Consider the following 54,165-nt stretch of genomic DNA (forward strand, 5'->3'; position numbering starts at 1 on the left):
ACCAGCCCGACTGATCCAGGACAGCCGGTTAAGGTCCAATTGCAATACGCCCCCGGTTCATTGGTTCCAGCGATCTCGATCCGCGCCAGTTGCGGCAATCGCGACATCGATCAGCAAGTCATGCAGGGCTTTGCTGACTACCGCTTTCCCGGCGATCCGATCATGCCGCCAGGGCAAAAGACCTATGAGGCAATCGCCGTGGTCAGAACCGACGGGATGAGCGAAAGGGAGCGAATCAGACAGGCCTACAAAAAGGATTGAGCATAGGGCGCAGTGGTTGTCGAAACAGGACTTCGCAGCCACTCCAGGGATTACCGCAAAATCACCTCCGATTCAGAGCCCGACACAACACCTGTGGGAGCGGGCTTGCTCGCGAAGGCGCCAGCCCGATCACCCCATCAATCATCCAATTACCCGCCATCGCATCAGCAAATCCTTTACTTCTAAACAGTAAAAAATAAAGCTGTTTAAACGAAGCCTCCAGTAACCACCCAAACCCTGCAAAGCCTTGCGCCGTTGCCTGCGACTAAGCCAGAATCCGCCGGCTTGTGCGTCTAGAGCGCGGGTTCTATCGTCTGTCGGTCACTGAAAAACAGTGATCGGATCGGGTTTGGTAGCCCGCCATAACTAGTCGCATCGTGCACCGTTCGCAGACCTCGTCAGGTCTCTGCTCAATGGTGGCCATGCGCAGGACACCTTCGGGTGTGCCGGGTCCTAGTTACCGGTCTACCAACCCGCGTGTGGCCGCCACCCTTCGTTTGGTAGCGAAGGAAAAGGCTTCAGTTCATCAACTAGGAGCTTCACCATGACCAAAACAACAACCAATCCCCCCGAAACCGACCCGACATCTCCCTACGAATCCCTCGATTCGAAAAAACTCCACGGCGCCGCTGAACGCGCCCTCGACCACTACCTCACCCCGGCCGCGCAAATCATGGCCAGCACCCGCCAGCCCGAACCCATGTACCTCGCCAACCCGAAGTACGAGACCGGATCCCTGCTCGCCAACGCCAGCGAAACCCTGGGCTCGGCCAGTGAAATGCTCAACAACTTCGCCGCCACGCTCGACACCTCCCACCGCAAAACCGCGCTGGGCATCGCACAAATAGTGATGCTCGGCGAAATCGCCGTAAACCGGGCGCTGTATAACGTTGAAATAGCCAACTGACCCTCCCGTGCGGCGAGGCGAATCCCTCGTCGCACGATGCTGGCGGAGCCGCGCTGGCACAGGGCCACGGCTTGCACCTGCCAGCCTCGACTGTCACCCTTCGGCCCGTTCTCAAGGATCAGAACGGCCGCTACTCTGAAGCGTCATGCGACTCGCAAAAAACGTTATCAAACGCCTTCTTCACTTGCTCCAACAATCCCTGATCGGCGTCTCGGGGTTTGCCATGGGAGCCGACAACATTGAATCCTCCTCGTTTGAAGAGCAATGCCAGTTCGGTCTCCAGAGGCGCGATGATGTCGCGCTTCAAACGATGCTCATCAAGTTCATTTTGCTCCGGAAAGATCGGCCCGAAAGCGACGAGTTCGAATTGGCATTCAAGTGGATTCCATCCGAGCTTTCTTACTTGTCGCAAGAGCATGTTGGCGGTTGCACTTGGTCGAACATCGAGGTGTTGTCCCAGGCGGGAAAAAGGCGAGGCGGCATACTTTGAGGAGCTATCGCCGGTGCGCCCGACATACACCGCCCTGTCTGTGCCGGATTCAAGGAGCCAGGCATAAAGCCAAAAGCCGCGCTCCAGAATGCTGCCATCAAACGATACTCTATGAACTTTCATTCCTGCCCTTTCAGTCAGTATTGACATTGAAGGCTGCGCCGGCCAACAACTCGCCGTTCACCATCACCTTGACCCCGTGCCGCCCGGCATGGTGCTTACGCGTCGTAAAATCCTTGATCACCTGCCGCCGCTGCACCACTTCCTCGGCAACCCCCGCCAACACCACCGTCTTCAACTTGAACACCTTCGCTGACAGCCCGCCATTCGCCTTCACATAGTCAATCGCATAATCAATCACCAACCGCTGCTCATGCGCCACCGTCGACTTCAGCGTAAACGACAACGTCATCGTCTCTCCTAGCCGCACATCCGCCGGCTCAACCCGCACATCGAGTAACTCGACCTCAGGCTTCGCCCCGGCACCAATCACCGTCAGCGCGCGCAAATCGCCCTGTTTGATCAAGCTGCGCAACGCGTGTTTGGCAATCCAGGCCGTGTGTCTGTTTTCCAGTGACCAGCCTTCAATCACATCCAGCACCCACTCCGGATGCTCTTTGGTCACATCGTTCAGATGATTCGCCACGGACTTGCGCACGTACAAACTCTCGTCAGCCTTCAACCGATCGAGGATTCCGGCAGCCAATCGCGGATCAGCCTGTACCGCTTCCAGGCGAAACGACCATGGCAGGCGAGGGCGGCTGCCTTCGCTGGCGAGACGGCGGACGTGGTGGTTTTCGTCCCGGGTCCAGTCGTGCATCAGCTCCAGCGAACGCTCCAGGTCACTGCGCAAAAAGTGGCGAATGGCGAATTCGGAGGAGCCGAAAGTGGTGAAGTATTTCAAGGCATCCATCGACACATCAAACGCATGCCCGCCGTAGCTCGCAACGAAATGTGGCAGGCACATGCTGACGAAACCGCTGTTCAGCCGTGGCGCAAGTTCGCGAAGGACATCGAGGGAATCCTCGTAATCCAGCGGCAACACGGCATGCAGGCTTTCGCTGACGCGGGCCATGCGCTGCATCACTGACAACTCGGCCAGGCCTTGATTGGCATGCTTGAGAAACGCCTGGGTCTTGAACGCCGGGTACACGGCGCTCATTTCTGTGGCGATGTGTTGCAGGCGCTCGGCGTTGAAGATTTCCTTTAGCGCCGGGGCGGCGGTTTCGTGGGTGCTCATGGTCAGGTCATCGGTGTGTTGACGAACGCTTCAAGCGCTTCGGCGTAGGCGGTGTAGCGGGCGATGTTTGGGTAGCGCGCAACGTCGATCTGGTCGGGGGCAACGAGTTCGGTGAAGCTCCAGGCAACGGCAAGGCTGATGCCGGCCTGGGTGAGAGTGCCGTCGGTGGGCAGCCCGCTTTTTTCCAGTTCAGCTTCGAGGGCGGTGAAGGCGGCGGCGAGTTGGCCTTCGACGCGTTCGACCCACGGTTGGTATTGGATGTCGGTCGGGCGCAGGTTGCGTTCGTAATAGAGTTGCACGGCTTTTTCGCAGGCGGCGAGGCTGAGGCCGATCAGGCGCAACGCGTAGGCGCGTTGTTTTAGATCGGTTGGCAGCAGGCTTTTACCGGAACTGGCTTCGAGGTAGTCGAGGATGAGGGTGGAATCCATCAGGACCACACCGTCGTCGAGAATCAGCGTCGGTGCCTTGACCACCGGGTTGACCTGCTGAAATTGCTCGAAGTGGCGAAACACCGAGAGCGACTCGTGTTCGAGGTCGATCTTCAGGGCTTTGGCGGAGATCGCCACGCGGCGCACGTAGGGTGAGTCGAGCATTCCGATCAGTTTCATGGGCGGTTCCTTGGCGTGCCTGATAGCTGGATGCCGAATGTAGCGGGAATAGCCCAGGGCTGCCTACAGGAAAGCCATTCGGTCGCTTGTCGTTGCTGTCTGTAACAACCGTGAAACACTCGAAAATAAAGGCCTGCACGGGCCTTGTCAGTTGTTTTGGCGGATCTATATTCAAAGTGCCAGCACCGTCCAGGGATGGAAAAGTTAAGCGAGCTTCAGGTCCTCTGATTCATTACTCGTTTGTATTACTCCTTTGCAGTCCATGACCCCGTGATCGTTGAGGCGCCGTCGCGCGCAAACAATGAAAACGCGCACGTCGGTCACATAAAAAGGGCAGAGGAGCATCTCATGAGTACTTTCCAGCGATTGGCAATTTGCGCGTTGTGTGTCGGTGTGGTGGCTTGCAGTAGCCGTCCGGAGCGCGGGGCCGTGGTGCAGCAATGGTCGGCGAATACCGAACAATTGAATTTCAAACCGATATTTCCGCCGCGCGGCAATTTTGAAGTGGGCGATCTTTATGTGGTGCGAGCGGCGAAAGCCGGGGCCAAGATGAAAACCGTCGACTACTACATGAGTTCGGTCTGGTTTGACCGGATGAGGCTGGATGATGAATTGGCAAAAGCTGCGCCGCACATCACGATGCAAAAGACTCCGGAGGATAAGTCTGGCCTGGTCGCGACAACGAGTGTCCCGGATCTTTTTGTGCCAAATACTTCAACGAAAATGAACGCATTGGTGGCGTTTCCCGGGTTCAGCTTTGCGTCACTGGCGGAAAGTGATCTTGGGCTCGGCGTGAGCAACAGTGCAATCGGTGCGTTTTTTGGTGGCGCACGCAAGTCGGCGTATTCGGTGGCCTACTCGGTGCCGGTGGCGGAAACCTATGGGGTGCTTTATGGCGATGCGCATCTTGCCGCGGACACTTATCTGAAAGCCTATACCGAGGCTAAACGCGACAAGTTGAAGGATGCCGTGGTCTCGTTGAAAAACGATGCGAAGGCCGTTGAGAAGGACGGCACCACGTCGGTGCTGGTACTGGTTACTCAGGTCTATCTGGCGCGTTCGCTGGATGTCGTGATTTCTTCAACAGACAGTAACGGTGCGCAATTGGCAGCGGTAACACGAGCGCTGACGGATCTGGATGAGCGCAAGACCGCCATTGAAAATCAGCTCAAGGCATTAAAACCAGCACCCAAGGCCGTTGCTGCGGCGGACGGCAAAGTTGCCGATGGCAAGGCCGCCGATGCTGCCCAGCCCGCCGTACCGGTCGCCAATCAGGCGTTGATCAAACAGAAGGAAACGGAGCTGGCGCAGGTCAACGCCGATATCCGCAAGCGTGTGGAGGCGGTGACGCCGGCCATGCCTGGGGTGACGGGTTCGGTCGTCAAGTCCACGGCAACGGGGCTGACGTTGCGGCAGGTCTTCGACACTCCGGTTGCGATTGGGTACTCGGGGATCAACATTGATATCGATACGCTCATAAAAGAGCGCAAGGTCGAAGAAGCGAAAGACATCGATACCTACCCGTTGAAACAGATGATGAAGGTCGAGATGAATTAAGCGAAGCGAAAGCACAACGCCGACCTGCCCGGGCAGGGCGGCGTTGTCTTCAGTCGTCGAACCCGGCTTGCTCATGGATCTCATCAACGTTCAGGCCCAAGCGATACGCCACCGCTACAAACAACGCCTGACACAAACACAAGGTCGCACTCAGCGAACGAAACGCCAGCGCACTCCCTTCATTCACCAGCAACAGACTGTTGGCTTTTTTAGCCAGGGGCGAGAGGTGGCTGTCGGTGAGGATCAGGGTGTTGGCCTGTTGCTGGCGGGCGTAGCGCAGGCAGTGTTGGGTTTCCCTGGCGTAGGGGGTAAAGCTGATGGCGATCACCAGATCATTCGCGCGCACGCTGCGCATTTGCTCGCGATAACTGCCGCCGAGCCCGGACACCAGGTGGATGCGTTTTTGCGTGTGTTGCAAGTTGTAAACGAGGTAGTCAGCGACGGCGAAGGAGCGGCGTACACCGACCACATAGATGGTATCGGCGTTGACGATCAGATCGACGGCTTTTTCGAAGGCTGTGTCATCGAGTTCGTGGCCCAGACGTTCGATGCCGCAGCGGGTGGCGTCAATGCATTCGCGGGCGAGGTCGCCGTCGCTGGCTTGCTGCGACGGGTTGGCGATCATGCTGCGGATGCGTTGCTGGTAGTTCTGCACCGGTGAGGCTTTGTGGGTGTAGGCGGTGCGGAACAGCGCCTGCATCTCGCTAAAGCCGCTGAATCCGAAACGTTGGGAGAAGCGGACGATGGCGGACGGGTGGACTTCGCACTCACGGGCAATGTCGCTGATGCGGTCGACCATGATCCGGTCGCTCTGCTGGCTCATGTAGCTGGCGATACGCTTGAGCTGGCGCGGCAGGGTTTCGTACTGGTCGGTGATCATTTGCAGCAGGCGTTCAGCGTTGATCGGGGGGCTGGCGAGAAGGGGCTCGCTGGAGGCCGGCTGATCGGTGCGGGACATGGGAAATCCTTCTGACCTGTTCTTCTATGGGGAGGGCAGCGCGCCCGTAGGCGGGCGCGATGCGAAGTCTACAGGGTAGTTCTGAATAAAAGCTCTAGCCTGCCGATAGCCTAGGGTAGGAAGTGATCGATAGCCGTTTGTCTTCTATATACAGCCGCTCGACTGAATTTCTTGCTATAAACGCACTCCGATGACCGCTGTGGTGCCTGTGTCAGAGTACTTTCCGGGCTTTGTCGGACAAATTCCCGGTATTTACAGTTGCTGAGGCCTCAATCGGGCCTTAGACTGCCGCCCCTTCGTAAATTGAGTGCCGGGTGGCGTTTGCAATAAACGATGCCTTTTCGACGACCGGACACGGTTTGCCGAAACGCTCCCTAATTCGCCTTAATGCACGTTTTTTTATAGAGATATCAATGACAAAGGACAAGTTGCTGGCCATGCCGGCAGATGACTACATGAATGCAGAGCAACACGCTTTCTTCACTGAGCTGTTGCAGAACATGAAAGTCGAAACCCACGAGCGCATTGAGCAAAACCGTATCGCCATCGAAAGCCTGGACACCCCGGCCGATCCGGCGGACGCGGCTTCGGTTGAAGAAGAGCGCACCTGGCTGGTGAACGCGATTGATCGCGACCAGCGCATGCTGCCGCAACTGGAACAAGCCCTTGAGCGCATCAAGGAAGACAGCTTTGGCTGGTGCGACGACAGCGGCGAGGCCATTGGCCTGAAACGCCTGCTGATCAGCCCGACCACCAAATACTGCATCGAAGCTCAAGAACGCCACGAGCAGATCGACAAGCACCAGCGTCAGGCCTGATTTTTCCGGCGCTGTGATCGCGGGCAAGTCCGCCCCGCAGGGTTCATCAACGAACCTGTGGGAGCCGGGCTTGCCCGCGAAGCTTTTTATCGTCCGCAATATTTCCGGTTGTTTCCATTGACCTGCCGCAGACCCCACGACTAACGGACCATGGATAATGGCGTTGTAGTGGCGTTTAATGCAGCAACAATAATGAGAACAAGCGTGGGGTGTTGAAATGACGAGAGATGGATCTCTGGTTGGGGCTTTGCCTGCACCAGTGCTGTTGCCGAAAAACCGCTGGATCGCGCCAACCCTGCAAAGTATCGCCCTGATGCTGTTGCTCGCTGGCATGACGTTGGGCGAAGCGTCGCTGTACGTTGGCATGCCGCTGGCTGTGCTGATTGTCTGGCTGCCGCGCCTGCGCTCCCGTGCAACCCCCGATACCACGCCTGCCGACACTGGCAGCGCGATTTCCGAACTGACCCGCGATCTTTCCTACACCACCAGCCACAATGCCTTGTCGGCGGCCGGGGTGGCGTTTTCTGTCAGGGAACTGGCCGGCAAACTCGAATCGCAACTCGATGCCGCCGCGCGGATCGTCAGCAATGCCGAAGTGATGATCGCCACCGAGCATGCCACCTCTCAGCTCAGCCGCGCCGCATTGACGGCCGCCAGCGAAGCTCACCACAGCAGCGCGGCGGGGCGCAGCGAACTGGTCGACTCGATTGCGCGTATGCATCAACTCAGTCAGCGCGCCAATGCCAGCCGCGAACTGATCGAAGCCTTGAGCCTGCGCAGCGATGACATTCAGCGCGTGACGCTGGTGATCCAGTCCATCGCCAGCCAGACCAATCTGCTGGCATTGAACGCGGCGATTGAAGCCGCGCGGGCCGGCGAGCACGGTCGCGGATTTGCAGTGGTGGCGGATGAGGTGCGCGGTCTCGCGGCGCGCACCGCTTCGGCGACCGGCGAAGTGGGTGAGATGGTTGCCGATATTCAGCAACGCACCGCACAGGTGGTGGAGCAGATTCGTGAGCTGTCGAGCGATTTGCAAACCGGCGTTGAGCAGGTCGAGCACACCGGCCAGCATCTGGAGAACATTGCGCGTCTGGCTGCCGGGGTGGAAGGACAGGTGGGCGAAATTGCCCAAGGCGCCGAAACCAATCGCGAGCAACTCGACAGCCTGTTCAAGGCCATCGAACAGATGCGCAGCGATCTGGCCATCAGCGACCAACAGACTCGCCTGCTCGCCGAAGCCGCCGTGCAAATGGAAGGGCAGGCGGAAACCATCAGCGAGCGCCTGGCCGAGGTAGGGCTGGATGACTATCACCAACGCATCTACGACCTGGCGCGCGAAGGTGCGAGCCAGATTGCAGCGCGGTTCGAGGCGGATGTCGAGCAGGGTCGCATCAGTCTCGAGGATCTGTTTGATCGCCACTATCAGCCCATCGCCAATACCCAGCCGGCCAAGTACCAGACACGTTTTGACCGCTACACCGATCAGGTGCTGCCGGCCATTCAGGAGCCGCTGTTGCCGCGTCATGAAGGTCTGGTATTCGCGATTGCCTGCACGCAGCAGGGCTATGTGCCGACGCACAACCAGGCGTTCAGCCAGCCATTGACCGGCGATGTCCAGGTCGATTCGGTCAACAACCGGACCAAGCGCAAATTTGCCGACCGCACCGGTATTCGCTGCGGCAGTCATCAGCAACCGGTGCTTTTGCAGACCTATACCCGCGACACCGGTGAATTGATGCACGATCTGTCGGTGCCGATCATGATCAAGGGGCGGCATTGGGGTGGGTTGCGTCTGGGCTACAAGCCGCAGGAACCGCGCTGAGGGATTATTACCGTCAGTGCAATGAATCTGTGCACGGCGGTTGCTGTTTCCTCTCGAGAGAAACCATTAATCTGCCTACTTAGTTAGGTGGCTAATGATTTCGGGAGGTCGACATGCAATGCAGAGTTGATGTCGCAGTGATGATCGGCAGCGGCGTACCTGCCGGGTTGCGTGCCATGGGGCGCAGCGTGTGCTGGGTGGTGCTGCTCAATGGCGAGCGCCGCGGCACTGCGTTTGCCAGTCGCGACGAGGCTGAAGAGTGCAGGGCTGCATGGCTCGAACAATTGCAAAACGAGCCGGGTGACAGCCTGCACTGATCAGGTTCATTTGCCGCGATGCAGCCGCACATTCAGTTCATCGACCATGACGGCTTCCTCGCCGTCGGCGCGTAGCCACTCTTTCAGCAACTGCGCCTGTTGGGGCGTCCAGAAGTCGGCATCAATCAGTTTGGTATTGGCATCCAGCGGGTGCGCCTCGATGAAGTCGTCGATGGCGCCGCCCTCGGAAGGCAGCCCCAACTGATCGAACAGGGTTTTCAGGTCATACGCAGGCAGTTCCATCGTGTGCTCCTTGGTCATGCGCCAGGCTGGCGCGGTCGATCACTCTCTTTATCTGAGGCAGGCATTGCCCAAGAGTTCGATCTTCGATTCCAGTGAGCGGGCGAGGGCGCAGGCTTCGTTATGATCCCCGCGGAAACCTCTGACAAGCCCGGTCGATTTTTCTTTGATATGAAAGAAGGCGTTGCCGGCAAGAACCACTTGAAAGCGCGCAGGATGACCGTTTGAGACGGCCATCGGCAGGTCATTAGCGCACGGCATCTGCAGAAGGAGTGGAGACTTGATTGGGGCGTCAGTGGGCAAGGCGAGGTGAGTCAAAGTGCACATATGAAGTCCTTTTCATCAGTCGGCCAATATTTACCGGCCATTTCGGGTAGTCGGAATGAGCATCGCTGCTCTAGAATCGCCAGTACCTGTTGACGACAGGGCTTATCTAAAGCAATTTTCTGCGAGCGATATGTCGGAAAAGTGCTTTTTTTCGTGAGAATTTTCCCTAAAGTTCGTAGTCAGCTTTCCAGGGGCGCCGGTAAGGAATTTTCCTTCGTGATTTGGCGACATCAGCGCAGGTCACGCGAGTGACTTTCCAGTAGTCTTGCGAACCTCGTGACCGGATCAGCACCCAGCTCATTCCGGACTTTTATGTAAGTCATTTGGCAGCACCGTCGGCCTGGCCGTTATTTTTTGCCGTGCGCGTTTTCCGTGTGCGGTTTTTCAAATGTGGGGATGTTTCTTTGGCAGTCAGTAACCTCGATATGCATGCTTTGTTCGTGCTCGGTGATTTGCGTGCAAAGCTGGTCAAGCAGTTCCAATCGCGTTTTGTGTACATCACCGAGCAAAACGCCGAAGGCATTTACGTTGCCGAGATTGATACCGAAAGTGCATTGGTGGTCGATGACAAACCGGGGCTCAAGCTCAAGGTGGGTGATCATTTCAGTGCGTCGGTCCTGCCCAGCCGTGAAGGCGGCAAGATGGACATCCGTTTTCGCGAAATCAAACTGACGGTGTATGGCATTGGTGACTACGCCTTTGTCTCGACGGCAGAGGGCGAGGCGATTCTGTTCAAGGAAGGCCATAGCGTGGTGACGGTATTCGCCGCTCACCAACAATTGCAGGAAGGCCTGACCAAAACCCTGAAAGCCGTCACCGCCAAAGCCGCCAAGTGGCGCAAAGGTGAGTTGGTGACCTTCAAGGCCAGCGAGTGAGCCGCGCCGACTTCCACTCGCAAAACCTCGACAGCGCCCGTGCAGAAGCCCGACGTTTGTTCGCCGCGAAGGTCGAGATGCAGGGCGCGTGGTTAGGTTGGGTGGCGTCGCAAATCTACGCACTGCGTCCGGCTGCCTATGCCAGCATGGTCAGACGCGAGCTGCAAAGCTTGCAGGAAAATTCTGAATCGTAACCTCGTCAGGGCCATGCCCCTGAAAAAGCAGGAACCTCGGCTACAGTCAGTTGACTGAGTATTCTGAGGCTTGCGGTCTTCTGTCAGGCCACCCTGCCATTGCTGTGAACAACGCGAGGTGCGATGCATGAACGGATTTCGACGGTTAATGGCCGCGTCGCTGGCTACATTGGGTTTGCTGACGTCCGCACCCGCGGTGATGGCGGCGCAGACTCCGATCCATTTCGCCGACCTGAACTGGGAAAGCGGCAGCCTGATCACCGATGTCCTGCGGATCATCGTCGAGAAGGGCTACGGCCTGCCGACTGACACCCTGCCGGGCACCACCATCACGCTGGAAACTGCGCTGGCCAACAATGACATTCAGGTCATTGGCGAAGAGTGGGCCGGGCGCAGTCCGGTGTGGGTCAAGGCTGAGGCGCAGGGCAAGGTCGTCAGCCTCGGTGACACGGTCAAGGGCGCCACCGAGGGCTGGTGGGTGCCGGAATACGTGATCAAGGGCGATCCGGCCAAGGGCATCAAGCCGCTTGCACCGGATCTGCGTAGCGTCAGCGACCTGAAAAAGTACAAGGATGTGTTCAAGGACCCGGAAAACCCGAGCAAGGGGCGTTTCCTCAACAGCCCGATTGGCTGGACCTCTGAAGTGGTGAACAAACAGAAACTCACGGCTTACGGATTGCAGGATGACTTCACCAATTTCCGCAGCGGCTCCGGTGCGGCGCTGGATGCGGAGATCAGTTCGTCGATTCGTCGGGGCAAGCCGGTGCTGTTTTATTACTGGTCACCGACGCCATTGCTCGGCAAATTCAAACTGGTTCAGCTGGAAGAGCCGCCGTTCGATGCCGAGGCATGGAAGACCCTGACCGATGCCGATAACCCCAATCCAAAACCGACCCGCTCCCTGGCTTCGAAGCTGTCGATTGGCGTGTCCACGCCGTTTCAGAAGCAGTATCCCGAGATTGCGGCGTTCTTCAGCAAAGTCGACTTTCCAATCGAGCCGCTGAACAAAGCACTTGCGCAGATGAGCGAGACGCACACTCCGCCACGGGAAGCTGCAGCGGCCTTCATGAAAGCGCATCCGGACGTGTGGCAGGCGTGGTTGCCGAAGGAAGTGGCGGACAAGGTTTCGGCTGATCTGAAATAGGGGTTGAGGTGACTGGCCTTTTCGCGAGCAAGCCCGCTCCCACACTGGATTTGTGCCGTTCACAAAACCTGTGTGGGAGCGGGCTTGCTCGCGAAGCTTTTAGAATCTCGTCTGCACCGCCAACTCAAAAGTGCGCGGCGTTCCCAGGTAATACGCCGGCGACACATGGGCAAACTCGGCATACACCTCGTTGGTCAGGTTGCGTAACCGCCCGGTGACGGTGGTGTGGGCGTCAACCTTGTAGCTGAGAAAGCTGCCGAACAGCGTGTACGACGGCACGGTCATGGTGTTGGCCGTGTCGGCATACACTGATGCCACATACCGTGCGTCGACCCCACCTTTCCATTGCGGCGAAAAATCGTAGGTCAGCCACAGATTGCCGACCCGATCCGGCACATTGGTCGGCGTATTGCCTTTGCGCGACACCACCGCACCCGCCGCGTTTTTCTCGGTGAAGTCGTCGTACTGCGCATCGACCCAGGCGAAGTTGCCCTCGGCCAATAGCTGGTCGGTGATCTGCAGCGAGCTGGCAACCTCGATGCCTTTCGACGTCTGCTGACCGACCGGAATGCTGCTGGTCGGGTCCAGTGGGTCAGTCACGGCGAAGTCCTTGCGCTCGATGGTGTAGGCCGCCACCGTCGCCGAGCCTCGCCCGTTCAGGTAGTCAAACTTGCTGCCAATCTCCCATTGTTTGCCCGTCGAGACGTCGAAGTCCTGCGTGCCGTTCGGTTGCTCGGCGGCGGTGCTGTACTGCGTGTAGACATTGGCGGAGGGAATGAATTGCCAGGTCAGGCCGATGCGTCCGGTGACCGGCTCCCAACTGCGTTTGAGGTGCTTGGGGTTGGTCGCGGTGACGGTGCGGTGGTTGGTCACGACGAGGTCGATGTCGTCGTAACGCACGCCGGTGAGCAGCGATAACGTGTCGGTGAGTGCCAGACGGTTTTCCGCGAACAGCGCCTTGGTGGTGACCTCGTTGGTTTTGTCGCTGATCAGCTTAGGGTGGGTGCCGGGAATGTCATAGAAATGCCCGGGTCGGTAGTTATTCGGGTTTACCGTGCTCGCGCCTTTGACGTTGAGCGGGGAGTTGGTGGTCTGGTTGACCTTGTACTCGAAACCGCCCGACCAAGTGGTGTCGAGGCCAAAAAGCGTGTTGTCGTGACGCAGCTCGAACTGGTTGCCGTTCTGCTCGCCCTGATGTCGGACCTGGTACGCGGTGGAGCGGTTTACCGCACTGTTGTCGACGTTGTACTGATAGGTTTCGAGGTTGCGATAGTCGCGCTGGCTGTCGAGGTGATACAGCGTGTTGCGCAGGGTGGTGCTGTCGTTGATCTGGTAGTCGATGATCGAGCGCACCCAGAGCGTCCGCTGTTCGTAGCGACCGTCCTCGACGTTGTAGTTGTTGAAGCGGTTGTGTTTGTCGATTTTCAACTCGCCGGCTTTCGGGTTGAGCACTGGCGTGCCCCAGTAGGGACTGTTTTCGTGTTCGTCCTGATATTCCACGGCGAGGGTGTGCGACAGGTCGGGTGTGAGGTCGCTGAGCACTGAAAGCGCCACGCTCCAGGCATCGCGTTCCTGGCGGTCGATGTAGCCGTTGCTGGTGTTGTGGCTGACGTCGAGGCGCGCGTAGTGCTGCACATCGGCGCTTGGATCAGTCAGCGCGTGGTTGAGGCCGAAGGCGGTTGCGGTCGTGTCGTAGGTGCCATAGCTGACTCGGCCTTCAACGGCTTTTTCATCGCGGCTGGCCAGTTTGGTGACGTAGTTGAGCGAACCGCCTACCGAGCCTGCACCATTGATCAGCGACGATGGGCCGCCGACCAGTTCGACCCGATCATAGATCCATGCGTCTACCGGGCGTGCGAGGCCACCGGAGACGTTGATGCCGTTGAACATCTGAGTGATCTGGCTGCTGGTGAAACCGCGATAGGAGACGAAGCCGCCGAAGCCCGGTGGCGCGCTGGCGTTGACTCCGGGCAAGGTGTTGGCGGCGTCCTGGAAGTTTTGCGCGCCATGGCGTTCGATGTCATTGCGATTGGCGATGGCCACCGAGGCCGGGGTGTCGCGCACGCTCAAACCGAGGCGCGAAGCCATGCCGCTGGATTGGTCCAGGCTCAGACCAGGCTCGGCGCCGGTTTCGCCATCAATCGTGATCGGCGCCAGATCCACGGTGGACTGCGCCCAGGCGTTAATGGACAGGCAGCCACACAGGCTCGCCAGCAAAGTAAGTTGTTTCATCATTGAATCCTGAATGCTTGTCTAGGCGTCAGCGCACAAGCGCACGCCACGCGTTGGCGCAGTGGGCTGACAAATCAATAGGGCAAGAACACTCAGGCGAGCGGCGGAGCGCGAGGATTGGCCGAAGGCCAGGTGAAGCGGGCAGGGAGGTCGGCGCTGACGATGGGCGCCTGCGGCGGACTGTGTTGTTCCGGCAGGATCGCCAGGGTCAGACTGGAGTTGAATGCCGGCCCCATGCCGCCACCGACGGAGCACAGTGGGCAGCCGAATGCCTTGGACAGCGTCGGCAGTTGTTCTTCCGTGGGGTTGGAGGCAAGCGGCGCCTGGGTGGCCGGGTCGACGGTACAGAACTGGCCGCCGATACCGTTGAGCTGCATGCCGACCATTTGTCCGTGACCGATGCTGCACGCGAACACGTTGAACAGGACGCAGCAATAGAGCATCCAGGCCAGTAGTGAGCGATCGGAGCGGGAGAATTTCATGGGGCGGCACTTTACCGTACCGCTGATCGGTCGTGCACTTCAAAAAATGCCGACTAGGATGATCTGTTCAAATCCCTTTCAAGGATTTCAACCATGACCTTTGTGTTGGCTCAATGGCTGGTGACGGTATTTGCGTTGATCAGCCTGATGCATGTGTATTGGGCGCTCGGTGGACAGTGGGCGGCGGCAGCAGTGGTGCCGCAGGTGCCGGTGCGCGGTTTTGTCGCAACGGTGCAACCGGCGTTCAAGCCGTCGGGATGGCTGACGTTGATTGTGGCTGGCGCGCTGTTGGCGATTGCGGCGTTGGTGTGCATGCGGGTTGGCTGGGGGATGCCGGCGGTGACGCACAAGGCGTTGCAATGGGTGATCAGCGCGATTGCATTGTTGATGTTCGCCCGGGCGATTGGTGATTCGAATCTGGTCGGGTTTTTCAAGGAAGTGAAGGATTCGCGGTTTGCCCGGCTGGATACGTGGGTGTATTCGCCGTTGTGTGCGCTGTTGGGCGCGGGGTTGTTGGCGGTGGCGTGGGTTTGAGGTTTCAGGTTCAGAGGCCATCTTGAGGTCGCTTTCGCGAGCGGCCCGCTCCCCCAGTTGCAATACGTTCTCTTGTGGGAGAGAGCCTGCTCGCGAAAGGGCCAGTCCAGCCACCGACAACTCTGGACTAACCACCGCTTTCGGTGCGACGGCTGCTGACCTCGGCCGGCACATCATCTCCGGCCATGCGTTTGCGGAACAGCGCCGCTCGCGCCAGCAGCAATGTGGTCACTGGCACCGTGATCGCCAGCAGAATGGGGATCAGCCAGGCATGCAGTACGGGCGCCGATTTCAATGCCGAGAAGCAAATGATCGACGCGAGCGCCACACACCACGCGCCCAGCGTTGAAGCCAGGGCCGGTGGGTGCATGCGCTGGAAAAAATCCTGCATCCGCAACAACCCGATGGCACCGATCAGCGCAAACACGCCGCTGAGCAGCAGCAGGATCGCCACCGGAATCTCGACCCACAAAGACAATTCGGCATTCATTCGATCACCTCGCCACGCAGCAGGAATTTCGCCAGGGCAAACGAGCCGACAAAGCCGAACAGTGCGATCAGCAGCGCCGCTTCGAAGTAGGTATCACTGGAATAACGGATGCCCAGGGTCAGCATCATCAGCATGGCGACGATGTACAGATAATCCAGCGCCAGTACCCGATCCTGCGCCGATGGACCCCGGAACAGGCGTACCAGCGTCAGCACCATCGCCAACGAGAACAGGAACAGCGTCAGCAGGATTGCGTTCGACAGTAACGGGCTCATTCGAAAATCTCCATCAGCGGCCGCTCGTAGGTGGACTTGAAGTGCTCGATGAACTGCGCTTCGTCATCCAGATGCCAGACGTGCAGCAGCAGGACGCTGCGGTCCAGCGCCAGTTCCGACCACACCGTGCCGGGCACCACCGTGCAGATCATGGCCAGTGTCGCCAGACCGTGTGCGTCGCGCAGTTCCAGTGGCACTTTGACGAAGCGCGACTGCAACGGGCGGCGACGGGTGTTGAGGACGCCCCACGCCACCACCAGATTGGACACCACCACGTCTCGCCCAACGAGCAGGAGCAAGCGCAGGATCGTCCCCGGTCGGCGAATGCGAGCGCGTTTTGGCCGCAATTTACGCATCATCAACGGTGCAGCAAAACCCAATGCAGCGCCGAGCAGCAGGTTGCCCGGGCTGAGCGACAGGTTCAGCGCGAGCCACAATGCCCACAGCGCCAGCGACAGCCAGGGTGCAGGAAACATGCGATTCATGGCTGCACCTCCAGCATCGCGGCTTTGGCTTCCGGGCTCGGCACCGCGCGGGTGCCGATCACCGCCGTCACGTACTGCTGCGGGTTTTTCAGCGCGTCAGCCGTGGCCTGGGTGTAGCGCAGCAGCGGTTCCGCCTTGAAGGTCAGGGCGATGCTCAGCCCCAGCAGCAGGAAGATCGGTACGCACTCAAGTTTGCGCAGCAACGGCGACGGGCGTTCCTCCGGCGTCCAGAAACGCTGAATGCCGAGACGCGAGAACGTCATCAGCGCCGCCAGCCCGGACAGGATCAGCAGCGCCAGCAGCGCCCACGCAGCATTCGAAATCGGCGCGCTGGTGCCCAGGCCCATCGGGTTGAGCAAGGCGCCGATCAGATTGAGCTTGCCGATAAACCCCGACAGCGGTGGCATGCCGATGATCAGCAGCGCGCAGGCGATGAAGCTCAGGCCGAGAAACGCCATCGTCCACGGGATCACCTGACCGACCACGGCTTTCTGTTCGTCGTCGAGGTTGATGCCTTTGGGCGGTTGCAGGGATTCCTGCGGGCGCGGCAGCATTTCGCTTTCGTCTTCCAGCGGGATTTCGTTGGCCGAGCGCGAACGTTCGATCAACTCCGCCAGCAGGAACAGCGCGCTCAGCGCCAGGGTCGAGCTGACCACGTAGAACAGCGCGGCGCCGATCAGGTTGGGCTGGGCGAAACCGATGGCCGACAACAGGATGCCGGCTGACACCAGAATGCTCAGGCTGGCCATGCGCTCCAGCCGTTGCGCCGCAATGATTGCCAGCGCTGCGCAGGCGATAGTCGCCATGCCGCCGTAGATCAGCCAGTCACCACCGAAGAAGGCCGAAGCTCCTGCTTGCCCGGAGAACCACAAGGTCCATAGGCGCAGCAGGGTATAGACGCCGACCTTGGTCATGATCGCAAACATCGCTGCGACCGGCGCGCTGGCCGAAGAGTAGGCCGGCACCAGCCAGAAGTTCAGCGGCCACATACCGGCCTTGGCGAGGAATGCGACGGCGAGAATCCCTGCACCGGCATGGAGCAAGCCCCGGTCGGCTTCCGGCACCAGCGGAATCTTCAGTGCGAGATCGGCCATGTTCAGCGTACCGGTGACGCCATAGATCAGCGCCGCGCCGATCAAGAACAGCGATGAGGCGAGGAGGTTGATCGAGATGTAATGCAACCCCGACGACACCCGTGCCCGTCCGGAACCGTGCAGCAACAAGCCGTATGACGCGGCCAGCAACACTTCAAAGAACACGAACAGGTTGAACAGGTCCGCCGTCAGGAACGCCCCGTACAGGCCCATCAACTGAATCTGGAACAAGGCGTGGAAGCTCGACCCCGCACCGTCCCAACGGGCCATCGCAAAGAGCAGGGCGCTGACGCCGATGATACCGGTCAGCACCAGCATCAATGCCGACAGGCGATCGACCACCAGCACGATGCCGAACGGCGCCTGCCAGTTGCCCGGCAGGTAGACGCCAATGGAACCGGGGATACCTGTGGTTTGCGTCCATTGCAGCAGCATGACCGAAATGAACAGGCCGAGGAGGCTGGAGAACAGGTTGATCTTTGCCTTCAGCGGCCGGTGCCGCTCGCCGAGCATCAGCATGATGGCGGCGGTCAGCAGCGGCAGCAGAATCGGTGCGGCGATCAGGTGAGTCATTGCCATCATTCCTTGGGCTCCCGGCCGTCGACGTGGTCGGTGCCGGTCAGCCCGCGCGAGGCGAGCAGGACGACAAGGAACAACGCCGTCATGGCGAAGCTGATGACGATGGCGGTGAGGACCAAGGCCTGTGGCAACGGATCGGTGTAGTGCAGCAAATCCTGGGTGACGCCGTCCTTGATCACCGGCTCCTTGCCGATGAACAGGCTGCCCATGCTGAAGATGAACAGGTTCACGCCATAGGACAGCAGGCACAGGCCCATGACCACCTGGAACGTCCGTGGCCGCAGGATCAACCAGACCCCGGACGCGGCGAGGGCGCCGATGGCGATTGCGATGACTTCTTCCATCAGACGGCTCCTTTGCTGGCGACGGACTTGGGCAGCGATGCGGTCTTGTGACCCCGCACCGATTGGTGGGCGAGGGCGGTGAGGATCAGCAGGGTCGATCCGACCACCACACCGTAAACACCAATGTCGAAGAACAGGGCGCTGGCGATATGGATGTCACCCAGCACCGGCAGGGTAAAGTGCCAGGTGTGCGTGGTCAGGAACGGATAGCCGACCAGCATCGCGCCGAGCCCGGTAGCGGTGGCGAACAGCAGACCGGTGCCCATCCAGCGCAAGGGGCGCAGGCTCATCTGCGCTTCGACCCACTGCGTGCCGGCGACCATGTATTGCAGAATGAACGCCACCGACATCACCAGACCGGCGACAAAACCGCCGCCGGGCTGGTTGTGACCGCGCATGAACAGGTAAAACGACACCACCAGCGCAATCGGCAGCAGCAGGCGCACCAGCACCGCCGGCACCATCATGAAACCGAGCGCGGTGTCGCTGGCCGAGCGCGGGTTGACCAGATCGGTGACCACGTCCGGTGCGAGCAGGCGTTGCTGGGCCGGCAGTTGCAGGCTTTCTTTCGGCGGGCGGAAGCGGCGCAGCAGGGCGAACACGGTCAGCGCCACCGCGACCAGCACGGTGATTTCGCCGAGGGTGTCAAAGCCACGGAAGTCCACCAGCATGACGTTGACCACGTTGCTGCCACCGCCCTCGGGCAGGGCGCGGCTGAGGTAAAACGAGGAAATGTCATTCGGCGTCTGCCGCGTCAGCATCGCGTAGGACAGCAATGCCATACCGCCACCGACGGCAATCGACAGAAGCAGGTCGCGCAGACGGCGAATCCGCGCCTTGCGCAGGCTGCTCGGCAGTGGCGAAACTTCTTCGATGCGTCGTGGCAGCCAGCGCAAGCCAAGCAGGATCAACACCGTGGTCACCACTTCGACCGCCAGTTGCGTCAGGGCCAGATCCGGTGCCGAAAACCAGACGAAGGTCACGCAGGTCATCAACCCGCAGACGCTGACCATGGTCAGGGCCGCGAGCCGGTGATACTTCGCCTGCCATGCCGCGCCGAGGGCGCAGGCAATCGCCAAAAGCCACAGGGTCACGAAAACGATGGAACCGGGAATCTTCGGCCGGTCGCCCCAGCTCAGATGGCTGTGCAGCATCGGGATCAGGCCGGCGAGCACCGCCGCCAACACCATCAGGAACAATTGCATTTGCAGGCGCTTGGTGCCGAGGCGGCGTTCCAGGCGGCGGGCCATGCGCATCACCACCACAAGGCTGCGCTCGAACAGGCGCTTGCCGTTGAAGCGGCCCACCAGTGGCGGGTATTTGAAACGCCCGCGCTTGAGCTGATTGCGCAGCAGCAGATAAACGACGATACCGCCGGACATGGCGATCAGGCTCATGATCATCGGTGCGTTCAGGCCGTGCCAGATCGCCAGGCTGTATTCCGGCAGGGTGCCGCCCACCACCGGCAGTGCGGCCGCCGCGAGCAACGGGCCAACCACTTGTGCCGGGAAGATGCCGACGACGAGGCAGGCGAACACCAGCAGTTCAACCGGGGCGCGCATCCAGCGCGGCGGTTCGTGCGGGGTATGCGGCAGGTCTGTTGCCGGAGGGCCGAAGAACACATCAACGGTGAAACGCAGGGAGTAGGCGACGCTGAGCGTACCGGCGATGGTCGCGACAATCGGCAGCGCGGCTTCGACCCAGGCGGTAGCGTTGATGAACACGGTTTCGGCGAAAAACATTTCTTTCGACAGGAAGCCGTTCAGCAGCGGCACCCCGGCCATCGATGCGCTGGCAACCATCGCCAGTGTCGCGGTGAACGGAATCAGCTTGATCAGGCCACTGAGCTTGCGGATGTCGCGGGTGCCGCTTTCGTGGTCGATGATGCCGGCGGCCATGAACAGCGATGCTTTGAACGTCGCGTGGTTAAGGATGTGAAACACCGCGGCGACTGCAGCCAGAGGACTGTTGAGGCCCAGCAGCAGGGTGATCAACCCCAGGTGGCTGATCGTCGAGTACGCGAGCAGTCCTTTCAGATCGTTCTGGAACATCGCGCAATACGCACCGAGCAGCAGCGTACACGCACCGGCACCGCTGACGATGTAGAACCATTCTTCGCTGCCGGACAGCGACGGCCACAGGCGCGCGAGGAGGAATACCCCGGCCTTGACCATGGTTGCCGAGTGCAGGTATGCGGAGACCGGTGTCGGCGCCGCCATTGCGTGGGGCAGCCAGAAGTGGAAGGGAAACTGCGCACTTTTGCTGAGTGCGCCGATGAGAATCAGCGGAAGGAGAACGGGGTAAAGGGCATGTGCGCGAATCAGATCGCCGGCGGCCAGGACCTTGTCGAGGTCATAGCTGCCGACGACATGGCCGAGAATCATGACCCCCGCCAGCAGGCATAGTCCGCCGGCCCCCGTCACCATGAGCGCCATGTAGGCGCCACGACGGGCGTCGGCACGGTGGTGCCAGTAACCAATGAGCAGGAACGAGAAGAGACTGGTCAGCTCCCAGAAAAACACCATCTGGATCAGGTTGCCGGAGATCACCAAACCGAGCATCGCGCCCATGAACGCGAGGAAAAACGCGAAGAAGCGTGGCACCGGGTCATCCGGCGACATGTAATAACGGGCATATAAAGAGACGAGGGTGCCGATGCCCAGAACCAGCATCGAGAACAGCCAGGCGAAGCCGTCCATGCGCAGGATGAAGTTCAGGCCGAGGCTGGGCAGCCACATGAATTCTTCGCGGATCACGCCGCCGTGGGCGATTTGCGGGTACAGCATCGCAACCTGGACCGTACCGATCAGGGCGACCAGGCCTGCCAACAGGGATTCGGCATTACGCGCATTGTGTGGCAGCACCGCTGCCAGACAGCTGCCAATGAATGGCAGAAGCAGTAGAACTATCAGGGACATAGGCTTCTAATCTGCGGAAGTTTGTGAAGCATCATACGTGCCAGTTCCTCGATCACCAAACGCCAGGATGTCTCAGAATCCTACAAAGTAGTCTGAAGGATTGTGTTTAGCCTTGTTTCAGAAGGAGTGAGGGTGTTGGTGATGACTCCTTCGCGCGCCAGCCCGCTGCCACGATGGTTCGGTGTACCCGACAACAGGTGGGAGAGGGCTGGCACGCGAAGCATGGGGCAGACGCTGGTGATGTTGTGGTTTAACCCTGCGTTTCCTGCTCCAGCTCAGCGTCGGCTTCTGCCACCTTACCCTTGGTTTTCAACTCACTGACAATCACCGCCGCGACAATCAACCCTGCGCCTGCCAGCGCAATCGCCGGCAACCGCTCGCCGGCAATCCGCCCGACGATCCCGGCCCACACCGGCTCACCGGCGTAGATCAGTGTGGCCCGGGTCGGCGAAACACTCTTCTGCGCCCAGTTCATCGCCACTTGAATCGCCGCACTCGCCGCGCCCAGCCCCAGCGCCGTCACCAGTAGCGTCCAGGAAAAATCCGGAAGCATTTCTCCGGTCGGCACCACCAGCAGGAACGACAGCACCGATGTCATGGCCAGTTGCACGACCGTCACTCGACGCACATCAACCTGGCCGGCATAGGTGCTGATCAAAATGATTTCGGCGGCAATGGCGATGGCGCTGATCAGCGTCGCGATCTCGCCGGGACTGAAATTCAGCGCCGCCCCGGAAGGCCCCGACAACAACATCAATCCGGTGAACGCCAACATGATGCCGATACTCGGCATCAGCCCCGGACGTCGCCCAAGCACCAGCCATTGCAGCAAAGGTACAAACGGTACATAGAGCGCGGTAATGAAGGCCGATTGACTGCTTGGAATAGTTTGCAGGCCGACTGTCTGCAAGCCGTAACCGAGCATGATCGCCACCCCGATGAAGCTACCGGCCTTGAGTTCGAACAGGGTCAGTTCGCGCAGATGGCGCCACGAGCACAACGCAACGATGCACGCCGCCGCGGCAAACCGCAGGCCGACGAAAAACATCGGGCCGCTGACGGTCATCGCGTGTTGCACCAGCAGGAAGGTGCCGCCCCAGATCATGGTGATCAATACCAGCACGCACTCGGCTTTGCTGAAACGGGAGACGCGGAGAGGCGTGGGGGAGTTGTTCAGCGACGTCATGACCTTGCGCACTATAAAAAAGAGGACGCACAATGCGTCCAACGTTGCGCAGTATACTGCCCAACCTCATCGAGTGAGCAATATAGTGCACAAAGATTCCAGCCAACGGGCGTCCGTCCTGCAACACGTCAGCCAGAATGTTCGACGTTTGCGTCATGCCTGCGACATGAGCCAGACCGCCCTCGCGGAAAAGTCCGGCGTCAGCCGGCGCATGCTGGTGGCCATCGAGGCGGGCGAGAAGAACGTCAGCCTGACCACTCTGGATCGCGTGGCCGAAGCGCTGGATGTGGCCTTCAGTGATTTGATCCAGGCGCCGGATGCCCGTGATCCCAGCCGTATCAACGAAGTGGCTTGGGCGGGAACGATTCCTGGCAGCAAAGCCGTATTGCTGTCGAAGGCCACCGCAACCCGCGAGGTGGAACAATGGGAATGGTGCCTGCAACCGGGCGAGGTCTATCCCTCGCAAGCGGACGCCGAGGGCTGGAGCGAGCAGATTTTTGTCTTTGAGGGTTGCCTGACGCTGATGCTTGGCGATCAGCCGCAGCGCATCGGCACCGGGGAGTTTTTCATGTTTGCCAGTGATCAGCCGCATTCCTATCGCAACGATGGCGATGTTGCCGCGCGGTTCGTGCGTAATGTGGTGATTTGAATGATGCGCACGGCAGATATTCTGATTATTGGCGGCGGCCTCAGCGGGACGATGCTCGCGCTGCAACTGTTGCGTCATCCCGGTCAGCGAAAAATCCTCATCATCGAGCCGCGCCCTGAGTTGGGCCGTGGCGAGGCCTACAGTGCGGTGGAGTTGGGCCATACGCTCAACGGCAATGCCGCGCGGATGAGCGTTGATCCGGATAATCCTGGTGATTTGACGCAATGGCTGACCGAGCATATTGCCGCCGGCGGCTGGCCGGAATCGGCCGAGCAGGATGTTCCCGTCAGTGAGTTGTTCCCGCCGCGAGGGCTGTTCGGCACGTATGTGCAGCAGCGGCTGGCCGAAGCGCGGAGCATTGGCGCGCAACACGGTTCAAGCGTTGAACATGTGGTTGCCGAGGTCGTCGATTTGCAGGTTGATGGCGACGGTGCGTCGCTCACGTTGAACGACGGCCAACGGTTGCGCGGTGCTCGCGCGGTGCTCGCCACCGGAATGTTCCCTGCCGCGCGAACCCCGCAGAAATCCTCCAGCGGCCTCAACGCCGCCGCGCTCGATCCTTGGGATGTCGCGGCCATGCGTCGACTCGATCCGCAGTCGACGGTGCTGATCATCGGTTCCGGGCTGACCATGGTAGATGCCGTGGTGTCGCTGGAGCAGGCGGGGCATCGCGGGCCCATCGAGGTGTTTTCACGGCACGGTCTGCTGCCCCACGTGCGCCGGCAGCCGCCGGCCTGGGCGGATTTCCTCGGTGAGGATCAGCGTATCCGCACGCCGCGACAGTTGCTGCACGAGTTACGTCGACAATGCCGCGACGCCATCGCACAGGGCATCGACTGGCAGGCGCCGCTGGACACTGTTCGCGTGCATATCGCGCGCTTATGGAGCCAGGCGACTGACGTGCAGCGTCGACAATTCGTCCGGCATGTGCGGCCTTGGTGGGAGAGCCACCACCACCGTTCGCCCCCGTTGAGTGCAGCGTTGGTCGAGCGCCTGCATAAAGAAGGACGGTTGCGTATTCAGGCCGCCTCGTTCAAAGGCCTTGAACCGGCTGCCGAGGGGAGCGTAGGGATTCGCATCCGTCATCGGGGTGAGATGGCAAGCTGCGTGGTTCACGGTGCGGCGTTGATCAATTCCAGCGGCATTGAATATGACTGGCGGCGGGTGGCGCGTCCGTTGCCGCAGCAATTGCTGGCGCGTGGCTTGATCAAACCGGGGCCTTTGGCGTTGGGGATTGCAGCGGCGGTGGATGGCGCCGTGCTGGATGCGCAGGGGTGTGCGGCCGAGCGCTTGTTCGTTATGGGGCCGCCATTGCGCGGGATGTGGTGGGAGAGTACGGCGGTGACGGATGTGGCGTTGCAGGCGAAGGCGTTGGCGTTACGGCTCTTGGACTGAGGTTGTTTGCCCTGACTTTTTCGCGAGCAAGCCCGCGCCCACATTCTGAAATGCAGTCCAGGTGTGGGAGCGGGCTTGTTTGCGAAGAGGCCATCTGATTCAACATCGCTGTTGACCGGCAGGTCGCTGGCGCTGGCAAGCCAGCGCTCACGGGTTTTGGGTGTGGGCTGGTAATGCTTACGCCACCACTCGATAGCACGGCACATACGCCGCGCCGCCGGGCAGTTTCATCCGGTGCTGGGCGACGAAGGCTTTGAGCAGGGCGTCGAGCGGTTGCATGATCGCCGCGTCGCCACGGATCTGGTACGGCCCGTGCTCTTCGATCAGGCGTATGCCCTTGTCCTTGACGTTGCCGGCGACGATGCCCGAGAACGCTCGGCGCAGGTTCGCTGCCAGTTCATGGGGTGGCTGGTCGCGGTGCAGTTTCAGGTTGGCCATGTTTTCGTGGGTCGGATCGAACGGTCGCTGGAAGCCTTCGTCGATCTTCAACAGCCAGTTGAAATGGAATGCGTCGTTGCGTTCGCGGCGGAACTGCTTCACCGCTTTCAGTCCCTGAGTCATCTGCCGCGCGACTTCCGCCGGGTCGTCGATGATGATTTCGTAATGCTGCTTGGCGTCTTCGCCAAGGGTCGCGATCACGAAGGCGTCGAGCTGCTCCAGATACGGCGCCGCATGTTTCGGCCCGGTGAGGATCACCGGGAACGGCAGGCCGGCGTTGTCCGGGTGCATCAGGATGCCGAGCAGGTAGAGGAACTCTTCCGCCGTACCGGCACCGCCCGGGAAGATGATGATGCCGTGGCCCACGCGCACAAAGGCTTCAAGGCGTTTCTCGATGTCCGGCAGGATCACCAGTTCGTTGACGATCGGGTTCGGCGCTTCGGCGGCGATGATCCCGGGTTCCGTCAAGCCGAGGTAGCGACCGCCGTGAATTCTTTGCTTGGCGTGGGCGATGGTTGCGCCTTTCATCGGGCCCTTCATCACGCCGGGGCCGCAACCGGTGCAGATGTCGAGGCTGCGCAGGCCCAGTTCGTGACCGACTTTCTTGGTGTATTTGTATTCTTCGGTGTTGATCGAGTGACCGCCCCAGCAGACGACGATCTTCGGTTCGACGCCCGGACGCAGGGTGCGGGCATTTCGCAGCAGGTGGAAGACGTAGTCGCTGATGCCTTGCGAGGTGCTCAGGTCGATGCGCTGGCTGTCGAGTTCGTTTTCGGTGTAGACGATGTCGCGCAGGGCGCTGAAGAGCATCTCGCGGGTGCTGGCGATCATCTCGCCGTCGACGAAGGCGTCGGCCGGAGCGTTCAACAGCTCCAGGCGAACGCCGCGATCCTGTTGATGAATGCGGATTTCGAAGTCCTTGTAGGCTTCGAGGATGGTTTTGGCGTTATCGACATGGGCGCCGGTGTTGAGAATGGCCAGGGCGCACTGGCGGAAGAGGGTGTAGGTGCTGCCTGAGCCGGCTTCGCTCAGTTGCTGAACTTCACGTTGAGAGAGGGTTTCCAGGCTGCCTTTCGGACTGACCGAGGCGTTGATTACGTGTCGTTGGGTCATGCAATGATCCTTAAAACGATGCCATCACGAAGCTGGGCAATGGCATCCGAATAGTGTGTATCCATGAATGAAGATGGCACGATCTGCGCTGTACCGCCATGTCCCCGTTGGACGCTGAAGAGATGAAAAGGAGCTCCAGCATAGCTAAATCGCCGACCGATGCGATAATGCGCCGGCCGGTTTTTTCAGTTGCCCTGTTTGTCACCCAAGGAAGTCATTCGTAATGTTCGAGATTCAGCCGATGGACGCCGCCACTTTTCGCCAACAGACCCGGCGCAGCACGATCATCATTGCCGTGCTGTTCCTGGTGCTGGCGATGTTGTTGTCTTCCCTGGCGGTGGCGCTGTTCGGCGAACCGGGTGGCGATAACCTGCGCTTCAACGTCGGCGGGGTCTTCGTGGCGTTCCTGGTGACGGCGGGGTTGTTGCGCGGGCGTTTCTGGCATCAGACGTGGATGGCGCCGGCGGTGTACAGCTGGCGGCTCAAGCGCAGCCTGATGAGCATCACCAATGTGATGCATCAGGTGACGGCGGGGGTGGAGCGCGATGACCAGACGGCGATGAAGGTTTTGCGCTTCTACCATCTGGGCCTGATGCAAATGCATGAACTGGATGGCAACTCCAGTGATCACACACAACTGTGGCGAGAAGTTCAGGACCACAAAGAGCGAATGCAGGCGGTGGGTCTGGACACCGAGCAGACGCGCCTTGATCCGGTCTGGCTGGAAGGCCTGAAGCAGGCGCCGCGCTGATCAGGTGTGTGCAGCGGCCCGGCGCAGTCTCCAGGCGCGGATCAGACGTGCGTAGACCAGCAGGTTGACCGCCAGCACCACGCTGCCGAGGGCTAACTGGATCTGCGGAGTCAGCCCCGCCGGGTAAATGATCGGCCAGATGTAATGCTCGATAAAACCGCCAGCGTACTCGGTCTGCCCGGCGGCGTGGCGCATGAGGTTTTCCCAATAGGTCAGCGGGCAAGTCAGGTGCAACACTTCGACCGCCACGCCCCACGCAGCGGCAGGCAAATGCAGCCACAGCAGCCGTGGCCACTTGAGCACCAGCAGCCCGCCGAACAGCACGAACACGATAAATGACAGATGGAACAGTACCAGCCCGTCGGCTGCGATTCGGTACAGCATGTCGTCTCCCTGACGTGATTGCGAATGGCGCTATGTTACGCCCGTCGGGGGCTTAAAGCTCAGTGCGAAAGTCGGCATATTCGGCGCGCATCCGTCCATTGTGCTTGGCCTGATAGAGCAACTTGTCGACCCGTTCGACAAACGCCAGCGGCTCACTGCCGGCGCTCGCCTGCGTGGTGCCGACTCCCAGACTGACGCTGACCGGCGACGACACGATTCGCCACGGGATGGCTTTGGTTGATTCCAGCAGGGTCTTGTAAACGTCGCGGTCGATGTCACTGATGGCGGGCGCGGTCTCGTCGGCAAAAATGCAGGGCCCGCATGTTGCTAGCATCGACGCGTGGCAAGCGCCACGCCGATGAGCGGCGGTGTTGTAACGATTTCCGCCAACTGCGCAAGATTGTTCAAGCCAGGGATGCACGGTTACTGGCAGAGTTCTGGGCTGTTTCCTCGGTTGAAGAGCGATATGTCTGACTCAGTTATGCCGCGCAGTGCGTTCCTTCGGGGCGCTGTGGCGATCATGCCGTTATCTCTGGCGACGGCGCCGTGGGGGCTGCTGGCCGGTTCCATGGCGATAGAGGCCAACCTCACGCCGCTGCAAGGGCAGGGGTTGTCGAGCATCGTGTTTGCCGGTGCCGCGCAATTGGTCGCGATTGGCATGCTCAAGGGCGGCGCGGGGATTTTCTCTATTCTGCTGACCACGCTGCTGCTGACCTCGCAACATTTGCTGTACGGGATGAGCCTGCGTTCGGTGATCTCGCCGCTGCCCGGCCGTTGGCGGCTTGGCTTGGGCTTTTTGCTGACGGATGAACTGTTCGCGCTGACCAGCCAGCATGATCGCCAGCAGTTCAACCGCTGGTATGCGTTGGGCGTCGGCCTGACGTTCTACATTGCCTGGAACCTGTTTACCCTGGTCGGCATTGTCCTCGGCAGCAGCATCCCGGGACTTGAACACCTGGGCCTGGACTTCTCGATTGCGGCGACCTTCATTGCCTTGATTACCCCCGTGGTGCGCAACGTGCCAACGGTCGTGTGCGTGGCCGTGTCGCTGTTCTGCTCGGTGCTGTTCAGCTATTGGCAGTGGGGCTCGGCCCTGGTCTTGTCGGGGCTGGCGGGGATGACCGCCGGGTTTATCTGCAACAAGCTGTATCGGGGGCGCACATGATCGTCTGGGCAGTGATTTTCGGTATGGGGATTCTGGTATTTCTCAACCGTTACGTGTTTCTCGAGCCGCGTTTGCCGCTGCGCTTGAGCAGCAATACGCGGCAATTTCTCGGTTTTGCGGTGCCGGGGATGCTGACGGCGATTTGCGGACCGATTGTGTTCATGCCCGACAAACAACTGAACCTGCAATGGGACAACCCGTACCTGCTGAGTTCGCTGGTGGCGATTGCCTTGGTGCTTTACACGCGCAGTACGCTACTGAGCATGTTATTGAGCATGGCGTTCTTCTTTTTACTGCGCGGGTGGCTGTAAATAGTCTGGCGGAAACTGTTCTACGCTGTAAGGAGGATAACTGTCTGCCAACAGCGAGGTGCACATGGCGAGCGAAAAAGATCCCGCACAAGCCCCGCATGCGGGGCTTGTGCGGTGTTTCAGAGGTCTTCGATCTGCGTGAAATCGGGGTGGGAAGCCCGATATCCCAAGGTTCGGTCGATCCAGGCATTCAGCTCGTTGACCATGACCGGCGGATGGCCGGGATAGGCTTCGAGGGTGGTGCGCAGAATGTGATCGATGTCGGGCACGGAACGCAGATTTCGGGTCTTGATGTAGTGGCCGATAAAACAGTCGAGTTCAAAGCGTTCTGTCGAGGACAGATAAATACACTCCAGGCCACGGACCTGTTTGATTGCAAAATCGTCGCGCAACTTATTTCTCTGCAAGGCTGTAAAAGTTGTAGGGAATTCCTGGTTTTTTGACTCTTTGGTCAACTGGTATGCCAATTGGAAATGCGGCGCGCATGCTATCCGTAGTGCCTCTAAATGTATGTATGACGATTGAAGTGTCAGACAAGCGGTTAAGTCGCTCAAACGACTGTTTTACAAACGGTGTCTCGCGCATGAAACACCGTTTGTAACGACAGCGATGCAGTGCGCGAGGGCATGCGGTTCTAACGCTTGCGGGCGGCACTTGCTTAGCCGATTTTTTCAATCAATTGCGCCCCCTGATTGCGTGAGTTGCCCACCGCTTTACCGACTCTGTGCCATTCGAATGCCTCGGTGGGTTCACTTTCCCACAGCAGTATCTGCTCGGCGCGCTCCGGCGGTGTCGCCGGATCAAGCCATTCGCGCACCAGTTTTGGGCAGAGCACTACGGGTCGGCGATCATGAATATCGAGCATTCCACCCACGCTGTCGGCGGTGATGATGACGAAGCCGTCGTCGTCGCGAGGCGCGCTGCCCGGCGTCGGAAACTGGCCGATGGCCGCGCAGAAAACCGGCTGCTGATCAGCCCGACGAATCAGCCACGGTTGGCGGGTTTTATCCTCGCCGTCGACCCACTCAAACCAGTTGTCCACCGGCACGATCAGCCGATGACGCCAGATCGCCCGAAAAAACGCGCCGTGGGCGACTTTCTCCACCCGCGCATTGATCGGCGGCGGGCGATCCTTGGCCCAGTGGGGGCGCCAGCCCCACCGCAGGGTGTCGGCGTACACACGTTGTTCATGCTGATGCAGCACGGCCAAGACTGTGGTGGGCGCCGCGTTGTAGCGATTGAGCGGCGCGTCGCCGACGTGATTGATCAGCGCGTCGGGAATGCTCAGCACCGCGACGAAGTCGTGAATGCCGTGATACTGCGTGAGTCTTCCGCACATCGGCCGAACCTCCACTGGGGCTGGTTTTCAGCTTAGTCGCTTGCGCCAGCCAGTCTTGCGCGTCCTGACCGGTGCACGTCATGGCGTGAGGTCAGCCGCGTTTTTTCATGGTGGCGGGGATTAGCGACGGCTCATTTCAGCAGGCATTGCCACACTGAACGAGCGCCGGAACCAAACCCTGTGTACCTTATCCAACCTCGGCTCGCGGATCGGAGCGCTGGGATGGATAGGGGCGAGGGAGTTTTGCCAATCGACAACATGACGGCTGCGGTCGGGTTCAAGGCAAAACATGAAATCGGCATTCAAGCTTGTGTGTCTGGCGGTCATCTCTCTGGGGTTGGCGGGGTGCATCGCTGCGCCCATCGCACTGACCGAGCAAACCCAACATCGCCTCAAGGCCCAGGCTCCGGTGCGGTTCCTCCTGACGTTTGATGATGGCCCCAGCGCTTCCAGCTTCTGGAATCCGTCGGCGACCGTGCTCGACAGCCTCAAGGACAATCCGCTGCAACCCGACATCAAAGCAGTGTTTTTCGTGCAGACCCGTGCGCCAAGAGCGGGCAACAGCGAGACAGGTCGCAGCATCATGCGCCGCGAATACGCGCAAGGGCATGTGCTCGGCTTCCACACGGCCACCCACGGGCACACCAATCACCGCTCCCTTGATCCCGAGGCGCTCGAAGCGTCATTGATCAAGGGTTCTGCAGACATTGCGGCCATTACCGGCGCACCGCCAACCTTGCTGCGTCCGCCGTTCTGGAACTACGACAAGCGCACGTTCGCCGCTTATCAGCGACATGGCTTGCATGTGCTGTTGACGGATCTGAGCGCCAATGACGGCAAGATCTGGGGTTTCAACGCCAGCCCGCGTCGGCGCGCAAACCTGCTGCGCCAGTTGTCCGAGGTGCGCGAGCGTATTGCGCTTGGCGAATTTCCCACCGTGGACGGGGTGATTCCAGTGGTCGTGACCTTCCATGATCTCAACCGCTACACCGCGCGGCATACCCGCGAGTACCTGCAGATCCTTCTGGACAGTGCGGCGGCGACGGGAGTGAAACTGGCGGCCAAGCCGTTCTATGACGATCACGCCGCACTGGAGAAAGCCGCACTCGCGCGCACCGTTCAGCAAAGCTCGGACCCGGTTGAACTGCCGGGCATCTGGAACTGGATCTGGGACCGTGACGCCCACTGAAGACGTTCTCGGGAGTTGTGATCCAGTTGGCAATTTTGTCTCGGGCGAGGCACAAATAGCTGATCTATGCTCTATGGATTGATCGATCCATCGCCTGCGAGGCGTCCGTCCATGCTTGCCCTCAACGAGATTTGCCGCATCGTCGAGTCCGGCTTTCCTGCGTTTAAATGCGAATGCATTGCGACGACGCAGGGGTTGCTGCAAATCAAGGTCTACGCGCCCGACAGCGGGCGCGTTGAATTGCTGCTCAACGGCGTTTCCCCGGAACACCTCGTCACGATCCGTGATATCTCCAACTTCATTGGCGAATTGCGCACTGAGATAAGCGCAGGTCGCAGAGCCTTCGCGGGTTAGGTCTCACAAGCGCCGCTGAAATGCTTTGACGATATGCAGCGTAGCTTCGCTGGTGCGCAGATTGTGCACCGTGTCGATCGGGTGCCAGATGCATTCGCTGATCTCGTTTTGCGGGCGCATTTGCTCCAGGTCTTCCACTGCCGCCTCGTAGACATGATGCCGCGTGCTGCCCGATTGCAGTTCCATCAAATACAGCACGTCGTTGGCGTCCAGTCCGGTTTCTTCGTGCAATTCGCGCACAGCAGCGTTCGCTCGGGATTCCCCGCGCTCGATCTTGCCGCCGGGCAATGTCCAGCGGCATTGGGGTTTACGGACCAGGAGGATGTGGCGATCCTGTTCGCAAATAACGGTGGCGCGTACTTTCATCTGTTACCTGTTTACTGCTTGTCACAAAAATGAAATGAAACTGCAATATTCGAGCCGAGCCCGGATTCAAAGGTTCCCTGAGATGTGGAGCGTCGATAGAGGGAAAAAGTGCCAGCACTTTGGCGCTCAGCCTGCGCGACACCCGGTCGGCACAACAGTGGGAGCAGGGTGTAAGGTAAAAGCGTGAAGCTGAATAACCGTTGGTGAACAGGAGGTACCCCATGAGCATTGCGATGATCAGCAAGATGCACATGAACGGCTATGACGTGCTCAGCGTGAACAACGGCCCGTGGCGGGTTTGCACGCAGGGTGACCGGTTAGCGTCGTTTGGTAGCAGAGAAGAGGCGCTGGCCTATGCCGCAACGCTTCCCGGCTACAAAAAACGCTCGTCGCGCGCACAAAGTCACAACGCCAGCTAGCTGGCCGAAAGGAAAAAGCCCCTGCTATGTAGGCGGGGGCTTTTTGTTTGGGGGCGCGATTGCGCCGCAATCAGTGGACTTTGGTGCGACTGATGGCGCGGGCTTTCACTTCCCTGGCATACAGTTGCAGACGTTCCTCGTCGCTTTGCAGGACCTCACAGGATCTCAGCACGGTTTGCGCGTCTGCCTCGTTGCCGGACTTGCGCAGCTGTTCGGCGATGCGCTTGAGGTCGACTGCCGACCATCTCAGATCCGATGCGACACTTTGCAGGTCGCGCTGAAGTTCGTGTTCGTATTCATTGAGCCGCATGATCACCTCCAGAACATTCTCGGTAGAAAAGAGTAGTCGCATTTTTCGTCATCGGTGCAAGCGGCGTCTGTCACGGGACTGAACGGATGTGAAAAATTGTCCAATCCCCGCTAACGGCGCGGTGCCACGATGGATGTCCACACAGTTACGCGGTACATTCGCTTTTTTTCAGCACAGGGCAACATCATGCGGATTTGGATAGGGAGCCTGGCGTTGACCATGTTGGCGGGTTGCTCATTGCCGGCGTCACTGGTACCGGGGGAACCGAATGTCAGCAAGACCAGCGGCAAGCCACCCAAGGACTATGCCGCGTGTGTATTACCGTTGTGGCAGCAGGACATTCCCAAGGCGACGCAGATTTCGATTTCCAACGGTTATCGCATCACCGCGCCGAGCATCATCACTGCCGACGAGATTCTCGATATCATCAAATACAAGGACGGCAGCCGGGTTTCGCTGTACCAGGGGCCGCCGTGGGCCAAGTCCGCCGCACTGCGCAAATCGGTGCGTGACTGCCTGTAACGATGTCTGCACATGCAAAAAGCAGAAACCGGATCAACGGTTTCTGCTTTTTTTTCGCCTGCGGTTTGCAGTCGCTCAGCTGGAAATGTCGGTCAGCGGAATCGTGCCGATATTGCCCTTTTTCTCGCGTCGATCCGCAATCCAGTCTTCCACCTGCTGACCGAATTGCGCAGGTGCCTTGCGCCCGACCTTTCTCGCGATATCGAGGATGGTTTGCTGGGCGAGGGCTTCTTCCATGCGCTGTTGCGCCGTCATCATCGCGGCATGGATCGAGCAGGTGCCCTCGATGGCCCATTGCGGCGGATTGCCTTCAAACAGGGCGCAACGTCCACGAATGTCCCGGCATTCGAAAATCTTCTTGCGCCCGTCGATGGCGTTGACGATGTCGAGCAGGGTGATTTCATCCGCCGGCCGCGCCAGGCTGAAACCGCCGCGCACGCCTTCACTGGCGACCACCAGCTTGCCTTTCGCCAGTTTGGTGAAGATCTTCGCCAGATACTCCACGGGAACGCCCTGCAATTCGGCCAGATCCCGCACGCTGGCCTCGCGGCTGTCACCGCCGCTGCCGACCAGAAACGCCAGGCAATGAATGCCGTATTCGACCCCAGCACTGTAAAGAGACATAAGTAAGTCCGACTTGATTTGTCGCCAATATTAGCAGCCAAGCTACGTTTTCAGCAATCGACGTCATTTATCTGAGCGCGGCGGAAACGCCATGGAAAGACGGATTTCATGACGTTCATCGCTGATTTTTTACCTTTTTAATATCGATAAAGCCGATCAAATCTATCGGATTATCTGACTTGTTGGATTTATATCCGACCAATACAGTCGGCGCTATGAGAGTGCGGGCACACAGCTTCGGCGCACTTCAATCATCCTCTTTCAACAGCTTGGCGTTTTCAGGAGAGACACAATGAAGCAGCAGATATTGGTTATCGGGGCCGGGTTTGGTGGTATGTGGTCGGCGTTGAGCGCTACACGCCTGATCGATCTTCATGGACGTGACGACGTTGAAATCAGCGTTCTCGCACCGCAGGCCGAGTTGCGCGTGCGTCCGCGTTTCTATGAGCCGAACGCTCATCAACTGGCCGCACCGCTGCATGAACTGTTCGAAGTGGTCGGCGTTCACTTCATCAAGGGGGTTGCCGAGACCATCGACGTCGCGGCAAAAACCGTTGGCTACACCGATGCTGCCGGGCAGAAGCAGGTGTTTCACTACAGCAAACTGGTACTGGCAAGCGGTAGCGGTCTGGCGCAGTCGGCCACGCCGGGTGTGGTTCAGCACGCTTTTGACGTGGATCAGATGGAAGCGGCGATTCGCCTGGAAACCCATCTGAAATCCTTGAAGGATCTTCCGTCGAGCCCGGCGCGCAACACGGTGGTGGTGGCGGGGGGTGGTTTTACCGGCATCGAGACGGCGACTGAAATGCCAGGGCGTCTGCGCGAGATTCTCGGGAACGAGGCTGCCATCAAGGTAATTATCGTTGATCGCGGGCAGACAATCGGCGCTTCCATGGGCGAAGAAATCAGCCAATCCATCATCGCGGCCAGCGGAGAGCTGGGCGTCGAGTGGGTTCTGGGGGTGTCGGTCCAGTCGGTCGATGGCAGCGGTGTGACGCTGTCGGACGGTCAGCACATCGACGCGAAAACCGTGGTCTGGACCACCGGTGTGCGCGCCAGCTCGCTGACCGGGCAAATCCCCGCCGAGCGCGATCATCAAGGGCGCCTGCACGTCGATGCGCACCTCAAGGTTATCGGTCAGGACGACATCTTTGCCACCGGCGACGTCGCCCGTGCCGCCTCGGATGATCTCGGCCATTTCGCCCTGATGACCTGTCAGCACGCGATCTCCCTCGGGCGGCACGCTGGCAATAACGTCGCCGCGCAGATTCTCGGTGTCGATCCGACGCCGTACAGCCAGCCCAAATACGTGACGTGCCTGGACCTCGGCGGCTGGGGCGCGGTGTACAGCGAAGGCTGGGATCGTCAGGTGAAACTGGTCAGGCAGGAGGCCAAAACCCTCAAGACCCAGATCAACACCCAGTGGATTTACCCGCCGGCGGCTGATCGTGAGCGCGCGCTGGCGGCGGCTGACCCGATGATCCCCGTGGTTGCGTGATTCGCGGCATCGCGAACAGGCCTGGCTCGGTTGACTCCAAAAAGCCTGGCCAGCCTGCTCGCGAAGGCGCTGAAACGCCGGTCAGCACGATAACGCCTCAGCCCCAACCCTCCGCCACCGCCCGGCGAATTGCCTCCAGCAACATCGCAAACGCCGGGTTGTCGTTGTTCTCGCGCCAGATCAGATGCAGTTCGCTCTGCACCCCTTCACCCAGATCGATATTGCGAAACATCACGTTTTTGAACACCACGCTGGTCGCGCAACGCGGCACCAGCGCCAGGCCCATCCCGGCATTGACCAATGCCAGAATCGTCAGTGAAGAGCCCAGCCATTGCACATAATCCGGCGCGACCCGCGCCGAGCGCAGCATGCCGGTCAACAGTTCGTTGAACGGCGGATAGGCTGCGTGGGAATACATCAGGAACGGCTGTTTATCCAGATCACTGACCGCCACTTCTGTCGCTGTCGCCAATGGATGGCTGCTCGGCACGGCCAGCACAAACGGTTCACGCACCAGGCATTCGGTGGCGTAGCCCGGTTCCAGCAGCGGCGCGCGGGCGATGCCCAGATCGATGCGGCGGGCGCGCAGGGCTTCGTGTTGCTGGTAGGTGTTCATTTCCGACAGGTCGATTTTCACCTGCGGCTGTTTCAGTCGCGCTTCGGCGATGACCTTGGGCAAAAACTCGTACACCGCACTGCCGACAAAACTGATGTTCACCGAACCGATATCGCCCTCGGCAAACCGCCGGGCGGTCACTGCCGCTTGCTGGGCGCGTTCGAGCAGGTTCTGGGCTTCGATGAAGAAGGCTCGGCCCGCAGCGGTGAGCGCAACGCTGCGAGTGCTGCGGGTAAACAGCTCGACGCCGAGGTGATGTTCGAGCAACTGGATCTGCCGGCTCAGCGGTGGCTGCGTCATGTTCAGGCGTTCGGCGGCGCGACGGAAGTTGAGTTCAGTGGCGACGGTAGTGAAGCAGCGCAATTGGGTCAGTTCGAACATTGATCTAATCCAGGTATCAATCGAATGCCAAGTTAGATTAGACGGGATCAATGATCGCCGTCCATGATCGGTCCATCGCTTTCCGCCATCCCTAAAAAAACAAGATCGGGAGTCGCCCTTGAAAACCCTCCAGAGTCCACTGGATGTCACGGTTCTCGCCCGTGCCGCCGCCAAGGTCAAGCGCCACGTGCTGCCGCTGTTCGTGGTGATGTTCATCGTCAACTACATCGATCGGGTCAACATCGGTTTTGTGCGCAGTCACCTGGAAACCGATCTGGGCATCGGCGCGGCGGCTTATGGCCTCGGTGCCGGTTTGTTCTTTGTTGGCTACGCCCTGTTCGAGGTGCCGTCCAATATGCTTCTGCAGCGTTACGGCGCGCGGATCTGGCTGACCCGCATCATGTTCACCTGGGGCGCGGCAGCCATGGCCATGGCGTTCGTCAGAGGTGAAACCAGTTTCTATGTGCTGCGCTTTATTCTGGGCGCCGCTGAAGCAGGATTTTTTCCGGGGATCATTTACTACTTTACGCAATGGCTGCCGGCCTCCGAGCGCGGCAAGACCATGGCGGTGTTTCTCAGCGGCTCGGCGATTGCCTCGGTGATCTCCGGCCCGGTGTCCGGTGCGTTGCTGCATATCAGTGGTTTGGGGTTGCACGGCTGGCAGTGGATGTTCCTGATTGAAGGCGCCGCCTCGGTGGTGCTCTGCGCCTTTGTCTGGTTCTGGTTGCAGTCCCATCCGCGTCAGGCCAAGTGGCTGACCGAAGAGGAACGAGAAGCGCTGGTCGGCGCCATTGCCGAGGAGCAGCGGGCCCGTGAAGCGGTGCAGGTCGCTAAACCGTCAATGTTCAAGCTGTTGGCGGATCGGCAGATTGCGCTGTTCTGCTTCATCTACTTCTCGATTGCCCTGACCATTTACGGCGCGACATTCTGGCTGCCGAGCATGATCAAGAAGATGGGCAACCTCGGCGACTTTCAGGTCGGTCTGCTCAATTCGATTCCGTGGATCATTTCGATTGTCGCCATGTACGGCTTTGCGGCGATGGCCGGCAAGTGGAAATTTCAGCAGGCCTGGGTCGCCCTGACGCTGGTCATCGCAGCCATCGGCATGTTCATGTCGACCACCGGTGGGCCGATTTTCGCCTTCGTTGCCATCTGTTTTGCCGCCATCGGTTTCAAGGCTGCCTCGGCGCTGTTCTGGCCGATTCCGCAAAGCTATCTGGATGGGCGCATCGCCGCTGCGGTGATCGCCTTGATCAACTCCATCGGCAACCTGGGTGGCTTCGTTGCGCCGACTGCCTTCGGTTTTCTCGAACAAACCACTGGCTCCATTGAGGGCGGCCTGTATGGCTTGGCGGCGACATCGTTGATCGCGGCTGTGGTGATCTTCTTCGCCCGCACTGCGCCAGGCGCCAAGGGTAAAACCCCGGCAAAGCCCGATGACGACACCGCCGTTGTCGCGACGGTCAGCCCGGCCGCGAGCCATTGAATTGATTGTTGATCTGTCAGGAGCGTTATCTTGAAAATCACCCGTGTCACCGTGACCCCGATTGCCTTTCGCGATCCGCCGCTGCTCAACGCCAGTGGCATCCATGAACCCTTTGCCCTGCGCTCGATCATCGAGATCGAAAGCGACAACGGTTACATCGGCCTCGGTGAAAGCTATGGCGATGCCCCGGCGCTGGCGATCCAGCAGCAGTTGCAGGGGCAACTGATCGGCCTTGATCCGTTCAACCTCAACCAGTTGCGCGCCATCGTTCAGGCCACCGTCGCGGCGAACAAGCCGGCCAGCCTAGCGGGTGCCGAACTGGCGCCCGGTTCCCACGCCAGCAAAGCGGTGAGCAATGCCTATTCGGCGTTCGAGGTGGCGTTCCTCGATTTACAGGCGCATTACCTGAACGTGCCGTTGGTGGATCTGCTCGGCGGCGCGATTCGCGACGAGGTGCCGTTCAGCGCCTACCTGTTTTTCAAATATGCGCAGCATGTCGATTCGCCGTACAAGCCGGACAACTGGGGCGAGGCGCTCAGCGAGCAGCAGATCGTTGCCCAGGCCGCACGGATGATCGAGGCCTATGGATTCAAGAGCGTCAAACTCAAGGCCGGGACGTTGCCGCCAGAGCATGAAGTGGCGTGCATCAAGGCTTTGAAAAAAGCCTTTCCCGGTTACCCGTTGCGCATCGATCCGAACGGCAACTGGTCACTGGAAACCTCGATTCGCATGGCCGAACTGCTGGGCGATGACCTGCAGTATTACGAAGACCCGACCCCGGGCCTCGACGGCATGGCCCAATTGCACAGACGCACCGGGCTGCCGCTGGCGACCAATATGGTAGTCACCGATTTCGATGAGTTCCGCCGCAGCGTGGCGCAGAACAGCGTGCAGATTGTCCTCGCCGACCACCATTACTGGGGCGGCCTGCGCGACACGCAGACGCTGGCAAAGATGTGCGATGTGTTCGGCGTGGGGGTGTCGATGCACTCCAATTCACACCTGGGGATCAGCTTGATGGCGATGGCGCATGTTGCAGCGGCGGTGCCGAATCTGGATTACGCCTGCGACACCCATTACCCGTGGCAAGAGCCGGATGAAGAAGTGATCAAGGGCGGCAAGCTGCCGATTGTCGAGGGCTGCGTGAAGATCACTCGGGCGCCGGGGCTTGGGTTGGAGCTGGATCATGATCAGTTGGGCAAGCTGCACGATCAGTACCTGACGTGCGGGATTCGTCAGCGCGATGATGTGCGGCAGATGCAGCGCTATAAACCGGACTGGAAGGCGGTCAAGCCAAGGTTTTGAGGTTGCCTGTGCTGGCTTTTTCGCGAGCAGGCTCGCTCCCACACAGGATTGGTGAACGCCGCCGATCAAAATGTGGGAGCGAGCCTGCTCGCGAATGGCGGCGATTCAATCCTTCAAAGTGTATGAATCAGCCAATCCCGAAACGCTTTGAGCGACGGCAAATTCTCATTGCGCGGTGGATACACCAGGTAATAGCTGCGCCGACTGGTAATCGGCTCGCCCAGTTGCAGCAACTCACCGCCCAGCAACTCATCCTCCACCAGAATCCTCGGCACCAACCCCACGCCAATGTTCGCCCGCACTGCCTGAATCAAGTGCGAGGTCATTTCAAAACTCGGCCCGATGCGCATGCTGCGGTGTGGCAAGCCGTGATGGCTGAACCATTCTGCCCAGGCCTGCGCATTGCTGCTGACATTGAGCAGCAGTTGTCCGGCGATGTGCGCTTGGGCGTCTTCGCGCTCGGCAGCGGATAGCTGCGCACTGGCGATCACCACCAGTTCTTCGGTGTGCAAGGGCAGGGCGCTCAACCCCGGCCACTCACCGCCACCTACACAAATCGCCGCATCGATTTCGCTGGTATCGAAGTCGATGGCTTCGATGCGCGAATGCAAGTGCACGGTCATGCCCGGGTGCGCGGTGTAGAAATCCTTGAGGCGCGGCAGCAGCCATTTCGAGCCAAAGGTCGGCAGCGTCGCCAGGCGCAAACTGTGGATGCCAGAACCAAACGCCATGGCCTGCAAGGTGGCACTGCGAATCTGCCCCAAGGCCTCCGCCAGTTCGCGCTGATACATGCGTCCGACATCGGTCAGCACCACTTGCCGGCCTTCGCGAGTGAACAAACGCATGCCGAGCATTTTCTCGAGAATCTGCACCTGACGGCTGACCGCGCTTTGCGTCAGCGACAACTCGTGGGCGGCGCGGGTGTAGCTTTCGTGGCGCGCAGCGGCCTCGAAGGCCAGCAATAACGACATGGAGGGTGTGAGCGTGCGCGGATTCATTCGTAAAAGTCATGGATAGTGGGTGGATTTTACGGTTGTCCCAATGCCCGGCAACAATGAACATGGACGGCATTAGATGGCGGAGCCTGACGCAATCATTCGTTGCGTACAACTGTTCACTGCCACACAGCCTGATTTGACCGAGATAACCCGACCGATGATTGCCCAGCTGTCCCCCGCGAAATCCCTGACCAGCGATTACCAACAATTCCTCAGCGCCCTGAAGAACAGTGGCTTTCGCGGTGAAATCAGCGCCGATTACGCCAGCCGTGTGGTGCTGGCGACCGACAACTCGATCTATCAGCGCCTGCCGCAAGCGGCGGTTTTCCCGATGGATGCCGATGACGTGGCGCGGGTCGCGCGGCTGATTGCCGAACCTGCCTACCAGCACGTGGTGATCACTCCGCGTGGCGGCGGCACCGGCACCAACGGCCAGTCGTTGACCGACGGCATCGTCGTCGATCTGTCGCGGCACATGAACCGCATTCTCGACATCAACGTCGAGGAACGCTGGGTGCGTGTGCAGGCGGGCGTGGTCAAGGATCAGCTCAACGCTGCGCTGAAGTCCGCCGGGCTGTTTTTTGCCCCGGAGCTGTCGACATCCAATCGCGCCACCGTCGGCGGCATGATCAACACCGACGCCAGCGGCCAGGGCAGTTGCACCTACGGCAAGACCCGTGACCATGTGCTTGAACTCGACATGGTGCTGCGCGGCGGCGAGCGCCTGCACGGGCTGCCGCTTGAGGAAAGTGAACTCGAAGCCCTGTGCGCCCGCGAAGATCGCGTCGGCGAAGTCTATCGCTGCGCCCGGCAGATCATTGATGAGCAGGGCGAGCTGATCAAAGCGCGTTTCCCTGACCTCAACCGTTGCCTGACCGGTTATGACCTGGCGCACCTGCGTGAGGCGGACAATCGCTTCAACCTCAACAGCGTGCTGTGCGGCGCCGAAGGCTCGCTGGGGTTTGTGGTCGAAGCGCGGCTCAACGTGTTGCCGATCCCCCGGCACACAATGTTGGTGAACATCCGTTACGCCGGGTTCATGGACGCTCTGCGCGATGCCCGCGCATTGATGGCGCTCAAGCCGTTGTCGATTGAAACCGTCGACTCGAAAGTGTTGCTGCTGGCGATGCAGGACATCGTCTGGCACGGCGTCGCCGAATACTTCCCGGCGCACGCCGAGCGGCCGACATTGGGCATCAATCTGGTGGAGTTCTGTGGCGATGATCCTGACGAATTGCAACGTCGGGTCGAGGCTTTCGTTGAGCATCTGGGCAGCGACCGCACGGTCGAGCGTCTGGGCCATACCCTGGCGGTCGGGCACGCGGCGGTGAACAAGGTCTATGGCATGCGCAAACGTGCGGTGGGTCTGCTCGGCAATGTCGCCGGTGAAGCGCGGCCGCAGCCATTTGTCGAAGACACCGCCGTGCCGCCGCAGCATCTGGCCGAATACATCGCCGAGCTGCGCGACCTGCTCGACAGTCACGGCTTGCAGTACGGCATGTTCGGCCACGTCGATGCTGGCGTGCTGCACGTGCGGCCTATTCTCGACATGAAGGACCCGCAGCAAGCCGCGCGGGTACGCCCGGTGTCCGATGGCGTCGCCGCGTTGACTCAACGTTACGGCGGTCTGCTCTGGGGCGAGCACGGCAAAGGCCTGCGCTCGGAATACGCGCCGGCGTTTTTTGGTGAGCTGTACCCAGCGCTGCAAGCCTTGAAGGCGGCGTTCGACCCGTTCAACCAGTTCAACCCGGGCAAGATCGCCACACCGGCCAACACGGACGCAGTGTTGCTGAAAATCGATGAAGTCACCCTGCGCGGTGAGCTCGACCGGCAGATCGACGAAAAAGTCTGGCAAAACTACGGCGCGGCCATGCACTGCAACGGCAACGGCGCCTGCTACAACTTTGACCCCGACGATGCGATGTGTCCGTCCTGGAAAGCCACGCGCGAGCGTGCGCAGTCGCCCAAGGGCCGGGCCTCGTTGATTCGCGAATGGTTGCGTCTGCAAGGCGAGGCGGGCGTCGATGTGTTGTCCGATGCCATTCGCAAACCGGCGTTTTTCAGCACGTTGTGGCAGCGCTGGCGCAACAGCCGTTCGGCATCCGCAGATTTCTCTCACGAAGTCTACGACGCCATGGCCGGATGCCTGGCGTGCAAGTCCTGCGCGGGGCAATGTCCGGTGAAGGTCAACGTGCCGGAGTTTCGTTCACGCTTCCTTGAGCTCTACCACAGCCGCTATCTGCGCCCGGCAAGGGATTACCTGATTGCCTCGCTGGAATACAGCATTCCTTACATGGCGCGCATTCCTTCGCTGTACAACGGTTTGATGGGCGCCTCAATTGTCCGCCGTCTGCTTGAGCGTGTCGGCGGCATGGTCGATGTGCCGTTGCTCAGTCGCTTCGACTTCCACTCGGCCATGCGTCGCTGGCAGGTGCAACCGGCGACGGTGTCGACCTTGTCGGCGCTGACCTCGGCGCAACGTGCGCGCAGTGTGGTGATCGTTCAGGACGCCTTCACGCGTTACTTCGAAGCGCCGTTGCTGGCCGATCTGGTCGAGCTGATTTCGCGTCTGGGTTATCAGGTTTATCTGGCGCCGTTCAGTGCCAACGGCAAACCGCTGCATGTGCAGGGTTTTCTCTCGGCGTTCAACCGTGCGGCACTGCGCAATGCGCGGCAGTTGCGCGAATTGGCGGACATCGGTGTGCCGCTGCTGGGGCTCGATCCGGCGATGACGCTGGTGTACCGCCAGGAATACCTGAAAGTACCCGGTCTGGAGCATTGCCCGGAAGTGGCACTGGTGCAGGAATGGTTGCTCAAGGTGATGCCGGAGCAGGCCGCGCAGGACGAAACTGAAGCGTTCCGACTGCTCGCCCACTGCACTGAGAAGACCAACGCCCCGGCCGCGACCCGGCAATGGGAGCAGGTCTTCGAGCGCGCCGGTTTGCGGTTGGCGACCCAGGCCACCGGTTGCTGCGGCATGTCCGGAACCTACGGGCACGAAGCGCGCAATCGCCAGACTTCAGCGGTGATCTACGAGCAGTCGTGGGCGCGTCAGGTTGAGGCGCCGGCAGAGCAGGGCGAGGCGCTGGCGACGGGGTATTCGTGCCGCAGTCAGGTCAAGCGCCAGTCGGATCAGGCACTGCGCCATCCGTTGCAGGTGTTGCTGGAGATTCAGCGTCGCTGAGGTCTTCACCCGTGTCCTTGTCCCAGATCATGCGCGGATCGAAGCTCATCGCCGCGAGCATGGTGAACACCACGACCAGGCCAAAAAACAGGATGCCTGGTCGTGGTTCGATATCACCCAGGGCCTGAAACTTCACTAGCGCGGCGACCAGCGCCACCACCAATACGTCGAGCATCGACCAATAGCCGATCAGCTCGACGAAGCGGTACAGCTTCGAGCGCTCCTTGCGCGCCCAGGCGCTGTCGCGCTGGACGGTCATCAGCAACAACGTCAGGGCGACGAACTTGACTCCCGGCACGGCGATGCTGGCGATGAAAATGATCAGCGCGATGTCCCACGCGCCGTGTTCCCAGAACTCCAGCACGCCGCTCATGATTGTGCTGTCGGCGCCGCTGCCGAGCATGGTGGTGTTCATCACCGGCAGCAGGTTGGCGGGTATGTAAAACACCAGTGCGGCGAGCATGTAGGCCCAGGTGCGGGTCAGCGAGTTGGTCTTGCGCCGGTGCAGTGGCGCATCGCAACGCGGGCACTCGTGTGGTTCGTCGCTCATGTCGCAGGCCAGCCCGCAGCTGTGGCACAGGCACAGATTGAGTTCCCTGGCAGTCGGTGGCCGTTTCATAGAATGTCCCAGAGGTCGCGAATGTCGCGGCCGGCAATCCTGATCATCATCAAGCTCAGCACGGCCAGCGCGAACAGGCCGATGCCGGGCAGCACGTCGAGCAATCCGGCGAGTTTGAACACCGCCACCATCGCCCCCAACAGACACACTTCGAGCATGCTCCACGGGCGCAGGGTTTCCAGCCAGCGCATGCACAGCTTGAACCCCGGCGCGCGTCGGGCACCGAGGGCGAAGCTCAACACCCAGATCAGCAGTACCAACTGGAACGCCGGGGCAATGATGATGGCAATCGCCGCAACCATCGCAATAAACGTAATCGGACCCTGACTCAAGGCCAGCACCGAGTCCCACAGCGTCGCGCTGTTCTTCAGGCCTTTCATGCTGATGCTCATCACCGGGTAGAAATTGGCGAACAGCCACAGCACCGCCGCCGTGAACGTCAGCGCCAGACGCTGCTCGACGGTCAAACCGTTGAAGCGCTGGAGCACGCCACCGCAGCGCACGCACGAGGTTTTCTGGTGTTTGGCGAGCGTGACTTTTTCGTACACGCAATCGCAGTGCTCGCAGATGATCAGGTGTTGGGTGTTGACCATGGACAACGCTCGACAACAGGCCGCAGAGGGCAGGGGGACTTGATCACTATAGAAGGCTGACGGCATTGGGCAACTGTGAGGGCTGTTTGTTTGAGGGTTCCTGAGAATTACTATCGATTGAGCTTGGGAATTTGCGCCTAGATGTTATAAGGTAACGCGAATTTTCTCGGGGCCTTGCTTCTCGTCCCCCGGTTTCAACCTCTCGATTGTGAAATGCCCATGACGATTGTGCTTCCCCGTTCTGCCCCGGTGACCTCTGGCCGGCTGCTGTCCATCGACGCCCTGAGGGGCCTGGTCATTCTGTTCATGCTGCTGGACCATGTGCGCGAAACCTTCCTGCTGCACCGCCAGGTCAGCGACCCGATGGACATCGCCAGCACCGAGCCGGCCCTGTTTTTCAGCCGCACGCTGGCGCATTTGTGTGCCCCGGTGTTTGTACTGCTGACGGGGTTGTCGGCATGGCTGTTCGGCGAAAAACATGCCGCAAAGGCTGACGTCAGTGCCTTCCTGTTCAAGCGCGGACTGTTTCTGGTGGCGCTGGAATTCACCTTGGTCAACTTCGCCTGGACGTTTCAGCTACCGCCGAGCGTGATTTATCTGCAAGTGATCTGGGCAATCGGTTTGAGCATGATTGCCTTGTCGTTATTGGTCTGGTTGCCGCGCGGGCTGCTCCTGATGCTGAGCCTGGCGATCATCGCCGGGCACAACCTGCTGGATGGCGTGCATTTCCCGGTCGAGTCGGCGCTGCATGTGCCGTGGGCGATCTTGCATGATCGTGGCTGGATCGACGTCAGCGAAAACCTGCGCCTGCGCACGTCATATCCGTTGCTGCCGTGGATTGGCGTGATCGGTCTGGGCTATGCGCTGGGGCCGTGGTTTGCCCGCAGTGTTGAAGCCGGTCTGCGTCAACGACGTTTGCTGATTGGCGCAGTCGCGGGGCTGCTGGGGTTTGTCGCGCTGCGGCTGCTCAATGGTTATGGCGAGAAACCGTGGGGCGTCGGCGACACGCTGGTGCAAACGTTGATGAGCTTTTTCAATATCACCAAATATCCGCCGTCGCTGCTGTTTATCGCGCTGACGGTGAGCATCGGGTTGTTGCTGTTACTGGTTTTCGAGCGCGTGCAGGATCGCCGCTGGATTCGCTGGCTGACGGTATTCGGCTCGGCACCGATGTTTTTCTATTTGCTGCATCTGTATGCGCTGAAGCTGTTGTACCTGATCGCCGTGGCGCTGTTCGGACTGAACCAGGGCAGCTATTTTGGCTTCTCGTCGGTCGCCGCGATCTGGTTCGCCGCAGCGCTGCTGGCCGTTGCGCTGTTCCCGGCGGTGCGCTGGTTCTCGGCGTTGAAGGCCCGACGCCGAGACATCGCCTGGTTGAAGTACCTGTAGGCGCCTTGCAACAAAAAACCTTGTGGGAGCTGGCTTGCCAGCGTTGGGGCCGGTGCATTCAGCATCTTCATCGCTTGATGCAGCGCTATCGCGAGCAGGCTCGCTCCCACAGGGGGTTGCGGTGTCTGGGTTATTTGCGATCCAGCCACACGGTTTGCGCGTTGCAGAATTCGCGAACACCGAAGTGCGACAGTTCGCGGCCGAAACCGCTTTTCTTCACGCCGCCAAAGGTCACGCGCGGGTCGCTGGCGGAGTAGCCGTTGATGAACACGCCGCCGGTGTCCAGTTCGCTGGTCAGTTGCTGGGCCAGTTGCACGTTGGCGGTGTAGATCGTCGCGGTCAGGCCGAACTCGCTGTCGTTGGCCAGCGCTACCGCATGGGCACAATCGCGGGCGGTGATGATCGACGCAACCGGGCCGAACAATTCCTGTTTGAACGAAGTCATGCGGTCGGTGACATCGGCCAGCACGGTTGGCTCGTAGTAGTTGCCAGCGCCTGCGGCTTTGCCGCCGCCGAGCAACAGCGTTGCGCCTTCTTCGAGGGTGTCGCGCACTTGCTGATCGAGTTCATCACGCAAATCGAAACGTGCCATCGGGCCGATGTAAGTGTCGGCAGCCAACGGATCGCCGACTTTCAGTTGGCGTGTGGCTTCGACGAATTTGCGGGTGAATTCGTCGACCACGCCTTCTTCGATGATCAGACGCTTGGCCGCCGCGCAGACCTGCCCGGAGTTCTGATAACGGCCGATCACCGCTGCTTGCACGGCTTCGTCGATATCGGCGTCGTTGAGCACGATGAACGGATCGGAACCGCCCAGTTCCAGTACGCACTTCTTCAGAGCCGCACCGGCCTGAGCGCCGATGGCCATGCCGGCGCGGACGCTGCCGGTCAGGGTCACGGCAGCGATGCGCGGGTCGGCGATGGCGGCAGACACGCCTTGCGGGGTGACGTTGATCACTTCAAACACGCCATCGGCGAACCCGGCGCGTGTGAAAGCATCGCGCAACAGGTAAGCGCTGCCCATCACGTTCGGCGCATGCTTGAGCACATAAGTATTGCCAGCGATCAGTGCTGGTACGGCGCCGCGCAGTACTTGCCAGATCGGGAAGTTCCACGGCATCACCGCGAGGATCGGGCCGAGTGGGCGGTATTCAATTCGGGCCTTGCCGCCCTCTACCTGAGTCGGTTCGGCGTCGAGCATGGCCGGGCCGTGTTCGGCGTACCACTCGCAGAGTTTGGCGCATTTTTCGATTTCGCCACGGGCCTGAGCAATCGGCTTGCCCATTTCCAGAGTGATCATGGTAGCCATGGCATCGCTGGTTTCCCGCAGCGCGGCGGCCAGCGCGGTCAACAGACGGGAGCGATCCTGCAACGGCTTGCGCTTCCACTTGCCGAAGCCGAAAGACGCCCGAGTCAGGGCTGCATCAAGGGCAGCGGCAGATTCAAAGGCGTAATGGCCGATCTGTTCGCCGGTGGCGGGGTTGATCGAGATAGCGTGGGTCTGGCTGGAAATCTGGCTCATGGCATCGTCCTGCGTGTTCAGTGGATGAGCCTAGAGTAGGGTGGTGTTTGTTTTCTGAAAACTGAATAATAAAGATCGTTTCTTTCACGATTGGAGAATGACTGTGGATCTGGTGCAACTGGAAATTTTCAAAGCCGTGGCCGAACACGGCAGCATCAGCGCCGCCGCAGCGCAGATCCATCGCGTGCCGTCGAACCTGACCACGCGGATCAAGCAGCTTGAGCAGGATCTGGGCGTTGATCTGTTTATCCGCGAGAAGAGCCGTTTGCGCCTGTCACCGGCGGGATGGAGTTTTCTCGAGTACGCCCGGCGTATCCTCGATCTGGTGCAAGAGGCCCGAGCGACGGTGGCGGGGGAGGAACCGCAGGGCGCATTTGCGCTGGGGTCGCTGGAAAGTACGGCAGCGGTGCGCATTCCCGAATTGCTCGCGGCGTACAACCAGTTGCACCCCAAGGTTGATCTCGACCTGTCTACCGGCCCCTCGGGGACGATGATCGACGGCGTGCTGTCCGGTCGTCTGGCCGCAGCGTTCGTTGATGGCCCGGTATTGCATCCGTCGCTGGAAGGCGTACCGGCCTTTGAAGAAGAGATGGTCATCATCGCGCCGCTCAATCATGCGCCGGTGAAGCGTGCGGCAGATGTGAATGGCGAGAACATCTATGCCTTCCGTTCCAACTGCTCCTATCGTCATCACTTCGAAAAATGGTTCAGCACCGACGCCGCCGTGCCGGGGAAAATTTTCGAGATGGAGTCCTATCACGGCATGCTTGCGTGCGTCAGTGCGGGTGCCGGCCTGGCGCTGATGCCGCGCAAAATGCTGCAGAGCATGCCCGGCAGCGCGACGGTCAGCGTCTGGCCGTTGACGGCGGATTTTCGTTACCTGACTACGTGGCTGGTTTGGCGGCGGGGTACGGTGTCGCGCAGTCTTGGCATGTTTGTACGTTTGCTTGAAGAGCGTGGCGTCGTGCGCGCTGAGGAGTGAAGGCTCCATAATCCTTTAACCGCAGCCGTGGACTTTTCTTGTTCAATCCTCGTCAGGTTCGAAGACATACCACTGCGAAACGAAGAAGGCCCGCACATGGCGGGCCTCCGTTATTCACCATTCAATCTCACAGGCTGCTCGCCAGTTTCCCGCCCATCATCCGCCGACGGTAGGAGGTGTCCCGATTGGCCAGCCAGAAGTACAGCGGCGACGTCACCAGCAAGCCCACCAGCCACGACAGATCGGCGCCGTTGATGTGCGCCGATACCGGGCCGACGTACAGCGGCGTGTTCATGAACGGGATCTGCACCGCAATGCCAATCGCATAGGCCAGCAGGGCCTGTGGGTTGTAGCGGCCATAGATGCCGCCGTCGACCTGGAAGATCGACTGGATGTCGTACTGGCCTTTGTGGATCGCGTAGAAGTCGATCAGGTTGATCGCCGTCCACGGCACCAACACCACCAGCAACACCAGCACCATGTCGACGAAGTGGCCGATGAAGTCCTTCGAGGCGCCGACAGCGGCGAAGCAGCAGGCCAGCAAGACGATGACCGAGATCACTGCGCGGCTTTTGGCGGTCGGAATCCAGCGGTAGGCGAAGGTCTGCACCAGAGTGATCAGCGACAGTACCGCGCCGTACAGATTGAGGGCGTTGTGGCTGATCACACTGAGCAGGAACAACACCAGCATCAGCGGGCCGATGGAGCCAGTGGCGAGTTTGACCGCGTCCATGGTGTCCATGCCCACCGGCGTCGCCAGCACCGCGACGGCACCGAAAATGAACGCCAGACTCGATCCCAGCGCTGAACCCAGATACGTCGTCCAGAACGTCGACGAGACTTTCACGTCGGCCGGCAAATAACGTGAGTAGTCTGAGACGTAAGGCGCAAACGCGATCTGCCACAACGCCGCCAGCGACACGGTGGCCAGCCAGCCGGAGAGATTGAAGCTGCCCCGGGTGAGAAAGTCATCGGTCTGGATGTGGGTGAAGATGTAGCCGAAACCGACAACGATGCCGATCCCCAGCACCCAGGTGCCGATGCGGTTGAGCACGTGGATGAAGCGGTAGCCGATGATGCCGATGATCCCCGAACCGAGCGCGCCAATCACAATGCCGACCGGCACCGGAACAGCGTCGACCACACCATGCAGCGACTTGCCGGCCAGGACGATGTTGGAGGCGAAAAAGCCGATGTACATGACGCCGGCGATCAACACCACCAACAGCGCGCCGAGGGAACCGAACTGCGCGCGGCTCTGGATCATTTGCGGGATGCCCATCTGCGGGCCTTGCGCCGAGTGCAGCGCCATCAGCACGCCGCCGACCAGATGGCCGACGAGAATCGCGACGATGCCCCAGACCAGATTCAAGTGAAACAACTGCACGCCCAGCGCACCGGTGACGATGGGCAACGGCGCGATGTTGCCGCCGAACCAGAGCGTGAACAGATCCCTGACCTTTCCGTGGCGATCTTCGGGGGGCACGTATCCTATCGTGTGTTTTTCAATCAGCGGAGCGGAGGATGCTGCAGGGGTAGCCATGACGAACTCCAAGGCAAGGATGAGTACGTGGACGTACTTCGGCAAGCGCCGGCACGGGCGGCGCATTTCTTGTTGAAGTGATCATGTGCAAAGCATCGGCATAGATAAATTAGTAAGTTTGTTGCTACAGACCTTAAAAAAAATATGCTCCGGCCCAAGGCGTCGTCCGGTATGTTCGAGCTTGATCGTGCGCCAGGGAAACAGGGCGAAAATCAGCGCTCTTCGGGAGGTTCACATGGCTGCCTACAACCTGCGCCAGCTCAAATACTTCGTCACCACCGCCGACTGCGGCAGCGTTGCCGAAGCTTCGCGCAAGCTCTACATCGCGCAGCCGTCGGTCTCCACGGCGATCAAGCACCTGGAAGAAAGTTTTGGTGTGCAACTGTTTATCCGCCACCACGCGCAAGGGGTTTCGCTGACGCCGAGCGGCTCGCGTTTCTACCGCAAGGCGCTGGAGCTGTTGCGGGTCGCCCATGAGTTCGAGCAGAACGCGTTGGCCGACAATGACGTGGTGTCCGGACAGATCGATATCGGCTGCTTCGAAACCGTCGCGCCGCTGTACCTGCCGCGCCTGATCGCGGGGTTCAAGGCGCGTTGGCCGGGGGTGGAAATCCGCATCCGCGACGGTGAGCAACAGGAGTTGATGCAAGCCCTGACCGCCGGCAGTATCGACCTGGCAATGATGTTCGAGCACGACCTCGACAGCACCATCGAAACCACACCGCTGATGCCGCCGCAGCAGCCATACGCGTTGCTCCCGGCCAACCATCGGTTCGCCCGGCAAGCCAAGGTGTCGCTGCACGATCTGGTGCTGGAACCGATGATCCTGCTCGACGTGGTGCCGAGCCGAACCTATTTCGTGAGCATCTTCGAAGAACGCGGCCTGACGCCGCACATCGTCTTCAGCTCACCGTCCATCGAGATGGTGCGCGGTATGGTCGGCAACGGTTTCGGCTTTTCGATTCTGGTGACCAAGCCGTTCAGCGATTACACCTACGACGGTCAGCAAGTCGTCTGCGTGCCGCTGGCGGAAAGCGTGACCGGTTCGGGGTTGTCGGCGGCGTGGCTGCGGCGGGTGCAACTGACCAAACCGGTGCAGTTGTTTGTCGATCATTGCCGCGAGGAACTGGCCCGACTGTACCCGTGAGTGCAGTCGGGCCGCCGCTCAGAGGCGGATCGATGCGAGCATGCGCTGCAGCATGTCATCGCAGGCCTGCAACTGGTCGAGGCTGACAAACTCGTCGGGTTTGTGGCCCTGATCCATGCTGCCGGGGCCGCAAACCACGGTGGGAATGCCCACCGCATCAAACAGACCGCCTTCGGTGCCAAAGGCCACGGTGCCGAATTCCGTTGAACCGCAGAACGTCGCGATCAGCTCAGCCGCCTGACTCTGCGTCGCGGTGGCCAGCCCCGGATACGCCGACAGTTTGCTGAAGCGAATCGCGCTGTGCTCATTGACGGCGCGCATGCGCGGCAGCACTTCGCGTTCGGCGTAGGCTTGCAGTGCCTCGGCGACGAGGGTCGGGTCCTGCGAGGGCAGGGCGCGGATCTCGAAATCGAAACGACAATCGGCAGGGACAATGTTCAGGGCCTTGCCGCCGCTGATGACCCCGGTCTGCACGGTGCTGTAGGGCGGATCGAACCGCGCATCGTGATGCTCCGGCGCTTTCAGTCGCTGGCCCAGGCGCGCCAGTTCGCCGATCAGTTCGGCGGCGTATTCGATGGCGTTGACCCCGAGCGGCGCATACGCCGAATGACACGGATGGCCCTGCACATCACAGCGCATCGCCAGTTTGCCTTTGTGGCCGAGTACCGGTTTCAGTTCGGTCGGTTCGCCGATGATGCACAGCAGTGGTTTGACCGGACGTTGCTCCAGCACCTTGAGCAATGAGCGCACGCCAAGGCAGCCGACTTCCTCGTCATAGGACAGCGCAATGTGTACCGGCAGGCGCAAGGACGCCTGCACCAGCGCTGGCACCAAGGCGAGCACGCAGGCGATGTAGCCCTTCATGTCGGCAGTGCCGCGACCGAACAGCTTGCCGTCGCGTTCAGTCAGCTGGAACGGCGGCAGCGTCCACGGCTGACCGTCGACCGGCACCACATCGGTGTGCCCGGACAGCACGATGCCCGGTTGATCCACCGGGCCAATCGTGGCGAACAGGTTGGCTTTGCTGCGCTCGTCGTTGTAGATCAGCGCGCACGGCACGTCGAAACCTTCGAGGTAGGCGCGGACGAATTCGATCAGCTGCAGGTTCGACTCACGGCTGGTGGTGTCGAACCCCACCAGCGTCTTGAGCAGTTCGACACTGTTCATCGATCATCACCGGCCACGCCATAACCCGGGGCCTTGGCGGGGTCGAGGGCGCGGTCGATGTAATCCTGAAGCTGCGGCTGATAGGCATCCCAGAGGGTTTGCAACTGACCGATAGGGTCTTCATCCGCCCAATCGACGCGCAGGTTGACGATGGGCCAGGTCTGTTCGCCGACCACCAGCACCGCTGCCGAATGCACCGGCCCGGCTTCGCCGCCCAGGGCTTTGGCGGCATGCAGGGCCTTGAGCAGACGGTCGGCCAATTGACCTTCGCCGTCTTCAAACGCGCGAACCATCGCTTCGATCACCGAGCGCCCGGCGAGCATGTTGCCGGCAGCGACGCATTGCTCGCCCGTGACCGCATTGTGCACGCCAAGGGTCTGCGCGCCGCTGAAATGCGCGGTCTGGCCGAGGTGGTTGATCGCGATGATCTGGCGGTACTGGCTGTAGCCGTTGCGCGTGAGGACTTTGTCCAGCGCATCGTCGGGCGCCAGACCTTGCTCCATCAGCGCGAGGACTTCCGGGCCGAGGGACGGCAGGGTGATGTTCTGGCTCGACACCGCGCCCACGCCCGGCAGCAGCCACGGGCAGCGCGCGCCGACGGCGATGCTGGAGGAACTGATGGCAACCCCGAACTGGCCGGTTTCGGCACAGCGGGCTGCGATTGAAAAGGTCATGGTTTTGTTCCTTTCTAGGAATGTGTTGTCCTTCAGGGCCTCATCGCTGGCAAGCCAGCTCCCGCAAGTACCTCAACACCCTGTGGGAGCTGGCTTGCCAGCGATGGCTACAACTCGGTGAACCTGCTTACTCGGGAATCACCGCAATCACATCAATCTCCATCAACCACTGCGGCTGCCCCAGCGCCGAGACCACCAGGCCGGTCGAAATCGGGAACACGCCTTTGAGCCACTTGCCGACTTCGCCATACACCGCTTCGCGATAGCGCGGGTCGATCAGGTAGGTGGTGGTCTTGACGATGTGGCTCATGTCGCTGCCGGCCTCTTCGAGCAGTTGCTTGACGTTGCGCATCGCTTGTTCAGCCTGCGCGCGCGGATCGCCGAGACCGACCAGATTGCCGTCGAAATCAGTGCCGACCTGACCGCGCACATACACGGTGTTACCGGCGCGCACGGCCTGGCACAGGTCATTGTCGAGGGACTGGTTCGGGTAAGTGTCCTTGGTGTTGAACATGCGGATACGGGTGTGAGTCGGCTGGCTCATGTGAAGCTCCTGGCAAAAGTTGGCCCGGCGCACCTGGCACCGGAGCGAAAGAGGGAAATCAGGCGTCGACGGTGGCGGCGGCTTTGCTGTGAGTGCTCGAATGCAGCGCGGCTTCACGCTGTTCGGCATCGCGATAGTCCAGATACTTGCGCTGCGTGGCGATGTGGTCGGCGACGTGTTTGGCGTCGTGCCAAACGCCCCAGATGAACGACGAGCCGCGACGCGATTGCCATGGCAAACCCAGGAAATACACCCCCGGTTCGCTCGATACACCGCGCTGGTGCACAGGCTTGCCCTTGTCATCGAACGCGGCGACTTGCAGCCAGGAATAATCCACGGCAAACCCGGTGGCCCAGATGATCGAGGTGATGCCAGCCTTGGCCAGATCCAGATCGGCCAGCGGGTTTTTCACGCACTCAGGCTCTGGCCAGGTTTCGCGAGCCTCCGGTTCTTCAGGCAGGTCGAGGCCGTTGCGCTCGATGTAGGCATCGGCGGCATCCAGCAGCGCGAGGTAGTTTTCGTCACCACGATTGAGGTTGCCGAGCAGATCCTGCTTGAAGGTCACCACACCGTTATTGAACGACTCGGTGACGCCCACCAGGATCATGCCGCGATGAGCCAGGCCACGGAAATCAATGGTGCGCCCGCCATGGGCGCCGCTGACGGCAATGGTCACGTGCTCTCGACCGGGTTTCATCGCCGCCTGATCCCACTCGCCGAGCACGCCCAGCCACCAGCAGAAATCACGGTTGCGATATGCACGCGGCGGCCGGTCGTGGGCGCCGACAGAGAGGTACACCTGCTTGCCGGA

Annotated in this window: 58 protein-coding genes and 1 pseudogene (2 of these 59 cut by a window edge); 26 read left to right on the plus strand and 33 right to left on the minus strand. The window is 60.3% G+C overall.

The annotated features are described in order from the left end of the window. On the plus strand, positions 1-261 hold the 3' portion of the coding sequence (locus AACY19_RS10355; RefSeq protein ID WP_339450152.1) for a hypothetical protein. Its footprint begins 108 nt before the window's first position; only the last 261 of its 369 coding nucleotides appear in the window; its start codon lies off the left edge, out of view; its stop codon occupies positions 259-261. A 544-nt stretch (positions 262-805) separates the two neighbouring features. Then, on the plus strand, positions 806-1,168 hold the full coding sequence (locus AACY19_RS10360; protein WP_339450153.1) for a DUF6124 family protein: 363 nt from the start codon (positions 806-808) through the stop codon (positions 1,166-1,168). Positions 1,169-1,298: 130 nt separating this feature from the next. On the opposite strand, the gene AACY19_RS10365 is transcribed toward AACY19_RS10360, so the two are convergent. The 3 genes from AACY19_RS10365 to AACY19_RS10375 are packed head-to-tail and all read right to left on the minus strand — an operon-like array spanning position 1,299 to position 3,506. Further along, positions 1,299-1,808 carry a hypothetical protein gene (locus AACY19_RS10365; protein ID WP_339450154.1) on the minus strand — a complete coding sequence of 170 codons (510 nt, stop codon included), beginning with the start codon at positions 1,806-1,808 and terminating at the stop codon, positions 1,299-1,301. Continuing rightward, positions 1,792-2,898, minus strand: coding sequence for a DNA alkylation repair protein (locus AACY19_RS10370; protein WP_339450155.1), 1,107 nt, complete (start codon positions 2,896-2,898; stop codon positions 1,792-1,794). The genes AACY19_RS10365 and AACY19_RS10370 overlap by 17 nt, the downstream gene beginning before the upstream one ends. A gap of 2 nt (positions 2,899-2,900) precedes the next feature. Continuing rightward, positions 2,901-3,506, minus strand: a complete 606-nt coding sequence (locus AACY19_RS10375; protein ID WP_339450156.1) for a glutathione S-transferase — start codon at positions 3,504-3,506, stop codon at positions 2,901-2,903. Between the two features lie 348 nt (positions 3,507-3,854). On the opposite strand from AACY19_RS10375, the gene AACY19_RS10380 reads away from it, so the two are divergent. Beyond that, complete coding sequence (locus AACY19_RS10380) at positions 3,855-5,063, plus strand: hypothetical protein (protein WP_339450157.1); 1,209 nt, start codon at positions 3,855-3,857, stop codon at positions 5,061-5,063. A gap of 49 nt (positions 5,064-5,112) precedes the next feature. Here AACY19_RS10380 and AACY19_RS10385 read toward each other — a convergent pair whose 3' ends face one another. Further along, a complete protein-coding gene (locus tag AACY19_RS10385; RefSeq protein ID WP_339450158.1) occupies positions 5,113-6,021 on the minus strand; it encodes a MurR/RpiR family transcriptional regulator in 909 nt (302 codons plus the stop codon). Between the two features lie 413 nt (positions 6,022-6,434). Between AACY19_RS10385 and AACY19_RS10390 the strand changes: the two genes are divergently transcribed. The 3 genes from AACY19_RS10390 to AACY19_RS10400 all read left to right on the plus strand — a co-directional run bounded on the left by AACY19_RS10390 (position 6,435) and on the right by AACY19_RS10400 (position 8,978). After that, a complete protein-coding gene (locus AACY19_RS10390) occupies positions 6,435-6,839 on the plus strand; it encodes a TraR/DksA family transcriptional regulator (protein ID WP_003225981.1) in 405 nt (134 codons plus the stop codon). 598 nt (positions 6,840-7,437) lie between these two features. Then, entirely contained in the window at positions 7,438-8,661 is a 1,224-nt protein-coding gene (locus AACY19_RS10395; RefSeq protein WP_445262302.1) for a methyl-accepting chemotaxis protein, read from the plus strand. 113 nt (positions 8,662-8,774) lie between these two features. Beyond that, complete coding sequence (locus tag AACY19_RS10400) at positions 8,775-8,978, plus strand: hypothetical protein (RefSeq protein WP_339450160.1); 204 nt, start codon at positions 8,775-8,777, stop codon at positions 8,976-8,978. A 6-nt stretch (positions 8,979-8,984) separates the two neighbouring features. Here AACY19_RS10400 and AACY19_RS10405 read toward each other — a convergent pair whose 3' ends face one another. Together AACY19_RS10405 and AACY19_RS10410 are read right to left on the minus strand one after the other, a co-directional pair. Next, positions 8,985-9,221 (minus strand): DUF2789 family protein, encoded by a 237-nt coding sequence (locus AACY19_RS10405; RefSeq protein ID WP_339450161.1) that lies wholly within the window; start codon positions 9,219-9,221, stop codon positions 8,985-8,987. A gap of 48 nt (positions 9,222-9,269) precedes the next feature. Continuing rightward, positions 9,270-9,479 carry a hypothetical protein gene (locus AACY19_RS10410; protein WP_445262303.1) on the minus strand — a complete coding sequence of 70 codons (210 nt, stop codon included), beginning with the start codon at positions 9,477-9,479 and terminating at the stop codon, positions 9,270-9,272. A 470-nt stretch (positions 9,480-9,949) separates the two neighbouring features. Between AACY19_RS10410 and AACY19_RS10415 the strand changes: the two genes are divergently transcribed. From AACY19_RS10415 to AACY19_RS10425, 3 genes are all read left to right on the plus strand, one after another. After that, positions 9,950-10,420: a hypothetical protein gene (locus tag AACY19_RS10415; protein WP_339450163.1), complete on the plus strand. Its 471-nt coding sequence runs from the start codon at positions 9,950-9,952 to the stop codon at positions 10,418-10,420. Further along, the gene (locus AACY19_RS10420) at positions 10,417-10,614 is read left to right on the plus strand and encodes a hypothetical protein (protein WP_339450164.1); all 198 of its coding nucleotides are present in this window, start codon (positions 10,417-10,419) and stop codon (positions 10,612-10,614) included. Before AACY19_RS10415 ends, AACY19_RS10420 begins: the two co-directional genes overlap by 4 nt. A 127-nt stretch (positions 10,615-10,741) precedes the next feature. Further along, positions 10,742-11,758 carry an ABC transporter substrate-binding protein gene (locus tag AACY19_RS10425; RefSeq protein ID WP_339450165.1) on the plus strand — a complete coding sequence of 339 codons (1,017 nt, stop codon included), beginning with the start codon at positions 10,742-10,744 and terminating at the stop codon, positions 11,756-11,758. A gap of 99 nt (positions 11,759-11,857) precedes the next feature. On the opposite strand, the gene AACY19_RS10430 is transcribed toward AACY19_RS10425, so the two are convergent. Beyond that, on the minus strand, positions 11,858-13,990 hold the full coding sequence (locus AACY19_RS10430) for a TonB-dependent receptor (RefSeq protein WP_339450166.1): 2,133 nt from the start codon (positions 13,988-13,990) through the stop codon (positions 11,858-11,860). Between the two features lie 92 nt (positions 13,991-14,082). After that, positions 14,083-14,472: a DUF2946 domain-containing protein gene (locus tag AACY19_RS10435; protein ID WP_339450167.1), complete on the minus strand. Its 390-nt coding sequence runs from the start codon at positions 14,470-14,472 to the stop codon at positions 14,083-14,085. A 93-nt stretch (positions 14,473-14,565) separates the two neighbouring features. Between AACY19_RS10435 and AACY19_RS10440 the strand changes: the two genes are divergently transcribed. After that, positions 14,566-15,006 carry a DUF3995 domain-containing protein gene (locus AACY19_RS10440; protein WP_339450168.1) on the plus strand — a complete coding sequence of 147 codons (441 nt, stop codon included), beginning with the start codon at positions 14,566-14,568 and terminating at the stop codon, positions 15,004-15,006. A 127-nt stretch (positions 15,007-15,133) separates the two neighbouring features. On the opposite strand, the gene AACY19_RS10445 is transcribed toward AACY19_RS10440, so the two are convergent. The 7 genes from AACY19_RS10445 to AACY19_RS10475 all read right to left on the minus strand — a co-directional run bounded on the left by AACY19_RS10445 (position 15,134) and on the right by AACY19_RS10475 (position 22,377). Next, the gene (locus tag AACY19_RS10445) at positions 15,134-15,496 is read right to left on the minus strand and encodes a Na+/H+ antiporter subunit G (protein WP_339450169.1); all 363 of its coding nucleotides are present in this window, start codon (positions 15,494-15,496) and stop codon (positions 15,134-15,136) included. Continuing rightward, a complete protein-coding gene (locus AACY19_RS10450) occupies positions 15,493-15,771 on the minus strand; it encodes a K+/H+ antiporter subunit F (protein ID WP_085586382.1) in 279 nt (92 codons plus the stop codon). The genes AACY19_RS10445 and AACY19_RS10450 overlap by 4 nt, the downstream gene beginning before the upstream one ends. After that, complete coding sequence (locus AACY19_RS10455; protein WP_339450170.1) at positions 15,768-16,256, minus strand: Na+/H+ antiporter subunit E; 489 nt, start codon at positions 16,254-16,256, stop codon at positions 15,768-15,770. The genes AACY19_RS10450 and AACY19_RS10455 overlap by 4 nt, the downstream gene beginning before the upstream one ends. Then, positions 16,253-17,932, minus strand: coding sequence for a monovalent cation/H+ antiporter subunit D (locus AACY19_RS10460; RefSeq protein WP_339450171.1), 1,680 nt, complete (start codon positions 17,930-17,932; stop codon positions 16,253-16,255). Before AACY19_RS10460 ends, AACY19_RS10455 begins: the two co-directional genes overlap by 4 nt. Further along, a complete protein-coding gene (locus tag AACY19_RS10465; protein WP_339450172.1) occupies positions 17,929-18,273 on the minus strand; it encodes a Na+/H+ antiporter subunit C in 345 nt (114 codons plus the stop codon). Before AACY19_RS10465 ends, AACY19_RS10460 begins: the two co-directional genes overlap by 4 nt. Next, positions 18,273-21,191 carry a monovalent cation/H+ antiporter subunit A gene (locus AACY19_RS10470; protein WP_339450173.1) on the minus strand — a complete coding sequence of 973 codons (2,919 nt, stop codon included), beginning with the start codon at positions 21,189-21,191 and terminating at the stop codon, positions 18,273-18,275. Before AACY19_RS10470 ends, AACY19_RS10465 begins: the two co-directional genes overlap by 1 nt. Before the next feature lie 250 nt (positions 21,192-21,441). Next, positions 21,442-22,377 (minus strand): DMT family transporter, encoded by a 936-nt coding sequence (locus AACY19_RS10475; RefSeq protein WP_339450174.1) that lies wholly within the window; start codon positions 22,375-22,377, stop codon positions 21,442-21,444. 85 nt (positions 22,378-22,462) lie between these two features. Between AACY19_RS10475 and AACY19_RS10480 the strand changes: the two genes are divergently transcribed. Both AACY19_RS10480 and AACY19_RS10485 read left to right on the plus strand, forming a co-directional pair. Continuing rightward, positions 22,463-23,026, plus strand: coding sequence for a helix-turn-helix domain-containing protein (locus AACY19_RS10480; protein WP_339450175.1), 564 nt, complete (start codon positions 22,463-22,465; stop codon positions 23,024-23,026). Next, positions 23,027-24,421: an FAD/NAD(P)-binding protein gene (locus AACY19_RS10485; RefSeq protein WP_339450176.1), complete on the plus strand. Its 1,395-nt coding sequence runs from the start codon at positions 23,027-23,029 to the stop codon at positions 24,419-24,421. 177 nt (positions 24,422-24,598) lie between these two features. Here the strand turns inward: AACY19_RS10485 and ppnN are convergent, their stop codons facing one another. Next, the gene (gene ppnN, locus AACY19_RS10490) at positions 24,599-25,972 is read right to left on the minus strand and encodes a nucleotide 5'-monophosphate nucleosidase PpnN (RefSeq protein WP_339450177.1); all 1,374 of its coding nucleotides are present in this window, start codon (positions 25,970-25,972) and stop codon (positions 24,599-24,601) included. Between the two features lie 223 nt (positions 25,973-26,195). Between ppnN and AACY19_RS10495 the strand changes: the two genes are divergently transcribed. Continuing rightward, a complete protein-coding gene (locus tag AACY19_RS10495) occupies positions 26,196-26,723 on the plus strand; it encodes a DUF3087 family protein (RefSeq protein ID WP_339450178.1) in 528 nt (175 codons plus the stop codon). Here the strand turns inward: AACY19_RS10495 and AACY19_RS10500 are convergent, their stop codons facing one another. Further along, a complete protein-coding gene (locus AACY19_RS10500) occupies positions 26,724-27,107 on the minus strand; it encodes a DUF2784 domain-containing protein (protein WP_339450179.1) in 384 nt (127 codons plus the stop codon). It abuts the gene before it with no gap. A gap of 52 nt (positions 27,108-27,159) precedes the next feature. Next, a pseudogene (locus AACY19_RS10505) lies at positions 27,160-27,321 on the minus strand (sensor domain-containing diguanylate cyclase); the annotation flags it as partial. Positions 27,322-27,573: 252 nt separating this feature from the next. Between AACY19_RS10505 and AACY19_RS10510 the strand changes: the two are divergent. Together AACY19_RS10510 and AACY19_RS10515 are read left to right on the plus strand one after the other, a co-directional pair. Further along, positions 27,574-28,272 (plus strand): AzlC family ABC transporter permease, encoded by a 699-nt coding sequence (locus tag AACY19_RS10510; RefSeq protein ID WP_339450180.1) that lies wholly within the window; start codon positions 27,574-27,576, stop codon positions 28,270-28,272. Continuing rightward, entirely contained in the window at positions 28,272-28,583 is a 312-nt protein-coding gene (locus AACY19_RS10515; protein ID WP_339450385.1) for an AzlD domain-containing protein, read from the plus strand. Before AACY19_RS10510 ends, AACY19_RS10515 begins: the two co-directional genes overlap by 1 nt. Before the next feature lie 119 nt (positions 28,584-28,702). Here the strand turns inward: AACY19_RS10515 and AACY19_RS10520 are convergent, their stop codons facing one another. Together AACY19_RS10520 and AACY19_RS10525 are read right to left on the minus strand one after the other, a co-directional pair. Further along, positions 28,703-28,975: a hypothetical protein gene (locus AACY19_RS10520; RefSeq protein ID WP_339450181.1), complete on the minus strand. Its 273-nt coding sequence runs from the start codon at positions 28,973-28,975 to the stop codon at positions 28,703-28,705. Positions 28,976-29,241: 266 nt separating this feature from the next. Then, a complete protein-coding gene (locus AACY19_RS10525) occupies positions 29,242-29,922 on the minus strand; it encodes an SOS response-associated peptidase (RefSeq protein ID WP_339450182.1) in 681 nt (226 codons plus the stop codon). Between the two features lie 289 nt (positions 29,923-30,211). On the opposite strand from AACY19_RS10525, the gene AACY19_RS10530 reads away from it, so the two are divergent. Then, positions 30,212-31,111, plus strand: a complete 900-nt coding sequence (locus AACY19_RS10530; RefSeq protein WP_339450183.1) for a polysaccharide deacetylase family protein — start codon at positions 30,212-30,214, stop codon at positions 31,109-31,111. 111 nt (positions 31,112-31,222) lie between these two features. Beyond that, positions 31,223-31,465: a DUF1652 domain-containing protein gene (locus tag AACY19_RS10535; RefSeq protein WP_339450184.1), complete on the plus strand. Its 243-nt coding sequence runs from the start codon at positions 31,223-31,225 to the stop codon at positions 31,463-31,465. 3 nt (positions 31,466-31,468) lie between these two features. On the opposite strand, the gene AACY19_RS10540 is transcribed toward AACY19_RS10535, so the two are convergent. Further along, the gene (locus AACY19_RS10540; RefSeq protein ID WP_339450185.1) at positions 31,469-31,831 is read right to left on the minus strand and encodes an NUDIX hydrolase; all 363 of its coding nucleotides are present in this window, start codon (positions 31,829-31,831) and stop codon (positions 31,469-31,471) included. 221 nt (positions 31,832-32,052) lie between these two features. On the opposite strand from AACY19_RS10540, the gene AACY19_RS10545 reads away from it, so the two are divergent. After that, a complete protein-coding gene (locus AACY19_RS10545) occupies positions 32,053-32,250 on the plus strand; it encodes a DUF2188 domain-containing protein (RefSeq protein ID WP_339450186.1) in 198 nt (65 codons plus the stop codon). 70 nt (positions 32,251-32,320) lie between these two features. Here the strand turns inward: AACY19_RS10545 and AACY19_RS10550 are convergent, their stop codons facing one another. Continuing rightward, the gene (locus AACY19_RS10550; RefSeq protein WP_065259780.1) at positions 32,321-32,560 is read right to left on the minus strand and encodes a hypothetical protein; all 240 of its coding nucleotides are present in this window, start codon (positions 32,558-32,560) and stop codon (positions 32,321-32,323) included. A gap of 186 nt (positions 32,561-32,746) precedes the next feature. On the opposite strand from AACY19_RS10550, the gene AACY19_RS10555 reads away from it, so the two are divergent. Beyond that, entirely contained in the window at positions 32,747-33,082 is a 336-nt protein-coding gene (locus tag AACY19_RS10555; protein WP_339450187.1) for a hypothetical protein, read from the plus strand. 75 nt (positions 33,083-33,157) lie between these two features. On the opposite strand, the gene AACY19_RS10560 is transcribed toward AACY19_RS10555, so the two are convergent. Further along, the gene (locus AACY19_RS10560; RefSeq protein ID WP_339450188.1) at positions 33,158-33,706 is read right to left on the minus strand and encodes an RrF2 family transcriptional regulator; all 549 of its coding nucleotides are present in this window, start codon (positions 33,704-33,706) and stop codon (positions 33,158-33,160) included. Between the two features lie 292 nt (positions 33,707-33,998). Here AACY19_RS10560 and AACY19_RS10565 point away from each other — a divergent pair, with 292 nt between their 5' ends. Beyond that, positions 33,999-35,204: an NAD(P)/FAD-dependent oxidoreductase gene (locus AACY19_RS10565; protein ID WP_339450189.1), complete on the plus strand. Its 1,206-nt coding sequence runs from the start codon at positions 33,999-34,001 to the stop codon at positions 35,202-35,204. Between the two features lie 97 nt (positions 35,205-35,301). On the opposite strand, the gene AACY19_RS10570 is transcribed toward AACY19_RS10565, so the two are convergent. Then, positions 35,302-36,201, minus strand: coding sequence for a LysR substrate-binding domain-containing protein (locus tag AACY19_RS10570; protein WP_339450190.1), 900 nt, complete (start codon positions 36,199-36,201; stop codon positions 35,302-35,304). A 118-nt stretch (positions 36,202-36,319) separates the two neighbouring features. Here AACY19_RS10570 and AACY19_RS10575 point away from each other — a divergent pair, with 118 nt between their 5' ends. Then, positions 36,320-37,687, plus strand: coding sequence for an MFS transporter (locus AACY19_RS10575; protein WP_339450191.1), 1,368 nt, complete (start codon positions 36,320-36,322; stop codon positions 37,685-37,687). Between the two features lie 30 nt (positions 37,688-37,717). Then, on the plus strand, positions 37,718-38,992 hold the full coding sequence (locus tag AACY19_RS10580; RefSeq protein WP_339450192.1) for a glucarate dehydratase family protein: 1,275 nt from the start codon (positions 37,718-37,720) through the stop codon (positions 38,990-38,992). Between the two features lie 113 nt (positions 38,993-39,105). Here AACY19_RS10580 and AACY19_RS10585 read toward each other — a convergent pair whose 3' ends face one another. Further along, positions 39,106-39,990, minus strand: a complete 885-nt coding sequence (locus tag AACY19_RS10585; protein ID WP_339450193.1) for a LysR substrate-binding domain-containing protein — start codon at positions 39,988-39,990, stop codon at positions 39,106-39,108. A gap of 157 nt (positions 39,991-40,147) precedes the next feature. Between AACY19_RS10585 and ydiJ the strand changes: the two genes are divergently transcribed. Beyond that, on the plus strand, positions 40,148-43,174 hold the full coding sequence (ydiJ, locus tag AACY19_RS10590) for a D-2-hydroxyglutarate dehydrogenase YdiJ (protein WP_339450386.1): 3,027 nt from the start codon (positions 40,148-40,150) through the stop codon (positions 43,172-43,174). Here ydiJ and AACY19_RS10595 read toward each other — a convergent pair. Both AACY19_RS10595 and AACY19_RS10600 read right to left on the minus strand, forming a co-directional pair. Then, the gene (locus tag AACY19_RS10595) at positions 43,107-43,793 is read right to left on the minus strand and encodes a paraquat-inducible protein A (protein WP_339450194.1); all 687 of its coding nucleotides are present in this window, start codon (positions 43,791-43,793) and stop codon (positions 43,107-43,109) included. The genes ydiJ and AACY19_RS10595 overlap by 68 nt on opposite strands. Continuing rightward, positions 43,790-44,386 carry a paraquat-inducible protein A gene (locus AACY19_RS10600; RefSeq protein ID WP_339450195.1) on the minus strand — a complete coding sequence of 199 codons (597 nt, stop codon included), beginning with the start codon at positions 44,384-44,386 and terminating at the stop codon, positions 43,790-43,792. The genes AACY19_RS10595 and AACY19_RS10600 overlap by 4 nt, the downstream gene beginning before the upstream one ends. Before the next feature lie 219 nt (positions 44,387-44,605). Between AACY19_RS10600 and AACY19_RS10605 the strand changes: the two genes are divergently transcribed. After that, complete coding sequence (locus AACY19_RS10605) at positions 44,606-45,775, plus strand: DUF1624 domain-containing protein (RefSeq protein WP_339450196.1); 1,170 nt, start codon at positions 44,606-44,608, stop codon at positions 45,773-45,775. Positions 45,776-45,905: 130 nt separating this feature from the next. On the opposite strand, the gene AACY19_RS10610 is transcribed toward AACY19_RS10605, so the two are convergent. Beyond that, the gene (locus tag AACY19_RS10610) at positions 45,906-47,297 is read right to left on the minus strand and encodes an aldehyde dehydrogenase family protein (RefSeq protein WP_339450197.1); all 1,392 of its coding nucleotides are present in this window, start codon (positions 47,295-47,297) and stop codon (positions 45,906-45,908) included. A 103-nt stretch (positions 47,298-47,400) separates the two neighbouring features. Between AACY19_RS10610 and ptrR the strand changes: the two genes are divergently transcribed. Beyond that, positions 47,401-48,279, plus strand: coding sequence for a putrescine utilization regulator PtrR (ptrR, locus tag AACY19_RS10615; RefSeq protein WP_339450387.1), 879 nt, complete (start codon positions 47,401-47,403; stop codon positions 48,277-48,279). Between the two features lie 127 nt (positions 48,280-48,406). Here ptrR and AACY19_RS10620 read toward each other — a convergent pair whose 3' ends face one another. Further along, positions 48,407-49,822, minus strand: a complete 1,416-nt coding sequence (locus AACY19_RS10620) for a purine-cytosine permease family protein (RefSeq protein ID WP_339450198.1) — start codon at positions 49,820-49,822, stop codon at positions 48,407-48,409. A gap of 235 nt (positions 49,823-50,057) precedes the next feature. On the opposite strand from AACY19_RS10620, the gene AACY19_RS10625 reads away from it, so the two are divergent. After that, positions 50,058-50,969, plus strand: a complete 912-nt coding sequence (locus tag AACY19_RS10625; RefSeq protein ID WP_339450199.1) for a LysR family transcriptional regulator — start codon at positions 50,058-50,060, stop codon at positions 50,967-50,969. Positions 50,970-50,987: 18 nt separating this feature from the next. Here AACY19_RS10625 and argE read toward each other — a convergent pair whose 3' ends face one another. From argE to AACY19_RS10645, 4 genes are all read right to left on the minus strand, one after another. Further along, positions 50,988-52,136 (minus strand): acetylornithine deacetylase, encoded by a 1,149-nt coding sequence (gene argE / locus AACY19_RS10630; protein WP_339450200.1) that lies wholly within the window; start codon positions 52,134-52,136, stop codon positions 50,988-50,990. After that, positions 52,133-52,810, minus strand: a complete 678-nt coding sequence (locus AACY19_RS10635; protein WP_339450201.1) for a DUF1028 domain-containing protein — start codon at positions 52,808-52,810, stop codon at positions 52,133-52,135. The genes argE and AACY19_RS10635 overlap by 4 nt, the downstream gene beginning before the upstream one ends. Positions 52,811-52,937: 127 nt before the next feature. After that, positions 52,938-53,354, minus strand: coding sequence for a RidA family protein (locus tag AACY19_RS10640; RefSeq protein WP_129392726.1), 417 nt, complete (start codon positions 53,352-53,354; stop codon positions 52,938-52,940). Positions 53,355-53,412: 58 nt separating this feature from the next. Beyond that, positions 53,413-54,165, minus strand: partial view of a flavin-containing monooxygenase gene (locus tag AACY19_RS10645; RefSeq protein ID WP_339450202.1) — the 3' portion only. It continues 567 nt past the right edge of the window; the window shows 753 of its 1,320 coding nt (coding positions 568-1,320); the start codon falls outside the window, past its right edge; it ends in the stop codon at positions 53,413-53,415.

This window comes from Pseudomonas sp. EA_5y_Pfl2_R50 (assembly GCF_963970475.1).
Taxonomy (GTDB): domain Bacteria; phylum Pseudomonadota; class Gammaproteobacteria; order Pseudomonadales; family Pseudomonadaceae; genus Aquipseudomonas.

What these genes read in the sequence shown, in the direction of transcription:
- AACY19_RS10360 (WP_339450153.1), top strand. Translation starts at nt 806, where the DNA reads ATGACCAAAACAACAACCAATCCCCCCGAAACCGACCCGACATCTCCC.
- AACY19_RS10365 (WP_339450154.1), bottom strand. Translation starts at nt 1,808, where the DNA reads ATGTCAATACTGACTGAAAGGGCAGGAATGAAAGTTCATAGAGTATCG.
- AACY19_RS10370 (WP_339450155.1), bottom strand. Translation starts at nt 2,898, where the DNA reads ATGAGCACCCACGAAACCGCCGCCCCGGCGCTAAAGGAAATCTTCAAC.
- AACY19_RS10375 (WP_339450156.1), bottom strand. Translation starts at nt 3,506, where the DNA reads ATGAAACTGATCGGAATGCTCGACTCACCCTACGTGCGCCGCGTGGCG.
- AACY19_RS10380 (WP_339450157.1), top strand. Translation starts at nt 3,855, where the DNA reads ATGAGTACTTTCCAGCGATTGGCAATTTGCGCGTTGTGTGTCGGTGTG.
- AACY19_RS10385 (WP_339450158.1), bottom strand. Translation starts at nt 6,021, where the DNA reads ATGTCCCGCACCGATCAGCCGGCCTCCAGCGAGCCCCTTCTCGCCAGC.
- AACY19_RS10390 (WP_003225981.1), top strand. Translation starts at nt 6,435, where the DNA reads ATGACAAAGGACAAGTTGCTGGCCATGCCGGCAGATGACTACATGAAT.
- AACY19_RS10395 (WP_445262302.1), top strand. Translation starts at nt 7,438, where the DNA reads ATGATCGCCACCGAGCATGCCACCTCTCAGCTCAGCCGCGCCGCATTG.
- AACY19_RS10400 (WP_339450160.1), top strand. Translation starts at nt 8,775, where the DNA reads ATGCAATGCAGAGTTGATGTCGCAGTGATGATCGGCAGCGGCGTACCT.
- AACY19_RS10405 (WP_339450161.1), bottom strand. Translation starts at nt 9,221, where the DNA reads ATGGAACTGCCTGCGTATGACCTGAAAACCCTGTTCGATCAGTTGGGG.
- AACY19_RS10410 (WP_445262303.1), bottom strand. Translation starts at nt 9,479, where the DNA reads ATGCCGTGCGCTAATGACCTGCCGATGGCCGTCTCAAACGGTCATCCT.
- AACY19_RS10425 (WP_339450165.1), top strand. Translation starts at nt 10,742, where the DNA reads ATGAACGGATTTCGACGGTTAATGGCCGCGTCGCTGGCTACATTGGGT.
- AACY19_RS10430 (WP_339450166.1), bottom strand. Translation starts at nt 13,990, where the DNA reads ATGAAACAACTTACTTTGCTGGCGAGCCTGTGTGGCTGCCTGTCCATT.
- AACY19_RS10435 (WP_339450167.1), bottom strand. Translation starts at nt 14,472, where the DNA reads ATGAAATTCTCCCGCTCCGATCGCTCACTACTGGCCTGGATGCTCTAT.
- AACY19_RS10440 (WP_339450168.1), top strand. Translation starts at nt 14,566, where the DNA reads ATGACCTTTGTGTTGGCTCAATGGCTGGTGACGGTATTTGCGTTGATC.
- AACY19_RS10445 (WP_339450169.1), bottom strand. Translation starts at nt 15,496, where the DNA reads ATGAATGCCGAATTGTCTTTGTGGGTCGAGATTCCGGTGGCGATCCTG.
- AACY19_RS10450 (WP_085586382.1), bottom strand. Translation starts at nt 15,771, where the DNA reads ATGAGCCCGTTACTGTCGAACGCAATCCTGCTGACGCTGTTCCTGTTC.
- AACY19_RS10455 (WP_339450170.1), bottom strand. Translation starts at nt 16,256, where the DNA reads ATGAATCGCATGTTTCCTGCACCCTGGCTGTCGCTGGCGCTGTGGGCA.
- AACY19_RS10460 (WP_339450171.1), bottom strand. Translation starts at nt 17,932, where the DNA reads ATGATGGCAATGACTCACCTGATCGCCGCACCGATTCTGCTGCCGCTG.
- AACY19_RS10465 (WP_339450172.1), bottom strand. Translation starts at nt 18,273, where the DNA reads ATGGAAGAAGTCATCGCAATCGCCATCGGCGCCCTCGCCGCGTCCGGG.
- AACY19_RS10470 (WP_339450173.1), bottom strand. Translation starts at nt 21,191, where the DNA reads ATGTCCCTGATAGTTCTACTGCTTCTGCCATTCATTGGCAGCTGTCTG.
- AACY19_RS10475 (WP_339450174.1), bottom strand. Translation starts at nt 22,377, where the DNA reads ATGACGTCGCTGAACAACTCCCCCACGCCTCTCCGCGTCTCCCGTTTC.
- AACY19_RS10485 (WP_339450176.1), top strand. Translation starts at nt 23,027, where the DNA reads ATGATGCGCACGGCAGATATTCTGATTATTGGCGGCGGCCTCAGCGGG.
- ppnN (WP_339450177.1), bottom strand. Translation starts at nt 25,972, where the DNA reads ATGACCCAACGACACGTAATCAACGCCTCGGTCAGTCCGAAAGGCAGC.
- AACY19_RS10495 (WP_339450178.1), top strand. Translation starts at nt 26,196, where the DNA reads ATGTTCGAGATTCAGCCGATGGACGCCGCCACTTTTCGCCAACAGACC.
- AACY19_RS10500 (WP_339450179.1), bottom strand. Translation starts at nt 27,107, where the DNA reads ATGCTGTACCGAATCGCAGCCGACGGGCTGGTACTGTTCCATCTGTCA.
- AACY19_RS10510 (WP_339450180.1), top strand. Translation starts at nt 27,574, where the DNA reads ATGTCTGACTCAGTTATGCCGCGCAGTGCGTTCCTTCGGGGCGCTGTG.
- AACY19_RS10525 (WP_339450182.1), bottom strand. Translation starts at nt 29,922, where the DNA reads ATGTGCGGAAGACTCACGCAGTATCACGGCATTCACGACTTCGTCGCG.
- AACY19_RS10530 (WP_339450183.1), top strand. Translation starts at nt 30,212, where the DNA reads ATGAAATCGGCATTCAAGCTTGTGTGTCTGGCGGTCATCTCTCTGGGG.
- AACY19_RS10535 (WP_339450184.1), top strand. Translation starts at nt 31,223, where the DNA reads ATGCTTGCCCTCAACGAGATTTGCCGCATCGTCGAGTCCGGCTTTCCT.
- AACY19_RS10540 (WP_339450185.1), bottom strand. Translation starts at nt 31,831, where the DNA reads ATGAAAGTACGCGCCACCGTTATTTGCGAACAGGATCGCCACATCCTC.
- AACY19_RS10545 (WP_339450186.1), top strand. Translation starts at nt 32,053, where the DNA reads ATGAGCATTGCGATGATCAGCAAGATGCACATGAACGGCTATGACGTG.
- AACY19_RS10550 (WP_065259780.1), bottom strand. Translation starts at nt 32,560, where the DNA reads ATGCGGCTCAATGAATACGAACACGAACTTCAGCGCGACCTGCAAAGT.
- AACY19_RS10555 (WP_339450187.1), top strand. Translation starts at nt 32,747, where the DNA reads ATGCGGATTTGGATAGGGAGCCTGGCGTTGACCATGTTGGCGGGTTGC.
- AACY19_RS10560 (WP_339450188.1), bottom strand. Translation starts at nt 33,706, where the DNA reads ATGTCTCTTTACAGTGCTGGGGTCGAATACGGCATTCATTGCCTGGCG.
- AACY19_RS10565 (WP_339450189.1), top strand. Translation starts at nt 33,999, where the DNA reads ATGAAGCAGCAGATATTGGTTATCGGGGCCGGGTTTGGTGGTATGTGG.
- AACY19_RS10570 (WP_339450190.1), bottom strand. Translation starts at nt 36,201, where the DNA reads ATGTTCGAACTGACCCAATTGCGCTGCTTCACTACCGTCGCCACTGAA.
- AACY19_RS10585 (WP_339450193.1), bottom strand. Translation starts at nt 39,990, where the DNA reads ATGAATCCGCGCACGCTCACACCCTCCATGTCGTTATTGCTGGCCTTC.
- ydiJ (WP_339450386.1), top strand. Translation starts at nt 40,148, where the DNA reads ATGATTGCCCAGCTGTCCCCCGCGAAATCCCTGACCAGCGATTACCAA.
- AACY19_RS10595 (WP_339450194.1), bottom strand. Translation starts at nt 43,793, where the DNA reads ATGAAACGGCCACCGACTGCCAGGGAACTCAATCTGTGCCTGTGCCAC.
- AACY19_RS10600 (WP_339450195.1), bottom strand. Translation starts at nt 44,386, where the DNA reads ATGGTCAACACCCAACACCTGATCATCTGCGAGCACTGCGATTGCGTG.
- AACY19_RS10605 (WP_339450196.1), top strand. Translation starts at nt 44,606, where the DNA reads ATGACGATTGTGCTTCCCCGTTCTGCCCCGGTGACCTCTGGCCGGCTG.
- AACY19_RS10610 (WP_339450197.1), bottom strand. Translation starts at nt 47,297, where the DNA reads ATGAGCCAGATTTCCAGCCAGACCCACGCTATCTCGATCAACCCCGCC.
- AACY19_RS10620 (WP_339450198.1), bottom strand. Translation starts at nt 49,822, where the DNA reads ATGGCTACCCCTGCAGCATCCTCCGCTCCGCTGATTGAAAAACACACG.
- AACY19_RS10625 (WP_339450199.1), top strand. Translation starts at nt 50,058, where the DNA reads ATGGCTGCCTACAACCTGCGCCAGCTCAAATACTTCGTCACCACCGCC.
- argE (WP_339450200.1), bottom strand. Translation starts at nt 52,136, where the DNA reads ATGAACAGTGTCGAACTGCTCAAGACGCTGGTGGGGTTCGACACCACC.
- AACY19_RS10635 (WP_339450201.1), bottom strand. Translation starts at nt 52,810, where the DNA reads ATGACCTTTTCAATCGCAGCCCGCTGTGCCGAAACCGGCCAGTTCGGG.
- AACY19_RS10640 (WP_129392726.1), bottom strand. Translation starts at nt 53,354, where the DNA reads ATGAGCCAGCCGACTCACACCCGTATCCGCATGTTCAACACCAAGGAC.